This window comes from Micromonospora sp. AB353, assembly GCF_049538395.1.
Classification (GTDB): Bacteria; Actinomycetota; Actinomycetes; order Mycobacteriales; family Micromonosporaceae; genus Micromonospora; species Micromonospora aurantiaca.
Genome location: NZ_JBMVFV010000029.1, coordinates 1 through 57,671, shown reverse-complemented (window position 1 = coordinate 57,671; position 57,671 = coordinate 1). Strand labels below are relative to the sequence as shown.

The window sequence follows — 57,671 nt, the reverse complement described above, 5'->3', positions numbered from 1 at the left end:
GACCATCGCCGGGTAGAGGTTGGCGACGTGGTGGTCGAACACGACGCGCAGGTGGTGCTGTTGGTAGACGGTCAGTGACGGGCTCATGGAGGCCTCCCGAGGTGGTGCGTGGTCCTGGGGCGTGACTGTCATCCGGTCGGCTGGTCGGGCCGGTCGGCGCCGGGCGGCCCCGGCAGCGGCGCGGCGAGCCACGCCCCGACCAGCTCGCGCAGGCGGGTGCCGGCGGTGGCGCGGATCCGGCCGCCGGCCTCCTCACCTGCCAGCGAGACGTGGCCCGACCAGCCCTGCCAGGGGTCGGGGCGCGACTCCACCAGCACGTACGGGTACGGGGTGGGCAGTTTCGGCTTGGGCGGCAGGTCCGGCGCCGCGTCCAGGCGTACCGCGGCCGGGTCGAAGCCGAGCACCGCGGAACTCTCGTACGCGCCGCCGTGCCCCCGGGCCGGCAGCTCACCGAACATCTCGGTGGTCTCGTCCGGGCCGACGAGCTGGAACCAGTTCACCAGCATCATGCTGGCCCGGTGCCGGCCGGACACCCACTCCATCGCCGCGCGGACGGTGGACATGTTGGCGTCGTGCCCGTTGACCACGAGCACCCGGGTGAAGCCCGCCTCGACGATGCCGGCGAGCACGTCGGCGAGGTAGCCGACGGCGATCTCCGGCCGCAGCGCCACGGTGCCCGGCCACTGCCGGGTCTGGCCCGGGCAGGCGGCGTACGGCGTGGCCGGGAACAGCACCGCCCGGGCGGACCCGGTGGCCAGTTCCCCGGCGAAGCCCTCGGCCAGGATCAGGTCGGTTCCGATCGGCAGGTGCGGACCGTGCCACTCGACCGCGCCGACCGGCAGCACCGCCAGGTCGGCCGCCTCGGTCACGGTGGCGAACGCGTGCCCGGGTACCCGGGTGACCGGGAGCAGCCCTCCCCCGGTCCGCCACCGCTCGATCAGTTCGTCCACTGCTCGGCCCTCCGGGTCGCGGTGCGGCTGCTCTCCAGCCGCCCGGAGAACCACATCACCACGAAGATGAGCAGCACCTGGAGCATGCCGTACGCGGCCGCGGTGCCCAGCTCGAAGCTGTACATGCGGTTGTTGATGGCGACCGAGATCGGCACCGTCGACGAGGTGTAGATGAGCACCGAGGCGACGAACTCGCCGACGCCGTGCACGAACGCCAGCAGCGCGCCGGCGAGCACACCGGGAAGCATCAACCGGACGGTGATCGTGTAGAAGGCGCGCAGCCAGGAGGCGCCGAGGTTGCGGGCGGCGTCCTCCAGCGACGGGTCGATCAGCGCCAACGTCGCGGAGCTGGACCGGAACACGATCGGCAGGAACCGCACGAAGTAGGCGAGCGGCAGGATCCAGAACGTGCCGACCAGCACCTGCCCGAAGCTGAACGCGTTGCCGGTGCTGAACGCCGAGATCAGGTTGATCGCCACGACCGTGCCGGGCAGCGCCCAGGCGATCATCACGGCCACGTCGAGCAGGCCGCGTCCGACGAACGTGAGCCGCCGCACCGCGTACGCGATGAGCACGCCGATCACCACGCAGCCGACGACCGCGAGCAGGCTCATCTGCACCGAGTTGAGGATCGGCTGGAACGCCTTGGGGTCGGTGAAGATGGTGACGAAGTTCTCGAACGTGTACGTCGGCGGCAGTACCTCGGTGGTCCAGGACCGGTCCTCGGAGAACGCGACGAGCGCGATCGCGCCGACCGGGGCGAGCAGCACCAGGGTGGCCAGCACCGAGGCGAGCGGCGCGAGCCAGCGGCCGATCGGGTTGGTGATCTCCCGCCGGACCGCCGAGACGCCCTTGGACTGCGACTGGTAGTTGCGCCGCCCCTCGTACCAGCGCATGCCGAGCAGGAAGATGATCGAGACGATGCCGAGCACCGAGGCGTACGCCGAGGCCATCGGCAGGTCGCCGTTGGTGCGGTTGATGTAGATCTGCATCGTCATGGTCTGGCTGACGTTGAACAGCAGGGGCGCGGTGTAGGACGCCAGCGACGTCATGAAGACCAGCAGCGACGCGGAGATGAGCGCCGGGGTGAGCATCGGCAGCAGGACGGTGCGCCACACGCGTACCCGGCCCGCACCGAGGTTGTAGGCCGCCTCCTCGACCGACGGGTCCATCCCGGCCAGCGCCGCGGAGGCGGCCAGGTAGAAGAACGGGTACATGGTGAACGTGTGCACCACCAGCACGCCGGCGATGCCGTCGAAGGCCAGGATCGGCTTGTCGGTGCCGAGCAGCGCCTGGAGGCCGCGCGGCACGATGCCGATGTTGCTGTAGAGCAGCTGGAAGGACACGGCGCCGATCAGCGGCGGCAGGGCCGCCGGCACCAGGATGAACGCCTCGATGAGCCGCCGGCCGCGGAAGTGGAACCGCTTGAGCAGGAACGCCATCGCCACGCCGACGACGCCGCAGAGCAGCACGCTCGCCGCGGAGATGAACAGCGAGGTGAACAGCGACTCGCGGGCCACCCCGGAGGAGGAGAGGAACTGGAGGTAGTTGTCGGTGCCGTTGGCGCTGACGCTCTCCCGGAAGGTGGCGAACATCGGCTGGACGACGAAGCCCCACAGCACCAGGACCAGCGGCAGCACCAGCAGGTAGGGGAACCATCGGGAGTTCGCCCCGCCGGCCAGGCGCCGGCCGAGGGCCGCCGCCCAGCCGGGGGCGGTCGGGGTCGCAGTGGTCACGGCTTGACCACCCAGAGCCGCTCGGGTGTGAGCCGCAGGCCCACGACGTCGCCGAGCTGGATGCCGGCGGGCGCGTCGACCAGGGCGGCCATCACCTCGTCGCCGTCGACGTCGACGGTGACGTGGGTGGCCATGCCGGTGAACTCGACGTGGCTGACGCGGCCGCGCATGGCCGCGGTGTCGTCGTCGCCGCCGAGCGCGATGTGCTCGGGGCGCGCGGAGACCAGTGCGGTGTCGCCCTCGCTGAGCCCGTGTCCGGCGGGTGCGCCGATCTCGATGACGGCGCCGCCGGGCAGGCGCACGTGGACGCGCTGCTCCGCCGCGCCGGTCACCGGCAGGCTCAGCACGTTGCTGCGTCCGATGAACCGGGCCACGAACGCGTTCGCGGGCTGGTAATAGACCTCGTGCGGGGTGCCGACCTGCTGGACCCGGCCGGACTCCATCACGGCGATCCGGTCCGACATCGCCATCGCCTCGGCCTGGTCGTGCGTGACGTAGATCGAGGTGGTGCCGCTCTCCCGCTGGATGCGCCGGATCTCGGCGCGGGTCTCCTCGCGCAGCTTCGCGTCGAGGTTCGACAGCGGCTCGTCGAGCAGCATGGTGCGGGGACGGATCACCAGGGCCCGCGCCAGGGCGACGCGCTGCTGCTGGCCGCCGGAGAGCGCGTCGATGCGCCGGTCGCCGTACCCGGCGAGGTGCACCTGTTCGAGCGCCTCGGTGACCCGGCGGGCCTGCTCGGCGCGGGAGACCCGGCGGACCTTGAGCCCGTACGCGACGTTCTGCGCCACCGTCATGTGCGGGAACAGGGCGTAGTTCTGGAACACCATGCCGGTGTCCCGCTTGTTCGGCGTCCAGTGGGTGACGTCGTCGTCGCCGAAGTGGATGTGACCGGAGGTCGGGAAGTAGAAGCCGGCCACCATGCGCAGCGTCGTCGTCTTGCCACAACCGCTCGGCCCGAGCAGCGTGAAGAACTCGCCGGCCCCGATGGTGACGGTGACGTCATCGACCGCCGCGGAGTCGCTCGACTTGGCGAAGCGCTTACTGACCGCCGTCAGTCGGACATCGATCATTTCGTGGGTCCTTCCAGGACGAAGCCGGGCCGTGCCGGAGCACGGCCCGGTTCCGAGCGTCTTAGCCCTTGCCCTTGATCTGGGCGTTCCAGTGGGTGATCCAGGCGGTCTCGTTCTTACCGATCACGTTCCAGTCGACGTCCATCGGCTTGAGGTCGAGCTTGGTCAGCCACTCGGGCTTCTCGGCGATCTCGACGGCGGGGATCTGGAAGTAGTCCTTGGCGAGGCTGGCCCGCAGCGAGTCGTCGAACAGGAACTCGAGGAACTTCTTCGCGCCCTCGCTGTTGCCGCCCTTGACCGCGGCGACGCCGTCGACGAGCACCGGCGCGCCGGAGGCCGGCATCACGTAGCCGAACGGCATCTTCTCGTTGGCCTGGAGCAGGATGTCCTGGAGGTTCCAGGCGCTGACCACGCCCTGCTCACGCGACATCTTGAGGTAGAGGTCGCTGGGGTTGGCGGCGTACTCGACGGTGTTGGCGTCGAGCTTGCGCAGCCAGTCGTAGCCGGGCTGCGGGTTGGACCCGTCCGGGGTGTAGCGCTGGATCATCGAGGCGTAGATCGAGCGCATGGTGCCGGAGGCGGCCACGTCCCGGATGATGATCTTGTCTTTCCACTTCGGGTCGACCAGGTCGTCCCAGTCCTTCGGCGCGGTCTCCGGGGTCAGCGCCTTGTTGTTGTACATGATGACCTCGGGCAGCAGGATCTCGCCGAACCAGCGGCCCTCGGCGTCCTTGTACCGCGCGTCGATCTTCGAGGCGAACGACGGCTGCCAGGACTCCAGCAGGCCCTCGGACGCGCCGGCGGCGAGGCCCTGCTGGGTGCCGCCCCACCAGACCGACGCCTGCGGGTTGGCCTTCTCGGCGCGGACCCGCTCGAGCACCTCCTGGGCGCCCATGTTGAGCACCTCGACCTTGCCCTTGTACTCGGGGTTCTTGGCCGTGAACTGCTCGACGACGTAGTCGGTGACCGACTTGTCGCGGGCGCTGTAGATGACGACCTTCTCAGCCGGCGCGGAGCCGGAGGAGCCGGTGTCCTTGTCGTCGTCGCTGCTGCCGCACGCGCTCACGGCCAGCAGCGCGCTGAACGCGACGGCCAGGGCCAAACGACGTTTCATTGGTACCTCCATCATGCGGGGGAACTATCGGAAGCGGGGAAGGAAGATCAGCGCGTCGCGCCGTACCGGGGCGCGACGCATCGCGCCGCGACCTGTCGTCAGTGGTGGGGACGCGGGTCGCCGCGACGGCGTTCGGTGAGGTGGGTGGTGGGCCGGGGTGGTGGGTGCGGGGTCGGGGTCGGGGGTCGTCGGGGGCCGGGGTTCGGTCAGGGAAGCGAGGGGCGGGGCACCGCTGCCGAGAGCGCGTAGCTGATCGCTCCGTGCAGCACTGCCTGGTCGCCGAGGGTGGCCCGGCGCACCTCGGTGGGAGCCGGGGTCCGGGCGGAGACGAGGGTCTGGAGCTGGTCGAGGGCCGCGTCGTCGAGTTCGGCGGCGGCGCCACTGAGCAGCACCAGGCCCGGATCGACGACGCAGGCGCAGGAGAGGATGAGCCCGGCCCAGGCGCCGAGGACCTCGTCGAGGTACTCGCGGGCGGGCGCCGACGTCGCGGCGAGCCCGCTCAGCTCCCGTACCGGTGACTCGGGCCGGCGCCCCGGGTTGAGCGCGACGACCCGCTCCGCGATGGCGTTCACCGACCACCGGGCCTCGAACTCGCCGACGCCGCTGTAGCGGCGCTCGGTCGCGCCGCCCAGCGGCAGGAAGCCGACCTCGCCGGCCGCTCCGCTGGCGCCGCGGCGGACCTTGCCGTCGAGCACGAGGCCGGCGCCGATGCCGTCGGCCACGTGGATCAGCAGCAGGTTCGCCACGTCCGCGCCGGCGCCGGCCACGCATTCGCCGGCGGCCATGAGGTTCACGTCGTTGTCGACGACCACGGGTACGCCGAGCCGCCGTTGCACGGATTCACCGATCGGCCACGCCTCGACCAGTCCGACCGACGGCGCGAGGCGTACCGCGCCGTTGCTGGACACGCCGGGCACCGCGATGGCGACGCCGCGGAGCGAGGGCAGGTTGTCGCCGACCAGGTCGAGGACGAACTCGCAGACGGTCTCCACCACGTTCGCGCCGAGCCGCGCGACGCGGTGCGCGATGACCGCGCCCTCGCTGTCGGCGATCTCGCAGCTGATCCGGGGTGGCTCCAGAGACACCGCCGCGACGAGTTCGGCGCGGGGGTTGAACTCGAGCATCTCCCGGGGCCGGCCGGTGGTGGGCGCGCCGGGCCCGCGTTCGATGAGGTAGCCCTCGGCGACGAGTTCCCGCACGAGCGCGGTCACCGTGGCCGCCGAGAGGCCGGTCATCTCGGCCAGGTCGACTCGGGACAGCCGCCGGGCCTGCCGGGCGGCCAAGATCACCGAGAGACGCTTGATCTCACGGGACCGCTCACGGCTGACCGGGCTGGTCGGGGCTTTGTCAGACACACTTTCTTCCTAGTGAGAAAAAATTCTGCCGTCAAGTAACGAGATGATCTCGGTCCGCCGACCAGGGGAGATTCTGCGGCCGACAAGCGGGGCGGGCCGGGGCCAGCCCGACATGGCAGGCAAAAACGAGCCCTGTGGTCCACATTGGGGCCCCAAACCGGGACATAGACTGTCCACAGGTCATCGTCGGCCTCCCAGCGGTCGCCCTGAGCAGGGGCGATTGTTTATTCGGATAAGGAAGAAAGTCGTCCAGGGCTATTGACGACGCCTCCGCAAGATCCCTAGGTTACGGCCCGAAGGCCTTCCGGTGGACCGACGTCGCCACCGTGCGTACCGCTCACGCCGTGACGGTGCGCGAGCACCACCATCCCGTTGTCGAGCACCACGACCCCCGGGGACCTCACGGTCCTCAGTGGACAGCTGTCTGCAACACGGCCCGGCACGAGCCACCGTGTCAGCCGGCCCGTGCCGGGCCGACCGTCCCCAGCCGCAGCACTCTCGCTTCGAGACGAAGAGGTATGCCCATGAGATGGCGCACCAGCGCGGCGATCGCCATGTGCGGTCTGCTGTCGTTGGGCCTGGCCACTCCGGCCCAGGCCAACCCCCAGCAAGCATCACCGAAGCCCCAGGCCAAGAAGTCCGACAAGCCGGTCGACCTGGACATCATGTTCATCGGCGCCCACCCGGACGACGAGGCCGGCCAGCTCGGCATGCTCGGATACTGGAACGAGTATCACGGCATGAAGGCCGGCGTCATCACCACCACCCGCGGCGAGGGCGGTGGCAACGCCACCGGTCTCGAGGAGGGCCCGGAGCTCGGCATCCTGCGGGAGGCCGAGGAGCGCAAGGCCGTCGCCTGGGCCGGCGTCGAGCACATCTACAACCTGGACGCGCTGGACTTCTGGTACACCGCCAGCGCTCCCCTGACCGAGGAGGTCTGGGGCCACCAGGAGACGCTGTCCCGGATCGTGCGGGTCCTGCGGACCACCAAGCCCGAGGTCATCCTCACGATGAACCCCTCGGCGACGCAGGGCAACCACGGCAACCACCAGAAGGCGGCCATGCTGGCCGTGGAGGCCTTCTACGCGGCTGCCGACCCGAAGGCGTTCCCGGAGCAGATCAAGAAGGAGGGCCTCAAGCCCTGGCGGGTCTCCCGCATCTTCCAGACCGGCGGCAGCGGCACCACCGGCGCCAACGGCCCCGCCTGTGAGACCACGTTCACGCCGGCCGAGGCCAGCAGCGTCATCTTCGGCACCTGGCAGGGCTACGAGTCGGCGCGCCACGACGGCAACCGGTGGAACACGGTCCAGACCTGGGCCCGCCGGGAGTACGTGTCGCAGGGCTGGGGCAACAGCTCCTTCCCGTCGACCGACCCGAACGCGATCGGCTGCAACCGGCTGACGCTGATCGACACCCGCACGCCGTACCCGGACCCGAACGTGGGCGCCGGCACCGGTGCGCTCCAGGGCGCCACCCTGCGCGCTCCGGGCGGCCTGCCGCTGGGCACCGAGGTCCACGTGCGTCCGCGCACCTGGGAGGCCGTCGGCGGCCAGCCCATCAAGGTGGACACCGTCCTGTACGCCGAGAAGGCCGTTCCGGGGGCCAAGGTCACCCTGAGCGTGCCGGCCGGCTGGACGGTCAGCGGCAACGGCAACGTCGGCACGCTGACCCCGGGCAAGGAGGTCGTGAAGACCTTCACCGTCACGCCGCCCGCGCAGGTCGAGGTGGGCACCCGCTTCAAGATCGACGCCACGCTGACCAGCAAGAAGGACGGCAGCGGCACCAGCAGCGCCCGGGTTCAGGGCACCGCTCCGGTGCGCGGCACCCTGGAGCCGCTGGAGGAGATCGCCGACTTCCGCGCGTGGACCGTGCGGAACAAGACCCAGCAGCTCGACGCGCTCATCGAGTCCCTGCTGAACATCCCCAGCGGCGGCACCCGCAGCGTCAAGGTCAACCTGACCAACCACGGCACCCGGGTCGAGTCCGGCGCGGTCAAGCTGAACGTCCCCGCCGGCTTCTCGGTGGCCGAGCAGCAGGTGCCGTACAGCGGGCTCCGGCCGGGCGCCAGCACCTCGGTGACGTTCACCGTCACCAACACCGACACGTCGCTGCCGACGGCCAACCGCGCCCCGGACAACGGCGCCTACCGGGTGCAGATCGAGACCAGCTACACCGGTGGCAGCGCGAGCGAGCCGGGTGCGTTCAACCTGGTCCCGGTCACCACGATCCCGAAGGCCGCCACCGCGCCGACGGTGGACGGCCACGGTCACGACCACGAGTACACCGGCGAGGTCATCGACATCTCCACCCGCTGGGAGGGCACCGCCGCCCCGGCGTCGGACATCTCCGGCACCGCCCAGCTCACCCACACCGATGACGCCCTGTACGCCATCTTCACCATCACCGACGACGTGCTCGGCACCGTCCTGCCGCCGGAGGACTGCAAGCGTCCGCGGCGTAACGACAACATCGAGTTCGGCATCGACCCGCGCGGCAACTCGGCGAACACCTCCACGGTGTTCAACATGGCGCTCTTCCCGGCCACGAACGACCCGGCCAACGGGAACCCGCCGTGCTTCGCCCGGGAGCGGGACAACCACCAGGGCGGCCCGGAGACCGCGCCGGGTGTGGAGATCGCCTCCGTGGTGACCAGCAGCCCGTACACGGGGTACCGGATCGAGGTCAAGATCCCGTTCAGCGTGCTGCCGGACGCCGTCGACCCGAACCGGATGGGCCTGAACATCCTGGTCAACGACTCGGACACGCAGGACCTGACCGCGCAGACCCGGGTCGGCTGGTCGACCTGGAGCGGCGTACGGGCCGACCCGTGGCGCTGGGGCAACGCGACGCTGCCGGGCCTGGCGGCGAAGCCGTCTGCGCCGAAGGCTCCGATCATGCCCGACACGGCGGCGCAGAGCGTGGACTCGCCGCAGACCCTCCTCCAGTCCGTCTCGGACGGGGTGGCGCCGGGTGGTTACGCCAAGCTGGCGGACAACACAGTGAAGATCAAGAAGGTCACCCGCACCGCGAGCAAGGTGTCCGTGCAGCTCCAGGTGAAGAAGGCGGGCACCGCCCGCGCCTTCCTCTGGGACGGCACCCGGGTCGTGGCGGAGACCACCGCCGCTCTGCGCAAGGACGGCACCCTCGTCCTGCCGCTGAGCGGGGCGCTCCCGGCCGGCACCTCGCTGCTCGTCTCGTACGAGCACGGCGGCGCCACCACCGCTCTGGCCAAGAAGATCTGCTGAGCGGACGATGATCGCGTCGACCTGACGCACGCGATGGGCCGGGCCGGCCGGCCCGGCCCATCGTGCCGTCCGCGTAGCCCGAGCCGCGCCCCGCTCAGCGAACCGGCGACGGGCCGGTCGCGGCCGGTGACACCGCTGCCGGTTCGCGCCACCAGCGGCGCGACGCCAGCGCGGCCAGTCCGGCGCCGGCGGAGTTGAGCAGGACGTCGTCCACCGAGGACACCCGGTCCAGCCGCAGGGCGTACTGCGCGACCTCGACCAGGACCGAGCAGCCGGCCGCGAGCACCAGGATCCGCGGCACCGACGCCAGCGCCGCGAACCGCAGCGGGCCGAAGAACCCGACCGCCGCGAACACCAGCAGGTTGCCGACGATCTGGACCGTCACGGTCAGCGGCCCGCTCGCGAGGACGGTGAGCAGATCCCGCAGCGGCACCAGGCTCACCCGGCCGGGGACCACACCGGCGCCCTCCCCCGGCAGCATGATCATCCAGACCCACGGCACGGTCCCGTAGACGATGCCCACCTCGGCCAGGGACCGCTGCCACGCCGGGCCGCCGCCGCCACGCCGGCGCGCCAGCACCCACACCACCAGCGCGGCCGCCGGCGACGCGGCCGCCGTGAGCAGCACGACCCCGTTGATCGTGCCGAACCAGCCGTGCCACCCCTCGATCACGCCGCTCCCACCTCCGTCCGGCCGACGGCCGGCCCGAGGCCATCCTGCCTCCCGGCGGGCCGCCGGCCGCGGGCGCCCGTGTGGTTACGGCGACTCCTGGGTGTTCATCGACCGGATTCCGCTGCTCAGCGTCGCGATCACCGCCGAGACCGCGACGAGCCCGGCGAAGACCAGCAAGGTCACGGCCACCGGGAACCGGGCCGGCAGCAGTCCGGCCAGTCCCGGGGCGAGGGCGGCGGCCGAGGTGGCGGCCAGGAAGATGACGCTGACCACCCGGCCCTGCAACCGGTCCGGCGTGATCGCCGCCTGGTAGCCGAAGAGGACCGCGTTGGCGGTCGGCGCGAGGAGCGGTCAGTGTCGGTTCGGCGGCGGCGATCATGCCGGCCACCAGGAGCCGGGGGCGGGACGCAGGTCGTCGAACCACTCGGCCGCCGGGTCGTGCCGGGCGAAGAACTGCCGGCCGACGTGGGCCGCGTCGCGGGCCTGGAGCATACGCAGGCAGAACATCTCGGTCCCGCCGACGCGCACGACGCCGTCCACGAGCACCTTGCCCGGGGCGGCCGACATGACCGGCCCCCGGGCCGTCCGCGCGCACCTCCCCCGGACGGTGGACCCGGCCGGCCGGACGACCGCGCCGGCGGCGCCGGACCAGCCACTGTGGCCGCGTGTGACGCTCGCTACACGGCCTCCACACCGGCCGCCGGCGGCGTGGCCATCCGATGGTTGCGGCCGGGCACCCGGAAGTGGTGGAACGTGACAGTGGCGCTGACGTCCAGCGCGTGCACCCAGTGCCACCAGCCGACCGGCACCAGCAGCATCTGCCCCGGTTCGAGCACCGTCTCCAGCACCGTCGCCTCGGCGTACCGGGGATGCCGGTCGAGGTCCGGTCGCGCCGCGTCCACCGCGCTGAACGTCCCGCCGCGGGGATAGACCAGATGCCGCTGGTACGACGGCACCAGCCGGACGTGCTTGCGCCCGAGCACCTGGCAGAGCAGGACGGTGCTGTTGTCCACGTGCAACGGCGTCACGGTGCCGGCCGGCCCCAGCAGCAGGTGCCCGCCACCGGACGGGTCGACGAGGTGTGCCGGCGGCCGCACGTCGGCGGCGAGCGCCCGCAGCGCGCCGTTCCAGTTCTCGTTGCGCGGCACCATGTAGTAGTCGTTCGTCCGCGCACCGGAGTCCAGCAGCGCCACGTAGTCCGCGAACGGCATGGTGGTGCGGTGCCTGTCGTACTGCCAGGCGTGATCGGGGTTCGCCTCGCGGCCGGTCATCACCTCGACGACCGCGTCCGGGCACCTGCGGGCCATCCGGGCCGGCGTCCAGTCCCGCGCGGGCCAGTCCGCCATCAGGCCGTCGAGCACGACCGGCCGGTTGCCGAAGTAGTAGCGGGCGAAGAACTCCTCGGCGCCGGGATCGGACCGGCGCTCCAGGACGCGGCCCCCGTCGTCCTCGCGCAGCACCCGGTAGGTGTCCAGTACCGACTCCATCCAGTCGTAGCGCAGCGCGAGCCGCCGGCACACGGCGAAGTACGGGTGGCCGGCGAGCGCCGCCAGCTCCGCGTCGACGGCGTCGGCGTCCGCGCCGGCGGCGACGGCCGCCGCGCGGGCCTGCCCGGCGGCGACGCCCATCGCCAGGTTCTCGGCGAGCCACTCCCGCCAGGCGGGGAGCAGGCCCGGCGCGGCGGCCACCGTCACCGGGTGACCTCGACGGGCGGAGCGGCCGGTGCGGCCGGGCGGAGCGACAGCACCACGGCGTCGCCGCGGACGTCGGCGGGCGGCGGCGTGAGCCGGGGCGCGCGGGTGTACTCGGAGCAGTTGACGTAGGAGTTCTTGACGTGGGCCGGGATGTGGTCCGGCGTGGTGTCGGTCATGCCCGGCAGTCAACCGGCGTGGCGTCCCGGCCCGCCAGGGACGCCGATCCCGTCCGGCCCGGGACGCCGTCGCCGCACCGCACGGCCGATCCCCCCGTCCCGGCCGGACCGGGACATCCGCCCCTGGCCGCCGGGACACCGCGGCCCGCAGGGTGACGGCGGCGGGCCGCGCCGGCGCGGGAACGGTACGGCGAGCCCGGGTAACGCCTGGCCCGCCATCCGGCTCACGCCGTTCAGGTGGTCCCCCGACGCCTCCCGGCCTGACACAGTGGACCCGACATGCGTGACGACCTCCTCGCTCCGCGTCGAACGGCCTGGGCCGTCCTCGTCGCCACCGGCGTGCTCACGCTCGGCGCGGTCGCCGGCTGGGCGGTGGCGGCTCCCCGCTTCACCGCCGGCCAGCTCTACTCGCTCGTCGACCTGCTCGACGGCGTCGTCTACGGCGCGGCGGCCTGGCTGATCCTGAGCCGCCGGCGCAGCGGCAGCCGGCTTCCGGGGTGGATCGCCACGGCGGCGGCGCTCGGCGGCGCGCTCGCCGCGTGCTGCGCGCAGTGGCAGCTCGCCGTCGGCGGGCTGCCGCTGCTGACCGCAGTGCACCAGTGGGCCTGGGTGCCCGGCCTCTACTCGCTCGTCGTGGTCATGCCCTGGCTGCTGCCGGAGCGGTCGCCGGGCCGGCTCGACCGGATCGCCGTCGCGGTCGGCCTCGGGTACGTGGCGCTGACGGTGGCTATCCTCGCCACCGCGCCGCCACCGGTGGGAGTGGTGCCGCTGACACCGGAACTCCGCGACGCCCGCGCCACGCTGCTGCGACAGTTCTCCCCCGTCCTGCCGTACGCGCTGGTCGGGCTCGGCGCGCTCGCCGCCGCCGGCGTCGCGTGGCGGTGGCGGCGCGGGGAGCCCGAGCGGCGCAACGGCCTCGGCTGGGTGACCGCGGGCAGCGCGTTGCTCACCCTGGCCTTCCTGGCCACGCTCCTGCCGCCGGCGGTGGTGCCGCCGGCCGCGCCCGCGCTGCTGATGCTCGCCTCCCAGGCGTTCTTCCCCGCCGCGGTGGCAGTGGTGGTGCTGCGCCAGCAGTTGTGGGGCCTGCGGCTGGCCGTCCGGCGCACCCTGGTCTGGTATCTGATGACCGCGACGGTCATCGCCGCCTACTGCGCGGCGGTCGCCGTGTCCGACCGGCTGCTGCCGCACGCCGCGCCGCTGCCGCAACTGCTTGTCACCGGCGTGATCGCGGCGGCCTTCCAGCCGGTCCGCGCGCTCGTGCAGCGACGGGTGGACGGGCTGGTGCACGGCGAGCCGCCCGAACTCCTGCTGCACCGGGTGGTGCGCAGCGGCGGCAGCACGACCGACATCGGCGCGGCGGTCGCCACCGCGCTGCGGCTGGCCGACGTGCGGATCACCGAGGATGGGCCGCAGCCGCCGCCGCACGAGGGCGGTCCGCCGGTCACCGTGCCGCTGGTCCGCGGCGACCGGCTGGTCGGCCACCTGCACGCCTGGCCCCGGCCCGGCGAGCTGCTGGACGACCGGGCCGGGGAGGCGCTCGCCGTCCTCGCCCCGGTGGTCGCCGCGATGGTGGACCTCGCCGGCACGAACCGGAACCTGGCCCGGTCGCGGCAACGGCTGTCGGAGGTACGCGACGAGGAGCGCCGCTCGCTGCGCCGGGACCTGCACGACGGCCTCGGACCGGCGCTCAGCGGCATCGGGCTGGGCCTGGCCGCCACCCGCAACCTGTTGCGCCGCGACCCGGACCGGGCCGAGGAGCTGCTGGACCGGCTGACCGAGGAGCTGACCGCACGGGCGGCGGAGGTACGGGAGCTGGCGCACGGGCTGCTGCCGCCGGTGCTGGCCGACGGCGGCCTGCGTCCCGCCCTGGACCTGCTGCGCAACCAGTACGCGCGGGCCGGGCTGCGGATCGTGATGCGCGCCCCCGCCTCGCTGGATCCGCTGCCGGAGCCGGTCGCCACCGCCGCGTACGGCGTCACCGCCGAGGCGGTGCGCAACGTGCACCGGCACGCCGGCGTGGACACCTGCACGGTGTCGCTGGACCGGCGACCGGACCTGCTCCGGGTCACCGTCACCGACGCGGGCCGGGGTGTGGCCGCCGGGCCGGTCCGCCCCGGCGTGGGCCTGCACGCCATGCGGGAACGGGCGCAGGCGGTCGGCGCGACGCTGACCGTCGGGCCGGCGCCCTCCCGCGGCACCACCGTCTGCCTGACCGTCCCCCTGGAGTGCCGGTGACCGACCGTCCGATCCGCGTCGTCGTGGTGGACGACCACCCGGTCTTCCGGCTCGGCATGAGCGCGCTGCTGGACACCCTCGACGGCATCGAGTGCGTCGGCGAGGCCGCCGACGCGTCCGAGGCCCGGGCGCTGGTCGACAGCACCAGGCCGGACGTGGTGCTGATGGACCTCCATCTCGGGCCGGGGTCCGGGATCGAGGCCACCCGGGCGTTGAGCCGTGACCACCCGGAGGTCCGGGTGCTGGTGGTGACCATGCTCAACGACGACGTCTCACTCGTCGCCGCGGTACGTGCCGGAGCGCGTGGATACGTGCTCAAGGGGGCCTCGGCCGCGGACGTGGAGCGTGGCATCCGGGGTGTGGCCGGCGGCGACCTGGTCCTGGGCGGCCCGCTCGCCGACCGCGCCGCCGCTCTGCTGGGCGCCCGCGCCGACGGCCCGTTCCCGGAACTGACCGACCGGGAACGCGAGGTGCTCGGCCTGCTCGCCCGGGGTCTGTCGAACCCGCTCATCGCGCACCGGCTCGGGCTGAGCGCCAAGACCGTACGGAACAACGTCTCCGCCATTCTGGTCAAACTCCGTCTCGGCAGCCGCGCCGAGGCGATAGCCCGGGCTCGCGACCACGGAATGGGTAATCCGAACGCCGCTGAACTGCCGCCGTCCCCGGCCCGCTGAGCGGCACTGCCGATTTCGATTCCGGCACCCCGGGATCGATTCCGATACGGCCGGCGGAGACGATTCCCGCCCGCTGTTCCGGGTGGCGGCCCCGGCACCGGCCGGTCGGTGCCGTGGCTGCTCACCGGCGCTGCGCCGGCCGCCCTGCCGCGCCGGGAGCAGGCGGAGAAAGACGCCTCCCCCTGTGGAAAGAAAGCCTTCCCTAACCAAGGCAAGGCTCATCTTCGCTGGACCGGGACTCGGCGCGGAAACGGCGACTTACGGCCGCCGACCCCGCATTCCGTTGTTAAGGTGAGCATGATCCTCAGTGGCGGCGGACGGGTTTGAGGACCGGGCCGCCCGGCAAATACCAGATGGCATTCGAGCACCACGAGGCCGGCCGTTCGTGTCCGCCGGCCCGCATGACTTGGAGGCACCATGAAGACCCTGTTGCAGTCTCCGCCGGTACGTGAATGCGCCGCCACCGCGTGCAGCTTCAACGACAACGGCTGTCACGCTCCCGCGATCACCGTGGCCGCCTCCGCCGACGCGGCCTCCTGCGCGACGTTCGTCGAGTCCTCGCTCAGCGGCGGGATCGCCGAGGTCACCGGCGCTGTGGGCGCCTGCGCGCGGGCCGAGTGCGTGTACAACACGAACCTCGCCTGCACCGCCGAGTCGATCACGGTCGGCCCGGGCGCCACGGTCAGCGACTGCCTGACCTACCAGCCCGCCTGACGAACCGGACACCACGCCCGTACGGGTCACGACGGTCACCGTCGTGACCCGTTCGGCATGTGCGGCACCCGACCCGCCGTTGCACAGGTAAGCCTTACCTACTACCGTCTGACCTGGGCCGACTTCACCCCTTCCCGGCCGAGGAGACAGACATGGCGTTGCACCCCGCCGGGCGCCCGGCCCCGTCGGCCGGCATCGCCCCGGTCGCCGCCCGGCCGCCGGCGCTCCCCTCCACGCCCCGCGACGCCGTCTCCGCCCGGTGCGTGCTGAGCGCCGCCTCCTCGGTGCGGCTGACGCTCGGCGACACCACCGCCGACCTCCTCTCCGCCCACGCCGTCCTCCCCGACGGCACGATCGTGCTCGCGGTCGACGCGATGAGCCGCACCGGAGGCCTGCTGGTGGCCGCGCGCGGCCACAGCGGTGCGGTACGCCTCGACGTGACCCACCTCGCCCCGGTCGCCGTACGCTCCCGGGTGCGCGCCCGGCTGCGGATCATGGGCACCGCCCGCCGCTTCGACCCGGCCGCGCTCGACGCCTGCGACCCGGCCACCGTGATGTCGCTGCTCGACCTGCCGCCGGTGGCGCTGTGGGCGATCGCGCCGGACGAGATCGTCCTCGACCGGGCCGCCGAGCCCGTCGCGGTGGACCCCGGCACGTACCGCGCCGCCCGCCCGGACCCGATCGCCGTCGACGAGGCCGCCCACCTCGCGCACCTGGCCCGGTGCCACAGCGACCTCCTGAACCGGCTCGGCACGCTCGTCGACAGGGGCGCCGGTGCGACGCGGATCGTCCCGGTCGCGCTCGACGCCGAGGGCATCGTGCTGCGCGCGGAGCGGCCGGACGGCCACACCGACACCCGGTTGTCCTTCACTCACCCGGTCACCGCCGGCGCCGGCCTCGCCGAGGCGTTGCGGACGCTTGTCGCCTAGCCCATGGTGCCGCCGGCCGGGCCGCCGCCTCCCGGGACACCTTGCCTTGATGTCTTTCTAAACAGAGGCTTGCGCGCTGATTAGATGGGTGTCAACCTAGAGGCATGCCGAAGCAACAGGCGCCGATCCCCCTCGTCGACCTCAGCGCCGACGCGCCGTGCTGCCCCCCGCTGGCGCAGCGCCGGGTCCCGGCCGAGACGGCGGCGGTGCTGGCGCCCGCGTTCAAGGCCCTCGGCGATCCGGTACGGCTGCAGCTGATGTCGATGATCGCCTCCGCCGAGGGCGGCGAGGTGTGCGTGTGCGACCTGACGCCGGCGTTCGACCTGACCGGGCCGACGATCTCCCACCATCTCAAGACGCTGCGCGAGGCGGGCCTGGTGGACGCCGAGCGGCGGGGCACCTGGGTCTACTACCGCGCGCGGCCGCAGATCCTGCGCCAGCTCGCCGGCCTGCTGTCGATCGAGCCGGCCGCCGCAGCGCAGCGGTAGGCCGCACGCCACGCCCCGCCGGAGCCGGACCGATCACCGCCGAGCCCGGTGGCCCCCACACCGACACCCCATGGGAGCGTCCATGACCACCGCCATCAGAGCCGAACACGCCCCGCCGGTGGTGGCACGCCTGTCGCGCCTCGACCGGTTCCTGCCGGTCTGGATCGGCCTGGCCATGGTCGCCGGTCTGCTGCTCGGCCGGATCGTCCCCGGCCTGGACGACGCTCTCGGCGCCGTCGAGGTCGGTGGCATCTCCCTGCCCATCGCCCTCGGCCTGCTGATCATGATGTATCCGGTCCTGGCCAAGGTCCGCTACGACCGCCTCGACACCGTCACCGCTGACCGGCGCCTCCTGGTCTCGTCGCTGATCCTCAACTGGGTCGTCGGTCCCGCCGTCATGTTCGCCCTGGCCTGGGTGTTCCTGGCCGACCAGCCGGAGTACCGCACCGGGCTGATCATCGTCGGCCTGGCCCGCTGCATCGCGATGGTCATCATCTGGAACGACCTGGCCTGCGGCGACCGGGAGGCGGCGGCGGTCCTCGTCGCCGTCAACTCGGTGTTCCAGGTCGTCGCCTTCGGCCTGCTCGGCTGGTTCTACCTGTCGGTGCTGCCGGGCTGGCTGGGTCTGGACGGTGCCGCGCTGGAGGTCTCCGGCTGGGACATCGCCGGTAACGTCCTCGTCTTCCTCGGCATCCCCCTGCTCGCCGGCTACCTCTCCCGCCGCCTCGGCGAGCGCACCAGGGGCCGCGACTGGTACGAGCGACGGTTCCTGCCCAGGGTCGGGCCCGTCGCCCTGTACGGACTGCTGTTCACCATCGTCGTGCTGTTCGCCCTGCAGGGCGAGGCCATCACCGACCGGCCGGCCGACGTGGCCCGCATCGCTCTGCCGCTGCTGGCCTACTTCGCCCTCATGTGGGCCGGCTCCTACCTGCTCGGCCGGGCCATCGGCCTGACCTACGAACGCACCACCACCCTCGCGTTCACCGCGGCGGGCAACAACTTCGAACTGGCCATCGCGGTCGCGATCGGCACCTTCGGGATCGCCTCCGGCCAGGCCCTCGCCGGCGTCGTCGGCCCGCTGATCGAGGTCCCGGTCCTCGTCGGCCTGGTCTACGTGTCGCTGTGGGCCCGCGCCCGCCTGTTCCCCGCGCCGGGAACCCGGCCGTGAGACGCCCCGACCGCGCTGCGGCACGCCGCGCGGCAACCACCCGGATCAGGGAGACCCGATGAGCGACAAGCCCAGCGTCCTGTTCGTCTGCGTGCACAACGCCGGCCGATCCCAGATGGCCGCCGGGTGGCTGCGCCACCTCGCCGGCGACACCGTCGAGGTGCGCTCCGCCGGCAGCGCGCCCGCCGGCCAGGTCAACCCGGCCGCCGTCGAGGCCATGCGGGAGGTCGGCATCGACATCACCGGCCAGACCCCCAGGCTCCTGGAGTACGAGACGGCGGAGTCCTCCGACGTCATCGTCACCATGGGCTGCGGTGACGCCTGCCCCGTCTTCCCCGGCAAGCGGTACGAGGACTGGAAGCTCGACGACCCCGCGGGCCGGGGCGTCGACGCGGTACGCCCCATCCGGGACGAGATCCGCGCCCGGGTGGAACGGCTGCTCGCCGAACTGCACCCCACCGCCTGACACCGCCCGCACGGTCGACACCGTAGTGGTAACCGACGATGATCCGGTCCTGATTGCACCGGCGGGCGGCCGCCGCAGGTGCAACGATGCAAGCGTGGGAACTGCGAAGACTGCCGCCCCTGCCATCTCGCCGCTCACCGGCGAGCCGATCAAGCGTGCCGACGCCGAACGCCTCGCGGGCGTCCTGAAGGCGTTGGCCGACCCGGCCCGGCTGCGGCTGCTCAGCCTGATCCAGTCCGCGCCGGAGGGCGAGGCGTCCGTCAGCGACCTCACCGCGCCGCTCGGTCTCTCCCAGCCGACCGTCAGCCATCACCTCCGGATCCTCACCGAGGCCGGTCTGATCGAGCGGGAGAAGCGGGGTGTGTGGGCGTACTACCGCCTGGTGCCGTCCGCGATCTCGGCGATCGCCGAGTTGCTGACGCCGCCTCGGAAGCGGCCGACGAAGAAGGTCCGATGAGCAGTCCCTCTTGAGGTGCGCGGCCCGAGCCGGTAGAAACGGCGGGGCCGACAGGAGGTCAGTCATGGCCGACACCGACGGGTTGTTGTCCGCGACGCCGCGTACGACCCTGCGCCGGATGAAGGAGAAGGGGCACCGCGACCGCGTCGCCCTGTTCGACGTGCTCCGGGCCGCCTCCGTCTGCCATCTCGGCGTGCTCGTCGACGGCGGTCCGATGGTGGTACCGACCGTCTACGGCTTCGACGACCGGCACCTCTACCTGCACGGCTCGGTGGCCAGCCGGAGCCTCACCACCGACACCGAGGTCTGCGTGACTGTCACCGTGGTCGACGGGCTGGTCCTGGCGCGCTCGGTGTTCGAGCACGGGATCAACTACCGCAGCGCGATGATCTACGGCCGGCCCCGGTGGGTGACCGACGCCGAGGAGAAGGTGTACGGCCTGCGGCTGCTGACCGAGCACGTCGCCCCCGGCCAGTGGGACCACGCCCGCCGGCCGAACCGGCGGGAACTGGCGGCCACCGCGCTGCTGGCGCTTCCGCTGGCGGAGGCGTCGGTCAAGACGCGCAGCGGACCGCCGGACGACGGCGACAGCCCGGACGCCGCCCTCGGGCTCTGGGCCGGCGAGCTGCCGCTTGTCGCGCGCTGGGAGCAGCCGGTGACCGACCCGGCGCTGCCGCCGGCGACGCCGGTGCCGGCGCACGTCGCGGCGCGTGCCGGCACCCGCGCCGACCAGGGCTGACGGGCGGCCCTCGGTCCCTACCGGAGCTGGCGGGCCACCTCCGCCAGCGGCAGCCGGGGCTGCACGGCCGCGCGGGCGGCCACCACGGCGAGCGCCCGGGGCACACCGGCGCAGTGCGCGATGATCTCCCGTACCGCCGCGCGCTCGGCGGTGAGGCGACGCTCGCCGAGGCGCGCCGCCAGCAGGTCCCACGCCTCACCGGCGGCCAGCTCGTCGACCACGACCGGGCACGCGGCCTCGCCGACGACCAGGCCGGTGAGGCGGTGCCGGCTGGTCACGACCACCATGCAGCCGGGTACGCCGGGCAGCAGCGGCCGCACCTGGTCGTCGTCGCGGGCGTCGTCGAGCACGATGAGCATCCGGCGTCCGGCGAGCGCGCTGCGGTAGAGCCCGGCGCGCGCCGCCGGTCCGCACGGGACCCCACCGGGTACGTCGAGCGCCTCGATCAGGCCGCCGAGCGCCTCGGCCGGCGCCACCGCAGGCCGTACCGGGTCGCTGCCGCCGAGCTGGACGTGCAGCACCCCGTCGGCGAACCGGGCCGCCGACCGGTGCGCCCAGCGCAGCGCCAGCGCCGTCTTGCCGATGCCGGACCGGCCGGACAGGACGCACACCACCACGCTCGACATCCGCCGCGGCCCGCCGTCGAGCAGCCGGTCGAGTTGCCGCAGTTGTGCCGACCGGCCGGTGAAGCCGGGAATCTCCAGCGGCAGCTGCATGGGACGGATCCGGGCCGCGACCGCCGGGTGGGCGGGCAGGCCGAGGACCTCGCGGAGCAGCCGGACGGTCGCGGGCCGCGGACGGGTCACCCGCGACGACTCCAGGTTGCGGATGCTCCGGACGCTCAGTCCGGTGCGGGCGGCCAACTCCTCCTGTGTCAGGTTGGCCATTCGCCGTGCGGTAGCGATCTCATGACCCAACGTATCCATGTAGCCGATCACAGCGTCGTCTCCGTACCGGTTCTGGTGGATTCATGACGGTGGACCACCGAAGCCGCGGCCGCTGAGCGGGCAGTCAGCAGCGACATTGCCGGTGATCTGCCGGTGAAGCTCCTGTTGGCCAGACGAGGTTAAGTCCACAGTGGGTCCGACGCTATCGACCGGAGTCGAATCGACAGTCGACGAGACGGGTCCTTCCGGCATCGGTGCAGCGTCGCAGAAGCAGCACTTCCGGTCACTCTCCGCAAACCTCAGATCCGTCCGGCGCGGGCCCGGAGGGCAGCGCGCCGACCAGGAGGACGAACATGCGAAGGTACGTCAGCGACACCGCCGAACTCACCGACGAGTACGGCATCCGGATCGGCCGCTGGACGCAGTACCGCGATCTCGGCCCGTTGCCGTTCGACGCCATGTGGTGCGTGATCCCACCCGGCGGCAGCAGCAGCGAGGACATCCACCCGGAGGTCGAGTTCGCCGTGGTGACCCGCGGCACGGCCATCTACGAGGCGGGCGGCGAGAAGGTCGAGGTGCCGACCGGCGGCGTGATCCTGCTCGAACCCGAGCAGAGCCACGTCATCCACAACCCCTCGCCGGAGCAGCCGCTCACCATCCTCAGCATCTACTGGATGCCCCGGCCCGACGAGGCGGCGCAGCCCGGCGACTCGGCGCAGCCCGGCGACTCGGCGCAGGCCGGTGCGGACGCCGGGACCGGCCGTGACTGACGGGTCGGCCACCTCCACCGGCGCGGTGCTGGTGGTGACACCGCCACCGACGCCGAACGGGCCGCTGCACCTCGGGCACCTCAGCGGCCCGTACGTCGCCGGGGACATCGCGGCCCGCGCGCTGCGTGCCGCCGGCCGGCGGGTGGTGACCCAGTGCGGCCTGGACGCGCACCAGAACTACGTGCTCGCCCGGGCGGAGGCGCGGGGCGAGACGCCCGCGGACACCGTCGCCCGCTACGGCGCGTCGATCCACGCCGCGCTGCGCGCCGCGCGCATCCGGTACGACGTGATGGCCGACCCGCTGGCCGACGAGGGCTACCGCCGGGCGGTGGCGCGCCTGCTCACCGACCTGGTGGACGCCAAGGTGGTGGACGTGGCCCCGGTGTCGCTGCGCGCCTGCGCGGCCTGTGGTCGGACCCTGCACCACGTCCGGGTCGCCGGGCGTTGCCCGGCCTGCGGCGCCGGCGCGAACGGCGGCACCTGCGAGGGCTGCGGCGGGTTCTGCACCGCCGCGAGCCTGGTCGGCGCGCGGTCGACCTGCTGCGACGCGGCACCCGAACCGGTCCCGCACACGGTCCCGGTGCTGCGGCTCGACGAGCACCGGGAGCGGCTGGCCGAGTTCTGGTCCCGGGCGGTGCTGCCGCCCCGCCTGCGGCGTCTCGTCGCGTCGTACCTCGACGGCGGGCTGCCGGAGGTGCCGCTGGCGTACCCGACGGACTGGGGCATCGAGTGGGACGGCGGCCTGCGCATCGACGTCTGGGCGGAGATGGCCCTGGCCAACCTGGTGCTGCCCGCCCGCCACCTGCGGCCGGACGCGGACACGCTGGCCGGGTACCTGGACGCGTGGCGGGACGTGGACGAGCAGTGGATCTTCCTCGGGGTCGACAACGCGTTCTACTACGCGCTGCTCATCCCGGCCCTGCACCTGGCCGCCGGGTTGCCCGACCGGCCGACCGGGCTGGTGGTGAACGAGTTCTACCGGCTCACCGGCGCCAAGTTCTCCACCAGCCGCGAGCACGCGATCTGGGCGCACGAGTTCCTGGCCACCGAGGACCCGGCGGTGGTCCGGGCGTACCTGAGCTGGGACCGGCCGGACAGCTACGAGTCGGACTTCCGGCCGGAGGCGTACGAGGCGTTCGCCGCCCGGTACGCCGCGACAGTGGCCGGCACCACCGCCGGCCTGGACGGCGTCCTGGCCGACACCGAACTGACGCGCGGCGAGCAGGCGCTGCGGCCGGAGCACTTCGACCCGGCCACCGCGGTCCGGGCGGCGCTGGCCGCGTACCCCGGCCGGCCGGAGCGGGCGGCCCGCCTGCTCGGCGTCGTCGGCGGCGCGGAACCGGCGGGTTTTGATGGGTGAGCCGCGCGTGCTCGTCGTCGGCGCGGGCATCAGCGGCGTCCTGCTCGCCCGGCGGCTGCGGGACGCGGGCGCCGACGCGGTCCTGATCGGTCCGCACGACGGCGGTCCGCACGGGCGGCCCGCCGACGCGACGGCCGCCTCCGGCGGGCTGGTGCGGGCCTTCGAGCCCGACCCCGCCGCTCGGGCTCTCGCCGCCGCGAGCCTCGCCGAACTGCTGGCCGATCCGTCCCTCGCGACAGCCGCCGGGTGGCGGCGGACCGGCTCGCTCTACCTCCTCGACGCTGCGTCGGCGGCCGGCGTGGACGGCGCCGAGACGCTGACCCGGGACGAGGTGGCCCACCGGTTCGGCTTCGCCGGTCTCCCGGACGGCACTGTCGGAATCTGGGAGGACCGGGCCGGCTACCTGGACCCGGACCGGCTGCGCCGGGCGGTCCTGCGTGGCCTCGGCCGGACCGAGACCACACCGGTGGCCCGCCTCGACGACCGCGCGGTCGAGCTGCGCGACGGCCGCCGGCTCACCGGCGACCTCGTCGTCGTGGCCGCCGGGGCCTGGACCCCGCGCCTGCTGCGCGCCGCCGGGCTGCCGGCCACGCTGCGCACCAAGCACATCCAGTACGCCCACCACGTCACCGGCCGCGCCGAGCTGCCGTGCTTCGTGGACGTGACCAGCGGCCTCTACGGCCGGCCGGCCGGTCCCGGGCGGGTGCTGCTCGGGCTGCCCAGCGACAGGTGGGACGTCGACCCACCGTCCCCCGAGCCGGACGCCGCGCTGGCGGCACGGGTTCTGACCGTGGCGGCGCGGCGGCTGCCCGGCCTGGACCCGCGACCGGCCGGACCGCCGGTGAGCGCCGCCGACTGCTACAGCGAGCCCGCCGGCCTGGCCCTGCGCCACGTGTCCGGCGCGGTGCACACCTTCACCGGCGGCAGCGGCGGCGCCGCCAAGACCGTCCTGGCCGCCAGCCGGCTCGCCGCCACCGCCCTGCTGAACACCCGAACCGCGATCCCTGTCCCCCACAGCCAGACAGAGGAAGACTGATGACGCAGACCTTTCACACAGTGGGAATCGGCGCCGGGCCGGCGAACCTGAGCCTCGCGGCGATGTACGACACCCTCGCGCCGCACGACATCGCGCTGTTCGAGGCCCGCGACCGGCCGGGCTGGCACGACGGGATGCTGCACAGCGGCGTCCGCATGCAGACCGGCTGGGTCAAGGACCTGGTCTCGCTCTACGACCCGACCCACCCGCTGTCGTTCCTCAACTACCTGGTCACCACCGGCCGGGTGTACGCCCTGCTGGGCGCCGGGTTCGACACCATCCCCCGGATCGAGTACCAGCAGTACCTGGTGTGGGCGGCGGGCCGGTTGCCGCGCATCACGTACGGCACCCGCGTCGACCGGGTCGAGTTCGACGGCACGCTGGTCAGCCGCAGCGGCGGTGCGGAGGTCGCCCGCTCCCGGCACCTGGTGCTCGGCAGCGGAACCGTCCCCTTCGTACCGGAGTTCCTGGACGCCCTCGACCCGCGCCACCTGTTCGTCGCCGACGAGCTGCACCGGCGCCTCGCCACGGTGCCCGACGAGCCGGACCTGCCGTGGATCGTGATCGGCAGCGGCCAGACCAGCGCGGAGTGCGTCGCGGCGCTGCTCGCCCGCGGGTGCCGCGACATCAGGTGGATCGGGCGGCGGTCGTGGTTCGCGCCGCTGGAGGACTCCCCGTCGGCGAACGACCTGTACCGGCCCGCCTACCAGGAGGCGTTCCTCACCCTGTCCCGGGACGTGCGGGAACGGCTCGTCTCCGGTCAGATCCTGACCAGCGACGGCATCTCCCCTGGTACGTTGCGCGGCGTCTACCAGCACAACTACGAGGAGCGGCTGCGCACCGGCCGGTTCCCGGTGACGATCATGCCGAGCCGTACCGTCACCGGCGCCCGGCAGCTCGACGGGGAGGTCGAGCTGGAGTGCCTGACGGCCGGCAGCGGCGAGGAGCGGCACCGGGCGGTGAACCTCGTCGTCGCGGCGGGACGCCGGCAGGCGCCGCTGCCCTTCGACCCCGAGCTGACCGCGCTGATCGACCTGGACGAGCGCGGTGAGCCGGTCATCGAGTCGGACTACTCGATCCGCTGGAAGCACGCCGACGACCACAAGATCTTCGTGCTGAACCGGGGGCGGTACGTCCAGGGGCTCGTCGACTCCAACCTGAGCATCCTGCCGATCCGCAGCGCGATGATCCTCAACTCGATCGCCGGCCGCACGGTCTGCCGGTTCCGCGACGACTACCTGAGCACCCGATGGGCGTGAGCGCGATGACGTCGTTCGACTACGACGACCGGATCTTCGTCTCCGTCGACCACGCCGGTGACGCCGATCCACTGCGGGGGCACTACCACCAGCGCGGCGACCTGGTCTGGGCGGAGATCTCCGGCGGTCCGGTCCGGCACGGCCGGCTCGCCGGCACCTGCGACGCGCAGGGCGTGGTGCGTTTCGCGTACGTGGAGGTGCTCACCGACGGCAGCATCGTGGTCGGCGAGTGCGAGTCGCGGCCCGAGCGGCTGCCGGACGGCCGGATCCGGCTGCGCGAGCAGTGGCGCCGGCACGGGCCGCGCCGCGACAGCGGCGTCTCCGTCATCGAGGAGGCCGCACCGGCCCGCGCCGAGGCGAGGGATGAGCAGCGTGTCTGACATCCAGATCGTCAGCTTCGTCGCGGCGAGCCTGCTCATCATCATCGTGCCGGGCGTCGACTTCGCCCTGGTCACCCGGCAGACCGTGCGGTACGGACGGCGGGCCGGGTTCGTGGTGCTGGCCGGGCTGTTCGCCGCCGCGCTGGTGCACGCCTCGCTCGCCACCGCCGGCCTGTCCGCTCTGCTGGTGTCCTCGCCGGCGCTCTACACGGTGCTGCGCGTCGCCGGTGCGCTGTACCTGCTCTACCTGGGCGGCACCATCCTCTGGGCCACCCGGCCCCGCCGGACCGCCCCGGTGGCGCAGCCGGTCCCGGTCGGCGCGGGCGGGGCCGGCACAGAGGCCGCCGCGCCGGTCCGGGACATCCCGGCCGCCGACGAGCCGCACGTGGCCCGGCGCTCGTTCGTCATGGGCGTCACCAGCCAGCTGCTGAACGTCAAGGTGGTCGTCTTCTACGTCTCGTTCGTGCCGCAGTTCGTCAAGCCCGGTGACGGCGCGGCGACCCGCACGGCGGTGCTGGCCGCCACGTTCATCGGCCTCGCCGTGCTCTGGTGGGCCTGCTACATCCTGCTCATCGACCGGTTGCAGCCGTGGCTGACCCGGCCGTCGGTGCTGCTGGTGATCGAACGGCTGACCGGGCTGATCCTGATCGTCCTGGCGGTACGGGTCGCGCTGAGCCACTGACCCCGTGGGCGCCCGCCGGTCCGGTGGGCGCCCACGGGTCAGGCGTTGCGCGGGCGGTGGGCGACGGTGAGGACGTGGGTGGTCGGCCAGTCCAGCGGCCGGCCGTCCAGGTCGGTCAGGGACGCGACGGGCGCGATCCGGTTGTCGATCACCCAGTCGTTGCGGACCGGCGCCGACGCGGGGCCGATCTCGAAACCGGCCTCGGTGAGCAGTTCCGACCAGTCGGCGAAGCTCAGGCCGCAGAACTGCTCCTTCGTCTCCGACAGCCAGTTGTCGGTGTAGTCCTTGCGGGTCAGGTAGTCCATCGCCGCGCCCAGGCCGAGGCGGACCGTGCCGTCGGCGAGCGGTTCGTACGCGAAGCCGAACGCGAAGTCCACGGCGAACTGGTCGAGCCGGGCCCGCGTCGACAGTCCGGAGACGTACCGCCGGACCTCGGCCGAGGACAGGTCGGCGAGATCCCGGCGCGGTGAGGCGGGATTGTCCCCGTCGTCGCCGGTCAGCCGCAGGATCACCGGCCGGTCCGGCTCGTCCGGCCCGCACACGTCGCTGTTGATCCAGACGCCGCCGGGCACCGTGTGGTCGTGGATGCGGCGGGCGAACTGGAGCAGCGACTCCCGCTGCCGCCCGTACGACCAGATCTCGTGGGTCAGCGCGAAGGTGAGCGTGGTGTCGACCGAGCGGTCCTTGAACACCGCGCCGCCGAGGACGTTGCGGTGGAAGAAGTAGACGTTGGCGTTGCGGAACACGCCCTGCGCCTTCTTGTGCAGGCACTCCTGATAGAGGTGGCGGGCCACCTCCACGCCGATCAGGTCGCTCTCCCGCAGCGCGGACTCCCGGTCGGCCAGTTCCAGGACGGCGCCCGCGCCGCAGCCGATGTCCACGATGCGGCCGGGCTGCACGTACCGGCGCACCGAGTCCCACTTGCGGTGCGCGGCCGAGGCGAACGCCTCCACGTAGGTGCGGTAGTCGCGGGTGACGGTGAGGCCGCCCTCGTCGCCGACGAGCGGGTCGTTCACCACCGACCGGATCGCCTCGACCAGGCGGTAGCGCTCGAACACGTCGATCGTCGCCGGATGGGTGAGCGTCCGCCAGCTCTCGTCGCCGGCGGCCAGGCGCAGCAGCACGTCCCACGGCCGTTCCGGCGTCTCGGGCAGGTCCGGGTCGGCCTCGACCTGCGCGATCGCGAAGCCGAGCCGCTCGTACAGCTTGGCGACCTCCGGCGTGGAGCAGGCCACCACCGTGTCGGCGGGGGTGAGTTCGAGCCCGGTGGCCACCGCGATGCTCTTGAGCGTGACCTCGGCGAACGCGTCGGTGTACGCGGTGTCGAAGATCGGTACGGCCAGCGAACGCAACCCGGTCAGCACGCTGAACCGCTCGATCGCGGCCTCCCGCCTGTGGTACGCGACGGGGTTGCGCCTGGTGTTCTCGTGGTTGGCCGACGTCACCGCCCAGACCACTGTGGCCTCGTCGCCGGCGAGCCGGCTCAGGTAGTCGGCCTGGAACCGGGTCAGCAGGTGGTGCCGCCCCGGGAACAGCACGAAGCGGATCGGCAGGTCGGTCATGGTCACCTCGCCTGGGCGGTGGAGCGGGCGGTGATCATACCGGGACGCGCCAGGAACGCCAGAGATGGCCGTACCGGCCGTCGGCGGCGAGCAGTTCCTCGTGCGTGCCCTGCTCCACGATCCGGCCGTGGTCGAGCACGACGATCCGGTCCGCGCTCACCGCCTGGCTGAGCCGGTGCGCCACGATCAGCGTGGTCCGCCCCTGCGTGGCCGCGAGGGCCGCCCGGTCCAGGTCGCGGGCCCCGGCGCTGCCGGCCTCGGCGGTCGCCTCGTCGAGCACGGCGACGGCGGGCGCGGTGAGCACCAGCCGGGCCAGGGCGACCTGCTGGGCCTGCGCGGCGGTGAGCCGGTGGCCGCCCTCACCCACCGGCGTCGCCAGCCCGTCCGGCAGGGCACGTAGCCAGGTGGTGGCGCCGACCCGCTCCAGCGCGTCGAGCAGTACGGCGTCGGTCGCCTCCGGGGCGGCCAGGCGCAGGTCCTCGGCCAGCGGGCCGGCGAAGACGTGCACCTCCTGGCTGACCAGTGCCACGTCCCGCCGGGAGGTGGCCTCGCCCGTCCCGGTCAGCGGCGCGCCGTCGAGGCGTACCGATCCGTCGGTGGGCGCGATGATCCCGGCGGCGATGCCGGCGAGTGTGCTCTTGCCGGCGCCGCTGGCGCCGACCAGCGCGACCCGCTCGCCCGGTGCCAGGCGCAGCTCGACGTCGGCGAGCACGAGCGGCCCGTCGTCGTAGTGGTGCCGGCGCACCGTGACGTCCAGCGCGGCCGGCCCGCGCGGGCCGGCGGGCGGGGCGGACGCGGTGGCCGGTGCGGTGTCGGGCAGGTTCGCCACGCCGACCAGCCGGGCGAGGCTCGCGCCGGCCTGCAGCACCGAGTCGGACTCCATCAGCAGCAGGCCGATCGGGTTGAACAGCCGGTGGAAGTAGAGCGCTGCGGTGGTCGCCGCGCCGACGGTGACCAGGTCGTCGCGGACCAGGAGGAACCCGGCCACGAGCACCGCGGCCAGACCGAGGAACTCCGACCTGTTGATCCGCAGCCCGAAGCGGGTGTGCAGGTTGAAGATCTCCAGCGACAGGTCGCGGGCCAGGCCGGACCGCTCGGCGATCGCCGCCACGTGCGCGTCCTCGGTCCGGTACGCGCGCACCGTCGCCGCGCCGCGCAGCGCACCGGCCATCGCCTGCGTCCGCTCACCGGTGGCGACCCGCTCACGGGCGTAGTACGGCATCGAGCGCCGCAGGTACCAGCGCAGCGCCAGCGCGTACGCGGGCGCGGCGACCAGCCCGGCGAGGCCGAGCCGCCAGTCCAGCGCGACCAGCCCGAACACGGTGAGCACGACGGACAGCAGCGCGCCGACGAACGACGGGCCGCTCACCGCTATCACGTTCGTCACCACCGCCACGTCGTCGCCGACGCGGGCCAGCAGGTCGCCGGTGCCGGCCCGTTCCAGCGTCGCGGACGGCAGGTGCAGCGCCCGGTCGAGGACGCGCTCGCGCAGCCGGGCCAGCACCGTCTCGCCGAGCCGGGACGCGAGCGCGGCGCCGAGCGCGGTGAGCAGGCCGGTGAGCACGGCGGCGGCGGCGATGACCGCCACCCGGCCGGCGATCCGGGAGGGCGGGGCGTCGGCGATGACGTCGTCCACCAGGCGGCCGAGCACCCAGGGTGCGACCAGGCCACCGGTGGCGGCGGCGACGAGCACCGTCGCCGCGGCGGCGCTGAGGCCGGGCCGGTCGCGGAACCGGGCGACGAGCGTGGTCCAGGTCTGGCGGGCGGACGCGACGGGCAGCAACGTCCGGCCGGGGGTACGCGGTTCGGCGGTCACCGCAGCGTCTCCTCGCGGTAGCGGGGGTCCTCGGCGAGCAGGCGCTCGTGTGGTCCCTCGGCGGTCACCCGGCCGTCGGCGATCACCACCACCCGGTCGGTGATGCGCAGCAGGGCCGGGCTGCTGGTGATCAGCAGCGTGCCCCGGGGCGCCGCCCGGCGCGCTTCGGCCAGCCCGTCGGCGAGCTGCGCCTCGGTGGCCGCGTCGACGGCGGTGGTGGGGTCGTGCAGCACCAGCACGGGCGGGTCGGCGTGCAGCGCCCGGGCCAGCCCGAGCCGCTGGCGCTGTCCCCCGGAGAGGTTCGCGCCCCGCTCGACGAGCCGGTGGTCGAGGCCGCCGGGGTGCGCGTCCACCACGTCCTCGGCGGCGGCCGCCCGGACGGCGGCGTGCAGCCGCGCCTGATCGGTACGTGCGCCGGCGGCGAGGTTCGCCGCCACTGTGCCCTCGAACAGCGTCACGTCGTGCGGCTCGACGAGCACGGTGCCGCGCAGCACGTCGACGTGCAGGTCGTCGGCGGGCACGCCGTCGACACGCACGGTGCCCCGGCGCGCGTCCGGCGGCACCCGCCCGGACAGCAGCGCCACCAGCGCCTCGGCGTCGGCCGGGTCGTACGCGAGCACACCGACCACCTCGCCGGGGCCGACGCGCAGGTTCACCCCGTCGAGTCCGGCGTGCCCGACGTCGTCGAGGGCGAGCCGGGGCCCGTCCGGGTGGGCCGGGGCGGGCGTGTCGCCGGGCCGGGTGAGCGGCTCGGCGCCGAGCACGCGCGCCACCCGGGCGGCGGAGGCGCGGGCCATCGCGAACAGCTGCACGCACCAGCCCATGGTCTGCACCGGCTCGGCGACGAACTGCGCGAGTCCGACCACTGTGACCAGCTCGCCGATGGTGAGCCGGCCGCGCAGGGCGAGCCAGCCGGCGACACCGGCGACCGCGGCGAGGAACAGGCCGTTGGCGGCGGTGGTGAGCCCGAGGTGCAGTCCCTTGGTGTTGGCGGCGCGCAGCGTCACGGCGAGCGCGTTGCGGCTGGCGGCGGCGTACCGGCCGGCGGCGTGGTGCTGGGCGCCGATGCCGCGCAGCACGCGCAGGCCGGAGACGAGGTCCACGGCGAGCGCCGTGGTCTCCGCGAGGGCCTCCTGCTGGGAGGTGCTGCGCCGGGACAGCAGCGGCGCCATCCGTTGCAGCACCAGCACGAGCACCGGTACGCCGACGAGCACGCCGAGCCCGAGCGGGATGTCGATGACCAGCAGCGCGGTCGCCGCGACGGTCAGCGCGGTCACCGCGGCGACACCGAACCCGGCGACCCGCACCACGTACGCGGCGAGTTCGGCGTCGGAGGCGGCGACCGAGAGCAGTTCGCCGTCGCGCAGGCCGGACCGGTGCCCGCGCGGGTCGAGCGCGCGCTCGGCGATCTCCACCCGGAGCAGGTGCGCCTCCCGTTCGACGGCGGCGAACGCCTGGCGGGCGCCGTTGCGGTAGGCGAACGCGAGCACGGCGAACAGGGCGGCGAGGCCGGCGACCGAGTACGCGAGCGCCCACGGGTCGCCGGTCACCACGGCGCGGTCGATGATGACGCCGATCGCCACCGGCACGAGCGCCTCGGCGACCTGGTGCAGGCCGAGCAGCGTCACGCCGATCAGCACCGGCCGTCGCTGGCGGCGCAACGCCTGACGCAGCACGTACCGGGCCGTGACGGCGCCGTCGGCGGGTTGCGGGGACACGAGGGGAGGCCTCCAGTGCTCGAAGTGAGGACAGCCTAACCTCAGCACGCGCGGCGACCGAGTCGGGTGGCACGGCTCACCACGGCCTCCGCCAGCGGGGCACGGTGACCGCCGGTAATGTTGATCAGGCCGAGAGTGCACCCATATGTCCGCTGCCCCGAGGAGCGACCATGCTCGATCACGCGTCCGGCCGCATCGACATCGCCCGCCTTCAGGAGACGCTCGACGGACCGTGGGCCGAGGTCCGCCGGGCTCACCGCGACCATCTCGACGAACGGTTCCTGCCGGTCTACGGCGAGACCGGCGACCAGGCGCGCGAGCGGATCACCCGGCTGCTCGGCGAACTCCCGGTCGAGCTGGGCATCGCCGCGGGCTTCCCCGCCGAGTACGGCGGCCGGTCCGACGTGGGCGCCTCGATCGTCGCCACCGAGATGCTGGCGCAGGTCGACCTGTCACTCATGGTGAAGGCCGGCGTGCAGTGGGGCCTGTTCGGCGGCGCGGTCGCCGCGCTCGGCACCAAGCGGCACCACGACGCGTACCTGCGGGACATCGTCGAGGGCCGGATCTTCGGCTGCTTCGCGATGACCGAGACCGGCCACGGCTCGGACGTGCAGCAACTACGCACCACCTGCGTGTACGACCCGCAGACGCAGACCTTCGACCTGCACACGCCGCACGAGGCGGCCCGCAAGGACTACATCGGCAACGCGGCCCGGGACGGGCGGATGGCAGTGGTCTTCGCCCAGCTCATCAGCGACGGGCGCCGCCACGGGGTGCACGCGTGGCTGGTGCCGATCCGCGACGAGCACGGCAACCCGATGCCCGGCGTGACCATCGGCGACGCCGGACCCAAGGCCGGCCTGCTCGGCGTGGACAACGGGCGGCTCAGCTTCGACCACGTACGGGTGCCGCGGGACATGCTGCTGGACCGGTACGCGCAGGTGGCCGAGGACGGGACGTACTCCAGCCCGATCGAGAACGACTCCCGCCGGTTCTTCACCATGCTCGGCACGCTGGTGCGGGGACGGGTCAGCGTGGGCGGCGCCGCGTCGGCGGCCACCAAGGCGGCACTGGCCATCGCGGTGCGCTACGGCGACATCCGCCGCCAGTTCAGCGACGCCGAGGGTGACCGCGAGGTGCTGCTCAACGACTACCTGGCCCACCAGCGCAAGCTGCTGCCCGCGCTGGCCACCACGTACGCGCTGCACTTCGCCCAGACCGAACTGGTCGCCGCGCTCGACGAGATCCAGGGCGGCGACGGGCCGGTCGACGAGCACCGGCAGCGGGAGCTGGAGTCCCGGGCCGCCGGGCTCAAGGCGGCGCAGACCTGGCACGCCACGCGCACCATCCAGATGTGCCGGGAGGCGTGCGGCGGGGCCGGCTACCTGTCGGAGAACCGGCTGCCCAGCCTCAAGGCCGACACCGACGTGTTCACCACCTTCGAGGGCGACAACACGGTGCTTCTGCAGCTGGTCGCCAAGGGCATGCTGACCGGTTACCGGGACGAGTTCGGCTCGCTGGACGGCTGGGGGCGCGCCTCGTTCGTGGCCGAGCAGGTACGCGAGATGGTGCTGGAACGCACCGCCGCGCGGGCGCTCATCGCGCGGCTGGTCGGCGCGGTGCCGGGCCGGGACGACGAGGTCGCCGTCACCGACCGGGGCTGGCAGCTCAAGGTGTTCGAGGACCGTGAGGAGCACCTGCTCGACAGCGCGGTACGCCGTCTGCGCGGGGGCGCCTCCACCAAGAAGGACCGTCCGTTCGACATCTTCAACGACGTGCAGGACCACGTCCTCGCCGTCGCCGCCGCGCACGTCGACCGGGTGACCCTGGAGGCGTTCGTCGCCGGCATCGACGCCACCGCCGACCCGGCGGTCAAGGAGCTGCTGTCCCGGGTCTGCGACCTGTACGCGCTGAGTGTCATCGAGGCGAACAAGGGCTGGCTGCTGGAGCACGGCCGGCTCACCCCGGCCCGGTCGAAGGCGATCACGGGCGTGGTGAACGGGCTGCTCAAGGAGCTGCGCCCGTCCATGCGCACGCTGGTGGACGGCTTCGCCATCCCGGATGCGTGGCTGCACGCCGCGATCCTGCGCGAGGAGCCGGCACGGCAGGAGACGATGGCCGCCCACGACGCCAAGGGTGACCCGCAGGCGGTCGCCGCGTAACCGGCCGGCGCCACGGCCCCGGCCGCCGACCGGTGGCCGATCCGGGCGGCAGACATCGACCGACGTGTATTGACACATTTCGTTACGGCGGTGATAGTAACTGCAAAGCTCCCGCCGGTCCCTCCGCTGGGACGCATCGCGGCGGCGCCACACCGACGTGGCCGGCACACCGCCACCACCACCGTCCAGGGAGCGCCGTCGACGACGTCCCCTGGAGGACGCATGAGAAGACGATCGAAGATCTACGCGGGGCTGGCCGCCGCCCTCGTCCCGCTCGCCTCCGTGATCGTGGCGCTCGGCGCCACACCCGCCGGCGCCGCGATCGGCGGCTCGGGGCCCTACCCCGCCGACTACGAGACCTCGTCGAGCCTGCCCAGCCACACCATCTTCCGGCCCCAGACGCTCCCGTCCGAGCGTCTCCCCGTCCTGGTGTGGGGCAACGGCGCGTGCTCGGCCAACGGCCTGTCGCAGGGCACCTTCCTGCGCGAGATCGCCTCCCACGGCTTCCTCGCCATCGCCAACGGCGCGCCGAACGGCTCCGGCTCCACGAACGCCCAGATGCTCACCCAGTCCATCGACTGGGCGGTGGCGGAGAACTCCCGGTCGGGCAGCAAGTACCACAACCGGATCGACACCACGAAGATCGCCGTGGCCGGCTTCTCCTGCGGCGGCCTGGAGGCGTACGCGGTCTCGAACGACCCGCGCGTCACCACCACCGGCATCTTCAGCAGCGGCCTGCTCAACGACGCCGACGACTACCAGCTGCGGCGACTCACCAAGCCGATCGCGTACTTCGTCGGCGGGCCCAGCGACATCGCCTACCCGAACGCGATGGACGACTGGGGCAAGCTGCCGACCGGGCTGCCCGCCTTCATGGGCAACCTGAACGTCGGGCACGGCGGCACGTACGACCAGCCCAACGGTGGCGAGTTCGGCCGGGTCGCGGTGCTCTATCTCAAGTGGCGCCTGAAGGGCGACGTCAGCGCCGGCGCCACCTTCGTCGGCCCCGACTGCGGTCTGTGCCGCACCCAGTGGAGCGTCCAGCAGAAGAACCTGACGCTCGACGGCCCGCCGCCCACGACCCCGCCGCCCACCACGCCGCCGCCGACCACGCCGCCGCCGGGCGGGGCCTCCTGCACCGCCGTCTACGCCGTCCAGGACCAGTGGAACGGCGGCTTCGTCGCAAACGTGACGGTGACCGCGGGTAGCACCGCGCTGACCGGCTGGCGCGTCACGCTCACCCTTCCCGGCGGCGCCGCGATCAGCTCACTGTGGAACGGCGTGCCCAGCGGCACCAGCGGCACCGTCACCGTGGCGAACCAGAGCTACAACGGACGGCTCGGCGCGGGGCAGAGCACCACCTTCGGATTCCAGGGCACCGGGACCGGCGGGGGCGCCACCGCCACCTGCACCGGCAGCTGAACCATCTCGGCGGGGCCGGCGCCGGACGCCGGCCCCGCCGGGGTGAGTATCGTCTCGCCGGGACGCCCGGCCCCGGCCCGGTCCGTCGTGGACGGTACGGACCGGCCTCGGACAGACTGCCTGCTCGCGCGACCGGCGGCGGCCGGAGATGAACGGTACGCGCACCGGAAAGCCCTGCGCCGTAAGCTTTTCGGCCATCCACATGAAGTTGACATGGTAGATGGTTGAGCTAGGGTTCCGCCGAACGGTTGTCACCGAGACAGGTATCCGGTCACCACGAGGACGGCATGACGGCACAGTGCAGTGGCTTCGACATCCGCTTGCTGGGCAGTCTCCGGATCACGTTCGCCGGGCGGGAACTGCCGCTGCGCTCGGCCCAGCGCCGGGCCGTCTTCAGCGCGCTGGCGCTCACCCCGGAACGGGGCCTGTCCCGGGACGAACTGATCTCCGCCGTCTGGGGTGACGATCCGCCGGCCAGCGCGACCGGCAACCTCTACACGTACGTCTCCGCCCTGCGCCGCATGCTCGAACCGGACCGCGACAGGTGGTCCTCCGGCCGGGTGCTCACCTCCGAGGGCGGCAGCTACCGGCTGCACGTCGACGCCGACGCCGTCGACGTCCACCGGTTCGAGCGGTGGCGCGAACGCAGCCGCGCGCCCCGCGCCGCCGGGGACACGACGGGCGAACTGGCAGCGCTGGACGCCGCGCTGGCGCAGTGGCGGGGCGACGAGGCGCTCGTCGGCGTACCGGGCCCGCGGGCGGCCGGCCACCGGATCCGGCTCGGCGAGCTGTACCTGACCACTGTGGAACGCCAGGCCGAGCTGATGCTGGGCCTCGGACGCGGCGCCGAGGTCGTCGACCGCCTGCTCACGCTCGTCGACCGCCACCCGGCCCGGGAGAGCCTGTACGCGGTGGCGATGCGGGCGCTGGCCGCGCAGGGCCGTACCGCCGAGGCGCTCGCGCTCTACGCCACGCTGCGCGACCGGCTGGTCGAGGAGGCGGGCACCGAACCCGCCGCGGCCGTCCGGCAGATCCACGACCAACTGTCCGGCGCCACCGCGGCCCCGGTACGCGGCCCGGGACCGGTCCCGGCCCGGCACCCCGGCTTCCGGGGCCGTTCCGCCGCGCTGGCCCGGCTGCGCGCGGCGGTCACCGGCCTCGCCGGCGGACGCGGCGGCAGCATGTGGATCAGCGGCGAGGCGGGCATCGGCAAGTCAGCGCTGCTGGCCGAGGGGCTCAGCGGCGCGGCGCCGCTCGGCGTCCAGGTCGGCTGGGCCGTCGGCGACGAGCTGGCGTACCGGATGCCGTTGAGCATCGTGCTGGAGTGCCTGTCCCTGGGCAACGACTCCGACGGCCTGCCCGCCTCGCTGCACGCCTGCACCGGCGGGGCGCCACCGACCATGACCGTCATCGACACGGTCCAGCGGTTCGTGGTCGCGCGGTGCGCCGAACGGCCGCTGCTGCTGGTCCTGGACGACCTCCAGTGGGCCGACGACATGTCGCTGCTGGTCTGGCACGCGCTGCACAAGCTCACCACCCGGCTGCCGCTGCTGCTCGTCTCCGCCGCCCGGCCGGTCCCGGCCGGATACGAGGTACGGCTCCTGCGCCGGGTGCTGCCCCGCGACGGCACCACGCTCGTCGACCTCGGCCCGCTCGACGACGACACCGCGACCGGCCTGGTCCGCGCCTGGACCCGTCCACCCGGCCCGGGCCCCGGCACCGTGCGCTCGTTCGTCGCGGCGGCCGCCGGGAACCCGTACTACCTGCGGCATCTCGTCCTCGCCGACCGCGACGGCCGGACCGCCGACACACCCGGACCGGAACTGACCGACGCGGTCTCCCGGCACCTGCAACCACTCGCCGACGACACCCGCCAGCTGCTGCGGGCGATCGCGTTCCTCGGCAACAACTACCTGGTGGCCGACCTGGCCGCGGTCACCGGCAAGTCGGCGCCGGAACTCGTACCCGCGGTGGAGGAGGCGCTGGCCGCCGGGATCCTCGTCGAGGACGGACGCCGCCTGCGGTTCCGGCATCCGGTCATCCGCCGGGTCCTGCGCGGCGCGATCCCGACCGCGCTGCGGGTGCTGATGCACAGGCAGTTCGCCCAGCGGCTCGCCGAGGCCGGCGGCGACCTCGGCCGGGTCGCGGGCCAGCTGCTGGCCGGGCCGGTGCCGGTCGACGCCTGGGTGCAGGACTGGCTGACCGCGCACGCCGCGCAGCTGGGCGCCGCCGCACCCGCGCCCGCGATCGCGGTGCTGCGCCACGCCGTCGCTTCGCCCGGCCTCTCCGCGTCGTCCCGCGAGCTGCTCACCGCGGAACTGGCCCGGGTGCTGCACCGCTGCGGCCTGCCCGCCCGCGCCGAGGCGACCTGGGTGTCGGCGCACACCGGGGACGCCGCCACGCGCGCCGAGATGAACCGGATCGCCGGCCCGGACGGGCCCTCGGCGAACGTCGGCCCGGCGGTCGTCGGGCAGCGGTGAGGAGACTGCGCGTCTCCGTTCTGGGCCCGGTACGCGCCTGGAACGGCGAGGTCGAGATCGACCTCGGACCGGCCCGGCGGCGGGCCCTGTTCGCGATGCTGGCCGCGAACGCCAACCGCCCGGTCACCCGCGCCGAACTGATCCGGGCGTTGTGGGGCGAGTCGGCGCCGAGCGCCGCGGCGGGCAACATCTACACCTACGTCTCCGGTCTGCGGCGCGCCCTGGGCCCGGCCGGTGGGCTGCTGCGTTCCGGGCGGGCCGGATACACGCTGCGCCTCGAACCGGGCGCGCTGGACGCCGACCGGTTCGAGACGCTGTGCGAGGCGGCCGGGGCGCAGGCCGGCGCCGGGCGGCCCGGACCGGCGGTCACCCTGCTCGACGAGGCGCTCGCGCTCTGGCGGGGCGAGGCGTACGCGAACGTCACCGGACTCTTCGCCGACCTCGACCGGCACCGCCTGGCCGAGCTGCGGATCGCCGCGGCGGAGCGGCGGGCCCGGCTGGTCCTGGCCGGCGGCGGCGACGACACGCTGATCGCCGACCTGACCGCACTGGTCCGCGACCATCCCCTGCACGAGCCGTTCCACGAGCTGCTGATGCGCGCGCTGCACCGGGCCGGCCGGGGCACCGAGGCCCTGGACGTCTTCCACGCGGCGCGCCGGGTGCTCGTGAACGAACTCGGCGTCGAGCCCGGCCCGGCGCTGCGCGAGCTGCAGGGCCGCATCCTCGCCGAGCCGGCACCGCCGGTACCGGTGGCACCGGCAGCGGTAGCGGCGCCGGCCGTACCGCGACGGGGACGCCTGGTCGGACGCGACGCCGAACTGGCGCTGCTGCGCGACCTGCTGGACGCGGTGGGCGAGGGCCGCAGCGCGATCGTGTGGATCGAGGGCGAGCCGGGCATCGGCAAGTCCGCGCTGCTCGACGCGACGCTGCACGAGGCGCGGGCCCGGGGCCACCGGGTCGCGCGCGGCAGCGCCGAGGAACTCAGCAGCCGCATCCCGCTGCACGTGATGCGCCGGGCGCTGCGCCTGGAGGACGCGCCGCACGACGACCCGGCCTCCGCCGTCGACCGGGTGCTCGACCACGTCCGCGGGCTCACCGCGACGGGCCCGCTGGTGCTGGCCGTCGACCACCTCCAGTGGGCCGACGAGGTGAGCCTGCTGGCCTGGGAGCGGCTGGCCGCGCTGACCCGGTGGCTGCCGCTGCTGCTCGTCGCGACCGCACGGCCCGAGCCGGGCCGCCGCGACCTGGCCCGGGTACGGCGGGGCGTGAGCACCCGCGACGGGCACCTGATCCGGCTCACCCCTCTGCCCCCGTCGGACATCGAGCAGATCTTCGGCCGGACGGTGGGCGTACCGCCCGGCGCCACGCTGCGGTCGCTGGCGCCGCTGGCCGCCGGCAACCCACTGTACGCCCGGGAACTGGTCAGCGGCCTCGTCGCCGAGGACGGGGTACGCGTCGTCGACGGGCTCGCCGAGGTCGACGCGCGGGCCGACGACATGCCGCGCGCGCTGCTGGACACCGTGCGGGCCAGCCTCGACCACCTCTCCCCCGGCGCCCGGGAGTCGTTGCGTTACGCCGCCCTGCTCGGCGACGAGTTCGCCGTCGCCGAGGTCGCGGCGGTCACCGGGCGGTCGCCGTTCGACCTGATGGCCGAGCTGGAGGAGGCGGTCGCCGCCGACGTCCTCGTCGACGCGGGCAGCGAGCTGGCGTTCCGGCAGCCGGTGCTGCGGCGGGCGCTCGCCGGCAGCATCCCCGCCGCGCTGCGGCCGACGCTGCACCGGCACGCGGCACAGGCGCTCGCGGACGACGGCGGGGCCGTCACCCGGGTCGCCGACCACCTGCTCGCCGGGCCGCCCGAGGTGGACGAGTGGCTGGTGGGCTGGCTGGTCGCGCACGGTGCCGAGCTGTCCCGGCGCGCCCCGGAGGCGGCCCGCGAGCTGGTACGCCGGGCCCTGGCGGGGCACCGGCTGCCGCCGGCGCAGCGGGCGACGCTCACCGCCCTGCGCGACCGTCTCGACCGGTAGCGCCTCAGCGCAGCCCCGGTACGCCCACGAACCGGCGGGCGGCGGCCGCCGGGACCGGCGTACCCGGGCCGGTGCGGCGCGCCAGGTGCTGGCGCAGGGCGGCCAGGGCGAGGGCGTCGAAGCGTACCCGCCCGTCCACCGGCGGCTCCTCCACCGCCAGTTCCCGCACCAGCAGCCGGGCGGGGGCGCCTTCCTCCGGCTCCTGCACCTGGAGCACCGTGAACGCCGTACCGGGGAGGAACAGAACCCGGACCGGCACGCCGTCGGCGGTCTCGAACGCCGCCGTGCGCCGCGCGGTGGCCGACCAGATCAGCACCTCGACCGTGCCCGGCAGGTCGGCGGGCGGCTCGGCGAGCGCGTTGGTGAAGCCCCAGTCGGTGAGCACCCGCCGCTGCGCGATCCGCCGCAGGTCCGCAATGGTCAGCTCGGCGCCGGCGTACGCGACGCCCCGGTGCACCGGCAACCGGCGTACGCCCGCCGACACGCACCTGGCGAACGGCACGTGACCGCCCGGCTCGGCGGACCGCAGCGCCTGGTCGAGGCCGTCGCCGGCAGCGGAGAGGTAGAGGCGGACGGCTGTCGCGTACTCCACCGCGTCGGCGCCGCCCGCGAGCGCCGGATGCGCGGCGAGCACGTCCGCCACCTCGGCGGCGACGTCGGCGATCTCCCGGCGGAACGCCCGCCGGAACCAGGTCCGCTCCTCGTCCAGGTCGGGGCCGGGGCGTACGCCCCGCGCGTCGTCACCGGGGGTGCGCTGGAAGCGGACGGGCGCAGGCGCGGGACGGTGCACCGGCAGCGTCATCGTCGGGCTGGTCGCCCAGCCCGCACCGCCGCCGGGCACCGGCCCGGCCACGTCCCGCGCCGTCGCATCCGGCGCGTTCGCGTCCGGCCCGATGCCGTCGAGCCCGGCGACGCCCGGCCCGGCCACGGGAAGCCCGGCCGTCACCGGTCCGGCACCGTGAGGCCCGGCCACGCCCGGCCCGGCACCGTGAGGCCCGGCCGCCTCCGACCCGGGGCCGGGAAGCCCGGAGCCGTCCGGCAGGGTCGTGTCCGGCGGGACGGCGGGACCGGCGACTGCGGGAACGGCCGCGGCCACCGCGCCGGCCGGCGGCGCGGGCGGGCCCGCCACGGCGACGGGCAGCGGCTCCGGGACGGACGCCGGCACCGACGGCGCGGGAGGCAGTCCGGCGACGTGACCCGTCGTGTGCCGGTACGTCCCGGCCTCGATCCCCCGGGCCGAGAGCCCCGGGCGACCCGGCGCCACGAGCGAGGACGGCTGCACCGCCGCGCGCTTGCGGGTCGCCGGGTCCAGCCGCGCGGCCAGGTCACCGGCCAGTTCCCGGTGGCGGTCCGCCACGGCCGGCGCGGGGTCGTCCACGACGAGCCGGACGCGGTTCGGGTCCATCGGCACCGCGCGGATCCGGTCGGCGTGCCGGGGTGGCTCCGGGGCGCGCAGCCAGAGGCCGGACGGGATCACCTCGACCACCGCGTCGTGGGCGTACTGGTAGACGCGCGGGCCGACCGGCTCGCCGAGTTCCGGCGGCGCGCGGTGACGCAGGATGCGCGGCGTCACCGCCTTCGCCCCCAGCGTCTCCCGGGGCCGGTAGGCCAGTTCCTCGGCGAAGACCTGCCAGCCGGGCCGCCCGTCGGCGTCGACGGTGAACAGGGCCGGGCCGTCCGGGCGGCCGGTGGGCACGCCGGTGAAGACCCGCACCGGGCAGCGCAGCAGGTCGGCCAGCGCCTGCCCGAACGGCTCGCCGTCGGGCAGCGCGACCGGGCCGTACTGGACGAAGCGGGCGTGCTCGCGCCCCTCGGGCGCCAGGCCGCGCCAGAACCGGGCGATGTCGTCCAGGCGCAGCGGTGCCGTCCCGGGGCATCCCACCAGGACCGGCATGGCGTCCGGCAGGCACGGCATCGTCGAGGTGAGGTGGCTTCCGTGTACGGCGACGGCGGCCTCGTCGCGGCTCTCCCGGAGCCAGACGCCGCCGGGCAGCGGCTCGGCGGCGCAGGTCGAACTGATCGTCAGGTGATCGACGGCGGCGCCGTCCCAGGCCGGTACGGGATAGCGCTTCGACTGCCAGACCGGTGTGTGGCCGCGCCGGTAGCAGACCCAGCCGCCGAGATCCGTCGCGTGCACGAACAGCAGTCCCGCCGCACCCGGGATCATCCGTCCGAACGGGGCGATCACCGGCCGGCCCAGCCGGTCGGAGAGCCACTGGCCGGCAAGCGCCCCGGTCTCCGGGCGGGCGCCGCACACCACCAGCCGGATGCCCCGGCGCAGTCGCTGCCGGCGCAGCTCGGTCGCGACCGTGTCCCAGATGTCGAACGGCAGCTCGTGTTGCAGGTCCAGGATCACGATGTCGTTGTCGGGATCCCGGTCCACCGACAGCGCGACCGTACGGGCCTCCGTGCTGATCCGCTCGCTGGCGTGCAGCACCAGGGCGTTGCCGACGGTGTGGCGCGTGATCACCTCAGATCATGCCGGAGCGCAGGGCGTAGGCCACCGCGTGCGAGCGGTTGCGCAGCTTCAGCCGGTGGTTGAGGCCGTAGATGACGTTCTTCACCGTGCGTTCGGAGTAGCGCAGTTCGTCGGCGATCTCGTTGGTGTCGAAGCCCTCGGCCATCAGCCGCAGCACGTCGATCTCGCGCGCGGTCAGGCCGGAGGCGTTGAGCCCGTTGGGGTTGAGCACGTCGCGCTGGAGCCGTTCGATGTGCTTGAGCAGCTCGCCCACCAGGTTCGGGGGCAGCACACCGCCGCCGGAGGCGGCCGCCCGGACGCTGTGCACGAGACGTTCGGCGGTGACCGCCGCGCGTGGCAGGACCGCCACGACCCGGCACTCCACGGCGGTCAGGAGTTCCTGTTCGCTGACCTCGGTGGTGATCAGGACGACCGGGGCGCCGATCTCGGTCGCCGCGAGGCGCAGCATCGCGATCACGTCGGTGGTGAGCCGCTCCGCGGCGACGACGAGGACCTGCGCCCGCGTCCGGTCCGCGCTGTCCAGCAGCGTGATGTCGGAGCGCGACCGGAGGTGGGCGGTCAGGCCGGTGTGGGTCAGCGGGTCGGGCGCGTGCACAAAGACGGCAACTTGCTCCACAGCCATCTCCATCACTGTCAGTAGGGGCTGACAGTCTCATGGAGAGTCCTTCAGGAAATCTCCACACTCTCTTTCCGGTGGGCGCCGATCCGTGAAGATCTGCCCATAACCGCAGGTCAGACTTTTTTCAGTCAGTGAAGATTGATTTCGACGGGGCCCATCTTCTCCGTCGCGAGCTGCCCGGCGTTCGCGGCAGCGGCCTGGATCGCCTCCATGATCGCCGTCTGCAACGACGCTGCGTCACGCTGCTCGTACACCCTCGGGTCGATCCGGACGGCCTGGACCCTACCGAGGCCGCTGGCCATGACCACGACCGTGGCGTCCTGGGAGCGGCCGGTGACGATCGCCCGCTCCAGCTCCGCCTGCGCGTTGCGCATCTGGTCCTCCAGGCGCTGCGCGTTCTCCATGAACTCCTGGAACGAGGGGGGAACGGGCTTGGACTCGGGCTGCATGCCGGGCCTTTCTGTGGGTGACGGTCGGGTGGTCAGCCGACGGCGGCCAGGCCGCCGAGCCGCTCGCCCGCCGCCGGGCCGGGCGCGGCCAGGTCGGCGAGCGCGAGGGTACGGGAGCCGGTGCGCCGGGTCAGCGCGAGCGAGAACTGGTGGGCGGCGTGGACGGTGCGCTCGGGCAGCCGGCCGGCCAGCTGCGTCAGCGCGGCCCGGACGTCGTCGGGCACCTCGTGGCCCCGCCGCACCAGGTGCCGCAGCACGATCGCGGCCAGCTCGTCGGTGCTGAACTCCGGCACCGACCACTGCTGGCCGAACACCTCGTTCACCGCCGGCACCGCGGCCCGCAGGCTCGCCAGGGCCGCCTCCTCGCCGGTCAGCACCACCACCGGATCACCGAGCCGGGAGCGCATCCGGCCCACGAGCGCCTCGGCGATCTCCGGCGCGACGCCGGAGCCGTCGTCGACGTAGTCGAGCTGGAGCACGCCACCGGCCGCGTCGTCGAGGACCGCGTCCACCAGGCTGCCGGCCTGGCCGGGCCACTGCGGTGCCAGCTCCCGGATGGTGCTCACCCGCACCAGCTGGCCGACCGGCACCAGGCCCAGCTCCGACAGGCATGCGGCGTACAGCCGGGCGTACTCGCTGCGGCCGCTGCCGGCCCGGCCGCCGAGCAGCACGTTGCCGGTGCGGCCGGGGCCGCGCCGCCGGTTGCGTCCCTCGCAGAGCTGCAGCAGCGTCTGCCCGGCCGCCTCCTTGACCCGCTGCCCGCCGACCAGGCCGCAGATCCGCTTCCAGCTACGGGACGCGTTGATGGCACCGGTCGGGTCGGTCGCCGCGTCGGGCTGCTCGCCCTGCTCGACCGGCAGGTCCTCCAGCAGCGCCAGCTCGGGTTCGACGTCGGCGGCGGTGAGCCGGTTGAGTTCGTTGTCCTTCGTGGGCGGCGTGGTCGCCAGGCGCGACGCCTGGTTGTTGATCAGCGCCTCGAACAGCTTGCGGGCCACCCGGCCGTTGCCGAACGTGGCGTTCTTCGGCACCCGGGTGAAGTACGCGGTGAGCGCCTCCACCGCGTCGTCGGTCAGCTCGTAGTAGTGCTTGCTGACCAGGTTCGAGGTGATGGTGACCAGTTCCTCGACGGAGTAGTTGGGGAACTCGATGGTGCGGGTGAACCGCGACGCCATACCGGGGTTGGAGGCGAGGAACTGCTCCATCAGCTCCGAGTAGCCCGCGACGATCACCACCAGCTCGTCGCGGTGGTCCTCCATCATCTTCATCAGCGCGTCGATGGCCTCCTGGCCGAAGTCCGGCCCGGAGCCGCCCGAGCCGCTGGACAGCGTGTACGCCTCGTCGATGAAGAGCACGCCGCCGAGCGCCTTGGTGACCAGCTCGGTCGTCTTGATCGCGGTGGAGCCGATGTACTGGCCCACCAGGTCGGCCCGCGCCGCCTCCACCATGTGGCCCTTGGACAGGATGCCCAGCTCCTTGAGCACCGAGCCGTACAGGCGGGCCACAGTGGTCTTACCGGTGCCGGGCGGGCCGGCGAAGACCAGGTGCCGGCTCATCGGCGGCATCGGCAGGCCCATCTGGAGCCGGACCTGTGACATCTTGATCAGGTTGATCAGCGCGGTGACCTCCTGCTTCACCCCGCGCAGGCCGATCAGCCCGTTCAGCTCGCGAAGCGGCTCGCTCAGCTCGTCCGCGCCGTCCTCCGCCGTACCCCCGTCGCCGGCGACCGGGACCGGCGCGGCGGCCGGCGGGCCGGCGGGCGCCGGGGTGGCCTGCGGGCGGCCCACCGTCAGCGCCTCGGTGGTCACTGTGGCGCCGGGCGCGCGGCGGACGTCCTCGGCGACGCTGTCGCGCACCACGCACCGGGTGAGCGCCACCGGCTCCACGGTGTCCACGCCGATGCCGGACGCGCCGCTGCCGAGCACCTCCCCGTCGCTCACCGACCCCCGGGAGCCCGCCTCGAAGACGATCCCGTCGCCCCGGGCGTCCCGCACCCGGGTCTGCGTGACGGTCGCCGACCCGGTGACCCGCAGGCCGTCACGGGCCGCGCCGACGACCTCGCTGTCGCCGAGCTGGAGGGCGCCCTCGGCCAGCGCGCCGGAACCGCGCAGCAGGGCCGCGCGCAGCGTCAGGTCGGCGCCGGCGCCCACCCGGACGCAGGCCGCGCCGGTGCCGGTGAGGCGGGCCTCGTGGACGACGCCGCGCGCGGGGCCGGTCAGCGTGAGCGCCGTCGCCTCGCCCGCGTCCACCACCAGGTCGGTGCCCTCCAGCGAGGCGCCGTCCTGGACCAGCACCCCGCCGCCGGTGGTGACCTCGGCGCGTAGCCGCTGGAGCACGACAGCCGACTCGCCGGCGAGCACGGCGACGTTGTCGCGCGTACCCCGCACGGTCAGCCCGAAAAACCGGGGCGCGCCGCCGTTGACGGCGATGCCCACCGGCGTGTCCTCGACGGTGCAGTCGGTGAAGGTCGGCCGGCCCCCGCCGAGCACCTGCACGGCGGTGTGCCCGGCGCCGCCGAACGTGCAGTTCCGGAACTCCGGCGACGCGCCCTCGGCGATGTGCGCCGACTGCACCGCGGCGCCGGTGAACGTCGAGTCGCTGATCTGCACGTCCGCCTCGCCCCGGACGAAGACGTCGACGTTGCCGCTGCCGGTGACGGACAGGCCGCGGATGCGGGCCCGGGCCCGCTGCTCGACCACCAGGGCGGGCTTGCCGGCGCCGGTGATCTCGCACTGCTCGACGGTGAGCCGGGCGTCGCCGCCGACACACACACTGTTCGCACCGGCCGTCCGCAGACGGCACCGGCGCAGCGTCAGCGCGCTCTGCTCCCCCGCCACCACGCTGCTCGTGGCGACGTCGTGGACGTCGGTGTCCTCGATCGTGCTCGACCCGGCCGACATCACCACCACGCCCGCGCCCGCCGAACTGGTCACGTCGCAGCCGCGCAGCGCGACGGTGCCCTGCATCCGGGCCAGCAGCGTCACCCAGGAGGCGCCGCTGACCCGGCAGTCGTCGAGCGCCACCTCGCCCGCGTACACGTCCACCGCCGCCAGCGTCGTGTCGGCGCTGCCGAGCGTGACGCCGCGCAGCTGGGCGCCCTCACCGCGGACGACCAGGACACTGCCCTCCTCCACATGCACCTCGACGGTGCCGGGCTGGGCCGCGCTGATCGTCACCCGGTCACCGACCACGAGCTTCTCGACGTACCGGCCGGGATGGACGTCGATGGTGGCGCCGGGCTCGGCCCGGGACAGCGCGGAGCCGATCGTCGGATAGGACCCCGGCTTCCGGTCGCCCACCACAAGAACCTGCCGACTCACCGCGTCATCCCTTCCGGTCCAGCCCGGGCAGCACCCGCAGGCGCCCGCGGGCCGCCGCGCCGATGCGGACCCGGGGCTCGGCCGTGGCCCAGCGGTCCACGCTGCGCCGCAGCGACGTGATCGCCAGTTCGTCCAGCGACACCCGGTTGGAGTCGACCCGTCCGGTGTCGTCGATCTCGTTGGCGCCGATCTCCCGCAGCATGACCGCGCCGCGCTCGCCCGCCGAGGGCCGGCGCAGGTCCAGCACCTTGAAGTTCGTGCCGGGCAGGAACAGCACCCGGTCCTCGACGTGCTCGTCCCCCTCCGGTTCCAGCAGGCTGGTCCGGCGGGCGGTCATCGACCAGATCAGTACGTCGGTGTCGCCGTCCTCGGACGCGCACGGCTGGGTCAGCGCGTTGACGAAGCTCCAGTCGGTGACCAGCCGCCGGTCCTGGTAGAGCGCCCACTCCCCGTCGGTCGGCGACAGCCGGTAGACGGTGGTGCCCCGGAACGACGGCATCCGGGAGACCCCGGCGACCACGCACCGCGCGAACGGCACGTGCGGTCCCTTGCGACCGGAGCGCAGACCGGCGTCGACGCCCGGTCCCCGGCCGGTCAGGTAGAGCCGCAACGCGACCGTGTCGGCGAGCACGTCCTCCGTGGACACGCCGGAACCCTGCATGCCCGGGTGCTCGGACATGATCCGGGACACCGAGCTGGCCATCACGTCGAACTCGCGGCTGAGCGTGCGGCGCAGCCAGGCACGCTCGTCGGCCAGCCCCTTCTTCTCCGAGAGCAGGGCACCGGCGCCGGCCGAGGGCACCGGCTGCACGCGTGCCTCGGCGGCCACCTCCGACGGTTCGGCGGCCTCCGACGGTCCGGCATGCTCCGCAGACGGCGCGTCCGACGGCTCGGCAGGTGCGGCGGGCTCGGCGGATGCGGCCGGCTCGCCGGTCCGCGCGGGCGCGGCCACCGGCGACGGACCGGCTCCGGCGGGCGGCAGGTCGACCGCGACGACCGGCATCGACGGCGGGGCCGCGACCGGCGCCGCCGGCCCGGCCGTCACCGGCGGGGCCGCGAGCGCATGGCCGAACCCGGCGGGCATGGTCGGCGGCGCCGGCTCGCCGAAGCCCGCCGGCCTGGTGGGGGGCGCGGGGTACGCGTCGCGCCCGGGGTCCTCGACGGGTGCCGCCGAGGGCCCGTCACCGGAGTCGGCGACGACCACCGGCTCGACCGGCGACGTGGGTGCGGACACCACCACGGGCGCCACCGGCGGCGCTGCCGGCAGTGGCACCGCGGGTGGAGGCGGCAGCTCGGGCACGAGCGGCACCGGCTTCGCCGCAGACGGCTCGGACAAGACAGGCGGTGCCGGCAGCTCGGAGACGAGCGGCACCGCGGGCGGGGCCGGCAGCGTCGTCACGACCGGCGGCGGGGGCAGTTCGGAGACGACCGGAGGCGCCGCCGGCAGCGGCACCGCGGGCGGATCCGGTAGCGCGGACACGAACGGCACCACTGGCGGAGCCGGCAGTTCGGAGACGGACGGCGCGGCCGGCGGCGGCAGCGGTGCGGGCGCGGCCGGAAGCGGTACCGCGGGAGGTGCGGCCGGCTGCTCCCGGTCGGCGGGGACGGCCGGGACCGGGGCGGGAACGGCGACCACCACGTTGTCCGCCGAGGGTGGTGCGACAGGCGCGGGCGGGGTGGCCTCCACGTACGCGGGCACCGGCGCGGTCGTGCCCACCGCCCGCGTCTCGGCTTCCAGGTCGATGACCACCTCGGCCCGGCTGGCCGGTTTCGCGCCGGGCACCAGCACCGACGCCGGCATCAGCGCGCGGCTCGTACCCGCCATGCCGTCGACGCGTGCGGCCAGGTCGAGCGCCAGTTCCCGCATCCGGTGGGCGGTGGAGTGGACGGTGTCGTCGAAGACCAGCGTGCCGCTGCCCGCGTCGAGCATCGCGGACCGGACCTGCTCGGCGTTCCTCGGCTCGACTGTGGAACGTACCCAGAGACCGGTCTGCACCACCTCGACCACGGCGCCGGGTGCGAACCAGTAGACCCGGGGCGCGACCTCCTCGGCGCCGGGCAGCGGCGGGCGGTGGCTGAGCACGGCGGGCCGGCGGGCCCGCGAGTTGGGGTGCGCCCGGGGCGTGTAGGACAGTTCGAGCGCGTACGGTGCCCAGCCGAACGCGCCGTCCGGCAGCACGGTGCGGATCTCGTACCGGTGGGGGCTGCCGATCGGTACGCCGGTGTAGCAGGTGACGTCGGTGTTCAGCAGGTCGGCGAGCGCCTGGCCGAACGCCTCGCCCTCGGGCATGCGGACCTCGCCGAACTGCACGAAGCGCACCCGCTGCCGGTTCTCCTCGTCGAGTCCGCGCCAGAAGCGCACCACGTCGTCGAGCGACAGCGGCGGCGTGCCGGGGCAGCCCAGCAGCACGGTCATGGTCTCGGCCTGGCAGGGCACGTACGCGGTGAGCCGTTGCCGTTGCGGGTCGACCACCTGCGGGTCGCGGTTGCTGTGGATCCAGACCCCGGCGGGGATCGGCTCGATCTCGGCGGTGGCGCTGGACGGCCGGGTGTCGACCGCCGCCCGGTCCCATCGCGGCGTCGGGTAGCGCTTGGCGTCCCAGGCGGGCGGACGGCCGGGCCGGAACCGCACCCAGCCGCTGCCCGGGGCGGAGTGGACGAACAGCGTTCCGGCGGAGCCGCGTACCAGGTCGCCGTCCGGGGCGATGACGGTGCGGTTGAGGCGTTCGGAGAGCCACTGACCGGCCATCGCGGCGGAGTTGCCGGGCCGGCCGCAGGCGATGAGCCGGATGCCGCGGCGGCGGCGCGGCAGCACCCCGGCCATCGACTCCCACGCGCTGATCGGCATGCCGTCGCCGAGGTCGAGCACGACCACGTCGTTCTCCGCGTCCTCGATCATGGACAGCGCCAGCGACTGGGCCTCCGGGCTGATGGCGTCGTCGGCGTGCACCACCAGGGCGTTGCCGACGGTGTGCTGGACGACGCCCTCGGGGCGGTCCTTGCCGCCGCCGAACAGTTCCCGGAACCGGGTTGCCATGATCGACCTACCCCACTTCTGCGGCCGCGAGGGCCCTCATGCTCAGCGCCGGGCCCTGCGGCACCAGCGCGAGCAGTTCTCTCGGGAAGGGAACGTTCACGACCCGGTCGAGTCTGAGCGCCCGTACCGCGTCCTGGTCGCCGATCGGGTACGCCTTTCCGTCGTCCGCGATGTACGTGGGCAGGGGTTGCGCCGCACCGGAGCCGACCGGAGCCGGGAGTGCCGCCATGCCGCTGCCGGGCGCGGTGAGCACCGTCGCGCGGCCGTCGGGGCGGACACCGGAGCGGGCCAGCGGGGCGAGTACGGCGGTGCTGTCGAACCGCGTCCCGTCGACCGCGCTCTGGCGCAGGCACAGCGCGTACGGGCCGGGTTCCTGCGGGGTGAGGCCGGTCAGGTCGGGCAGGCGGGTGAGCAACGACCGGTCGGCCGACATCCGGGCCGCGGCGAGGTCGGCGGCGCTCAGCTCCACCGGCTCCTCCCCCGAGGTGGCGGTGGCGAGCAGGAACTCGGTCCGGCTCAGCGGCGCGAGGCCGTCGCGGCGCAGCACCAGCAACTGTTCCGCGCCGGTGTCGGGCCGCTGCCGGAACAGCGTGCCGATCGGGTACGTCCGGTCGCCGACCCGCCCGGAGCGGCCCGCGCCGGGGATCGTGGCCGGGGCCAGGTCCGGCCCGTCGGGCAGGAAGTCGAGCCAGTCCTGCGGGGCGGGCACCTTGCGGGTGGTGGTGGCGCCGAGCGCGACGAGCACCGCCGGGTCGGCGACCCGGTGCCTGCGGCCGGCGGTCACCAGGTAGGTGGGTCCGTCGGCGGCGCGGACGACGGCGAAGCGGTCGGCCGGCAGCGCGACGGCCTCGGCGCGCGGGTCGAGGTTGAGGCCGAGCCGGTCGCCGGGTTCGTCGGTGACCGAGCCGGGCAGGCAGGCCAGCCAGGGGCCGGCGACCATCTGCCCGGTGGCGACCGACTGCGGTGCGCCGTCGATGCCGATCGACGGTCCACGCGGCACGTCCTTGATCGACTCCTTGGAGATGAGCTTCACGGTGGCGCCGCTGCCCTGGATCAGCATGGCCGAGGTCAGGTTCGGCGTCGGGCGCAGCACGCCGTCGAGGTAGACGTACCGGTTGCCGCTCTCCTTCTCCACCAGGATCACGCCGCTGCGGGTGTACGCCTTGCTGCCGCCCGGGACGATCCATCCGTAGACGGCGAAACCGGCCACGACCAGGACGCTGATGAGCACGCCGAAGGCCAGGCCGGTGACGGCACGCTGGCCGGGAATCTCCGCCGTGGACGGGTCGCCCTGCACGAGGGCGGAACTCAGCCGGCCCATCATGAACTGGTGGGCGTGGACGTGGTCGCGCTGGGTCTGCACGGCCGGCTACCCGAAGAGTCCGCGGGCCCAGGCGTAGAGCCCCAGCACCTGGGCGAGCACCGGCAGCACGGCCAGGCCGGTGGCGACGTCCAGCCCGCCGGCGGTGTACTCCCAGAACGGCAGCATGCGTCGCGGCCACGGCCGCAGCGCGGCCATCACCAGCGGCACCAGGAGGGCGACGAGCCCGCCGAGCAGGACGTACCGGCCGGTCGGGGCGAGCTTGTCGGAGAACATCAGGGCCACCATGAGGTAGCCGACGGTACCGGCCGCGACCAGGGCGATCCGCTGCCAGAACCCGAAGAAGGTACGCGAGCGCAACAGGATTGCACTCGATGTCACCAGCACGAGCGTCCACCCGGACCAGCCCGGCGCCCGCATGGTGTGGTGCATCAGCACCGGCAGGACCAGCGCGGACGCGGTCATGCAGGCGGTCAGGTACGTGTCCGCCTCGTCGGCGCGCGACTTGACCAGGTCGGAGTCCTCCGGCTCGATGTCGTACGACATGTCGGCGCCGGTCTTCGGTAGCTGCGGTCCGCGCAGCCGGGCGAGCTTCACCGCCGCCCGGGGTGCGATCACGATCAGCACCAGGATCACCGACACCGCCACCGCGGACACCTGCGGCGCGGTGAGCGCGAAGCCGTCACCGGCCAGCAGGACGAGCGCCACCATCGCGGCGGTCAGCGCGACGATCAGCAGCGGGGCGAACGGCATGACCGGTGTGACGGTCCGCTGCGCGATCAGCAGGAACGCGGCCACCCCGACGACCGCGACGGCGGCGGCCAGCCCGGCGGTGGCGGTCCAGGCCACGCCGTCCGGGTCACCGTCGACGGCGCTGGACGCGGCCACCGCCGCGAAGAACGCCGCGCCGCCGCCGAACAGCAGCGGAAACGCGCCGTCGGTCTGCTGGCGGGCGCTGACGATCGCCGCGGTGAACAGCCCGGCCGCGAGCACCGCGCCGGCGACCACCTGGGGCAGCACCGGGCCCCGGTCCACGAGCACGGCGGCGATCAGGCCCATCGCCACCAGGGAGAGCACCAGGAACAGCACCCGGCGGTACTCCGGCTGCCACCTGTCGGCCCGCCTGTTGACCACCGTGGCGACGCCCTCGGCCAGGTCGTCGAAGTCGAGTTCGGGCAGCGGATCCTGCGCCGGGCGCAGGTGCAGTTCCTCGCCCTCCAGCCAGTCCAGGCTCTCCGGCGTGCCGGACAGCTCGAACGGCGCCTGGCCGAGGCGTTGCAGCACCCACGACTCGTCGGGCACCTCACCGTCGGGCACCCGGGCCAGGTCGGTGGTGTGCCGCACCAGCAGCGGCATCAGGTTCGCCACCGGCATCCGGGCCGGTACGGCCAGATCGGCCCGGCGCGCCGGGCCGATCACCGTGATCCGGCACAGTTGGTCGTTCAGCGCTGCGGTCACCAGCGAGCCTCTCTCATCGGGCCGTGTCCGACACGAAACCGGTCTGCATCAGGCGTACGCCGCGCCGGGTGACGAGCTGGGCGCGTCCGGGCGGCAGTTGGCGGGGCTTCGCCTCGCCGAGGAACTTGCCCTCCTCCTTGGGGTAGGAGAAGAGCGTCGCGGGCGTGCCCAGCTCCCACATCCGCCGGATCACCGGGTCCATCAGGGCCCGCATCGCGCCGGAGGTGCTGCGCGCGACGATCACGTGCAGGCCGATGTAGGCGCCCTGGGCCAGCAACGGCAGGAGCGGGTCGAGCGTCGAGCCCATCCCGGTGCTCTTCGTCATCAGGTCGTAGTCGTCGACGATGACGAACAGCTCCGGGCCCTCCCACCAGTCGCGCTTGCGCATCCGCTCGGACGAGACGTCGGCCCCGGGCATCCGCCGGTTCATCGACACCGACGCCTGGCCGGCCAGCTCGTGCATCTTGTCGCCGGTGAACGCGAAACCCACCTGGTACGCGGCGCCGATCGCGGTGTCCAGGTCGCGGCGCGAGTCGCCGAGCACGACCTTCGCCCGCTCCGGCGGGTAGTGCTGCTGGATGGACCGCAGGACGAGCCGGAGCATGTTGGTCTTGCCGGTCTCGCTGTCACCGAGGACCAGCATGTGCGGGGTGGCCATGAAGTCGTGCCAGACCGGGGCGAGACGCTGCTCGTCCTGACCGATGACGAACTTGAAGTCGGACTCGGGCGGCGGCAGCGTCTCGGCCATCAGGTGCGCCGGGAGCATCCGTACCGGCGGGGCGGCCGGGCCGGGCCAGAACGTGCCGACCTCCTCGACCACCGACTTGGTCGCCTCGGCCAGGTCGCCCACCTCGGAGCTGCCGTCCATCCGGGGCAGCGCGGCCAGGAAGTGCAGCGCGCCGCCGGTGAGGCCGCGGCCGACCTGGTTGGGCACGGTGGCCGCCTTGCGGGAGCCGTGCTCGGACTCCATCGCGTCGCCGAGCCGCAGCTCCAGCTTGGTGCCGAGCAGATCCCGCATCCAGGTACGCAGCTCCGACCAGCGGGTCGCGGTGACGATCACGTGCACGCCGAAGGACAGGCCGCGCGAGGCGAGTTCCTGGAACTTCTGCTCCAGCTCCTGGAAGTCCTGCTTCATCGTGTACCAGCCGTCGATGACCAGGAAGACGTGCCCGAAGCCGTCCTCGATCACCCCCTCGGCGACCTTGGCCAGGTAGGTGGACATGGAGTCGAGGCCGTGCCGCGCGAACTCGGCCTCGCGCCTCTCCATGACCTGGAGGACCTCCTCGACCGTCCGGACGACGCGGTCGCGCTCCATCCGGGTGGCGATCGAGCCGACGTGCGGCAGGCCGGCGATCGAGGCGAGGCCGCCGCCGCCGAAGTCGAGGCCGTAGAACTGCACCTCGCGCGGCGTGTTCGCCAGCGACAGCGCCAGGATCAGGCTGCGCAGCAGCGTCGACTTGCCGCTCTGCGGGGCGCCCGCGATGCCGACGTGGCCGTCGGCGCCGTTCAGGTCGACCACCAGCAGTTCGCGCAGCTGCTCGGCGGGCCGGTCCACCACACCCACCGGCACCCGCAGGCCACCCTGGACGGCCGGATCGTCGATGGTCATGCCGCGGACCGGGTCGGGCAGCACGCTCGGCATGAGCGAGTCCAGGCTGGGCGCACTGGACAGCGGCGGCAGCCAGACCTGGCGGGCCGGCGGACCCGAGCCGGCGAGCCGGTCCAGCAGCACCTCGACCAGGCTGGGCCCGTTCGCGTCGGCGGCGGGCTCCTCGACCTGCTCGGCCGGGCGTTCCGGCCCGGGGTCGTGGCGCACCGCGACCTGCCGGGTGGTGAACGGCACCACGTCCGCGGTGGGCTCGTCCCCGGCGTCCGCGACGCCGTCGCGGCGTCCACTTCCGGTGTACGCGCCGGAGACGTACGCCGCTTTGAAGCGCACCAGGTTGGTGGTGTCCACCTTCAGGTAGCCGTTGCCGGGCTCGGGCGGCAGCTCGTACGCCGCGCCCACGCCGATCACCGACCGTGACTCCATCGAGGAGAACGTGCGCAGCGCCAGCCGGTACGACAGGTGTCCCTCGACCCGGTTGATCCGGCCCTCGTCCAGCCGCTGCGAGGCGAGCAGCAGGTGCACGCCGAGCGACCGGCCGAGCCGGCCGATGGACACGAACAGGTCCATGAACTCGCTCTTGCTGGACAGCAGCTCGCTGAACTCGTCCACGATGATCAGCAGCACCGGGAACGGCACGAGCTGGGCGCCGTTGCCACGCGCCTTCTCGTAGTCGAACAGCGAGGCGTAGCCGCTGGCCCGCAGCATCTCCTGCCGCCGGGTCATCTCGCCGTTGAGCGCGTCCTGCATCCGGTCGACGAGCGGCAGCTCGTCGGCCAGGTTGGTGATCACCGCCGAGGTGTGCGGCAGCTTGTCCATGCCGAGGAAGGTGGCACCGCCCTTGAAGTCGACGAGCACCAGGTTGAGGATCTCCGAGCTGTGCGTCGCGGCCAGGCCGCAGACGAGGGTACGCAGCAGCTCCGACTTGCCCGAGCCGGTGGCGCCGATGAGCAGGCCGTGCGGGCCCATGCCGCCCTGCGCGGACTCCTTCAGGTCCAGCTCGATGACCTCGCCCTCCTCGGTGACGCCGATCGGCACCATGAGGCGGTTGCGCTGCGGCGTCCGGGTCCGCCACAGGGCCTGCACGTCGAAGGTCATCGCGTCGCGGATGCCTAGTAGCGTGGTCAGCTCGAAGCTGGTGTCCAGCGGCTCGTCGGAGACCTCGAGGGTGCCGCTGGTCCGCTTCGGCGCGATGATGCGGGCGAGCGCCTCGCACTGGGTCCGGTCCAGGCCGTCCCGCTTGGCCGAACCGGTCGTGGCACCGGCCGGGAACTCCACGACGTCGTCGGTGACCGTCAGCCGCAGCACCTTCGGGCCGCCGGGCATCGCGCCGGTCAGGTCGAGCAGCACCACGTTGCGGATGCCCGCGCCGAGCAGACGGGAGCTGTCCGGCAGGTCCACCAGGTGCGCGACGATCACCAGGAACGGCTCGCTGGTGGTCGGCTTGACGGCCCGGTCGTGGTCGCCCCGGTCGGTGATCTCCGGGCCGAGCATGTCCATCAGCGCGTCGTGGCTGCCGGCGAACATCCGCACCGGCCCGGCCGCGTCGTACGCGGTGGGGTGGGCGTTGTGCGGCAGCCACTTGACCCACTCCCACGGGCCCCGGTGCACCTCGGCGGCGAGCACCGCGATCCGCAGTTCGTCCGGGGCGTGGAAGGTGGCGAGCTGCGCGACCATGGCGCGGGCCAGGTCGATCGCCGGGTCGATCGCGCCCTCGAACTCGACGCTGGTGAAGCTCGGCAGGCCGACGGAGGTGGGGATGCCGGACACCGTCCGGTACGCCTCGGAGAACCGGCGCAGCGAGATCGACGACAGCGGTTCGAGGTCCTCGATCGGCTTGGTGGACGGCGGGTTGAACGTCAGCATCGCGGTCTGCCGGCCGAGACCGATACGCACCCGGCCGAAGTCGTCGTGGCTGGGCCGGCGCTCCCACAGCCGGCTGCCCATCGCGATCGACCACAGCCAGCCCGGCTGCGGGTTGTTCCACAGCACGTGCCGGCGCTGCTGGTCGGCCGCCTCACGGGCCTGCTTGCGCAACTGCCCGATGTAGCGGAGGAAGTCGCGCCGCTCGCCGCGCATCTTGCGCTTGCGCTCGGCGGCCGCGCGGCCGATCTGCATGACGCCCATGAGCAGCATGCCGCCGGCCATCGCGCCGCCCATCACGTACATGATCGGGGTGCGGTTGTAGAGGCCGAACATGGCGAGCATCGCGCCCATGCCGAGGCCCATCGGCACGACCATCGCGAACGAGCGGAAGTCGAGCGGGGCCTCCTCCGCCATCAGCGGCGGCTCCTGGAGCTCGATCGAGCCTTCCGGTGCCTCGGGGCCCGGCGCGCGGGGCGGGCGCTTGACGGTGACCGTACTCATCCGAGCGTCCCCGCGTCGGCGCCGTCGCCGCCCCAGACGGTGCGCTCCTGGCGCAGCAGCTTCACCGCGTAGCGGTCGTTGCGGTAGCGCTCGGCCACCTTGACGTCGTCGTCCTCCTCGGCCTGGCGCTTCTTCTCCTTCTTCGCCCGCTCCTCCTCGTCCCTGCGGCGTCGCTCCTGCTCGGCCCAGAACGCCTCGGCTCGGGCGGCAGCCGCCTTCTCCTCGTCGGCGAGCGACGCCGTGAACTCGGCGTCGCTGACGCCGGGCTCACCGCACCGGGGCATCTTCTCCAGGTCGGCGCTGAAGAAGTCGAGCGTGCCGTCGGACGGCCGGGGCGCCTTCACGGGCGCGACCCGCCGCCACACGGCGCGCGGGGGCTGCGGTGTCTCCGACATGGTCACCCTTCCCTGCCGTCGTCCGCTGACGGGCCGGTCAGCCAGTCGGCGTCGCTGAGGTCGTCCCAGCCCGCCGTGTCGTCCGGGTCGTCGTCCGGACGGACCACCGGCACGTGGTCGTCGGCCGCCGGCCGGGCGCGGTCACCGCCCCAGACGGCGTCGTCCTCGCGCAGGCCCGCGGCGGGTTCCCGGCCGGTGCCGGGCTCGCGCTCGTCGTCGCGACCGGAGCGCGCCCGGACCGTACCGGCCCGCGCCGGGTCGTCGGGGTCCGCGCCGGACGCCGCGCGGCCGGACGCCTGGGGACCGCCGACTCCGGCGACGGCGGCGGCGCCGGCCAGGCCGAGCGCGCCGGGGACCGCGACCGCCACCTCACCGTCGGCCACGACCGCTGTCCTCCGCTGCGTCCCCTCCGGACTGCCACCGCCCGGCGAAGGCGGTTGGTTCGGCTGCGCAGGCGAGTTCGGCTGCCCGGACGGGTTCGGCGCGGCCGTCTGGGCGGGTGGGCCCGCCGCCGGACCGGGCGCGGCGGGCAGGCCCGGCTGGCCGACGATCACCGGAGCCGCCACGACCCCGCCGACCACCGGCGGCACGACGGCCGCGGGCGGCTCCACGGCCGGGGACAGGTCGACCACCGTCGGCACCTCCACCGCCGTCGGCGGCACGACCACTTCCGGTACGGGCACACCCGGCGTACCGCCGGTGCCGGACACGGGTGCCGCCGCAACGTCAGGCGCGGCGGGTTCCTCGGCGGCGGCCTCCGGCACGCCCGGATCCGGGCCGGCAGGCGGACCGTCCGGCTGCGGGCCGGGCACGTCGACGACCGGCGCGGAGCCGTCCAGGCCCGGGCCGCCGGCCGCGGTGCCGTCGCCCGGCGCGCAGTCCTCCGGCCGGGCCGAGGTCCAGCCGGTCTCGTCCGGACGGATCAGATCGGATGCATCCGGTGCGGTACGTGGTGTGGTGCCGGCGGGCGCGTGGTTGCCCGGCGGGCCGGCCATCGGCGGCAGCACACCGCCGACCGGTGCCGTCACGTCGGTGCTCGGGACCGTCACACCGGTGCTCGGCGGCACGGCGGGGACCGGCTCCACCAGTCCGGCGCCGCCGGTGCCCGCTCCCGCAGGCGCCTGCGGCGTACCGGCGTCGGGGGTCGACGGACGCCAGTCGTCGGGGTCCGCCTCGATCAGC

General features: G+C 73.8%; 44 protein-coding genes and 1 pseudogene (1 of these 45 running past the window's edge). 20 read left to right on the top strand and 25 right to left on the bottom strand.

Annotated features, from left to right (window positions below; genetic code table 11):
* The 6 genes from ACPCK6_RS14780 to ACPCK6_RS14755 all read right to left on the bottom strand — a co-directional run.
* Positions 1–87: the start of an argininosuccinate lyase gene (locus tag ACPCK6_RS14780; protein WP_423481382.1), read on the bottom strand. The gene continues 1,368 nt to the left of window position 1, outside the view; only the first 87 of its 1,455 coding nucleotides appear in the window; the start codon lies at positions 85–87; its stop codon lies beyond the left edge, outside the window.
* A gap of 41 nt (positions 88–128) precedes the next feature.
* The gene (locus ACPCK6_RS14775) at positions 129–950 is read right to left on the bottom strand and encodes a creatininase family protein (RefSeq protein WP_396883468.1); all 822 of its coding nucleotides are present in this window, start codon (positions 948–950) and stop codon (positions 129–131) included.
* Positions 938–2,686 carry an ABC transporter permease gene (locus tag ACPCK6_RS14770; RefSeq protein WP_396883469.1) on the bottom strand — a complete coding sequence of 583 codons (1,749 nt, stop codon included), beginning with the start codon at positions 2,684–2,686 and terminating at the stop codon, positions 938–940. Before ACPCK6_RS14770 ends, ACPCK6_RS14775 begins: the two co-directional genes overlap by 13 nt.
* Entirely contained in the window at positions 2,683–3,756 is a 1,074-nt protein-coding gene (locus tag ACPCK6_RS14765; RefSeq protein WP_423481381.1) for an ABC transporter ATP-binding protein, read from the bottom strand. The genes ACPCK6_RS14770 and ACPCK6_RS14765 overlap by 4 nt, the downstream gene beginning before the upstream one ends.
* Positions 3,757–3,817: 61 nt before the next feature.
* A complete protein-coding gene (locus ACPCK6_RS14760) occupies positions 3,818–4,870 on the bottom strand; it encodes an extracellular solute-binding protein (RefSeq protein ID WP_396883471.1) in 1,053 nt (350 codons plus the stop codon).
* Between the two features lie 206 nt (positions 4,871–5,076).
* Positions 5,077–6,225, bottom strand: coding sequence for an ROK family transcriptional regulator (locus ACPCK6_RS14755; protein ID WP_013286937.1), 1,149 nt, complete (start codon positions 6,223–6,225; stop codon positions 5,077–5,079).
* A 524-nt stretch (positions 6,226–6,749) separates the two neighbouring features.
* Between ACPCK6_RS14755 and ACPCK6_RS14750 the strand changes: the two genes are divergently transcribed.
* On the top strand, positions 6,750–9,470 hold the full coding sequence (locus ACPCK6_RS14750) for a sugar-binding protein (protein WP_423481380.1): 2,721 nt from the start codon (positions 6,750–6,752) through the stop codon (positions 9,468–9,470).
* 94 nt (positions 9,471–9,564) lie between these two features.
* On the opposite strand, the gene ACPCK6_RS14745 is transcribed toward ACPCK6_RS14750, so the two are convergent.
* The 5 genes from ACPCK6_RS14745 to ACPCK6_RS14725 form a co-directional block, all read right to left on the bottom strand.
* Positions 9,565–10,143 (bottom strand): VanZ family protein, encoded by a 579-nt coding sequence (locus ACPCK6_RS14745; protein ID WP_423481379.1) that lies wholly within the window; start codon positions 10,141–10,143, stop codon positions 9,565–9,567.
* A gap of 84 nt (positions 10,144–10,227) precedes the next feature.
* Positions 10,228–10,416: a hypothetical protein gene (locus ACPCK6_RS14740; protein ID WP_423481378.1), complete on the bottom strand. Its 189-nt coding sequence runs from the start codon at positions 10,414–10,416 to the stop codon at positions 10,228–10,230.
* 102 nt (positions 10,417–10,518) lie between these two features.
* Complete coding sequence (locus ACPCK6_RS14735) at positions 10,519–10,710, bottom strand: hypothetical protein (RefSeq protein ID WP_396883476.1); 192 nt, start codon at positions 10,708–10,710, stop codon at positions 10,519–10,521.
* Positions 10,711–10,820: 110 nt separating this feature from the next.
* Positions 10,821–11,837, bottom strand: coding sequence for a cupin-like domain-containing protein (locus tag ACPCK6_RS14730; protein ID WP_423481377.1), 1,017 nt, complete (start codon positions 11,835–11,837; stop codon positions 10,821–10,823).
* On the bottom strand, positions 11,834–12,013 hold the full coding sequence (locus tag ACPCK6_RS14725; RefSeq protein ID WP_318334564.1) for a hypothetical protein: 180 nt from the start codon (positions 12,011–12,013) through the stop codon (positions 11,834–11,836). The genes ACPCK6_RS14730 and ACPCK6_RS14725 overlap by 4 nt, the downstream gene beginning before the upstream one ends.
* Before the next feature lie 279 nt (positions 12,014–12,292).
* On the opposite strand from ACPCK6_RS14725, the gene ACPCK6_RS14720 reads away from it, so the two are divergent.
* From ACPCK6_RS14720 to ACPCK6_RS14680, 9 genes are all read left to right on the top strand, one after another.
* Positions 12,293–14,248 (top strand): histidine kinase, encoded by a 1,956-nt coding sequence (locus ACPCK6_RS14720; RefSeq protein ID WP_423481376.1) that lies wholly within the window; start codon positions 12,293–12,295, stop codon positions 14,246–14,248.
* Positions 14,245–14,922 carry a response regulator transcription factor gene (locus ACPCK6_RS14715; RefSeq protein WP_423481375.1) on the top strand — a complete coding sequence of 226 codons (678 nt, stop codon included), beginning with the start codon at positions 14,245–14,247 and terminating at the stop codon, positions 14,920–14,922. Before ACPCK6_RS14720 ends, ACPCK6_RS14715 begins: the two co-directional genes overlap by 4 nt.
* A 417-nt stretch (positions 14,923–15,339) precedes the next feature.
* Positions 15,340–15,636: a DUF1540 domain-containing protein gene (locus tag ACPCK6_RS14710; RefSeq protein ID WP_135240735.1), complete on the top strand. Its 297-nt coding sequence runs from the start codon at positions 15,340–15,342 to the stop codon at positions 15,634–15,636.
* Between the two features lie 152 nt (positions 15,637–15,788).
* Positions 15,789–16,565 carry a DUF2470 domain-containing protein gene (locus ACPCK6_RS14705; RefSeq protein ID WP_423481374.1) on the top strand — a complete coding sequence of 259 codons (777 nt, stop codon included), beginning with the start codon at positions 15,789–15,791 and terminating at the stop codon, positions 16,563–16,565.
* Positions 16,566–16,669: 104 nt separating this feature from the next.
* Positions 16,670–17,053, top strand: a complete 384-nt coding sequence (locus ACPCK6_RS14700; protein WP_262014996.1) for an ArsR/SmtB family transcription factor — start codon at positions 16,670–16,672, stop codon at positions 17,051–17,053.
* Between the two features lie 82 nt (positions 17,054–17,135).
* Positions 17,136–18,221 (top strand): ACR3 family arsenite efflux transporter, encoded by a 1,086-nt coding sequence (arsB, locus tag ACPCK6_RS14695; protein ID WP_423481373.1) that lies wholly within the window; start codon positions 17,136–17,138, stop codon positions 18,219–18,221.
* Between the two features lie 58 nt (positions 18,222–18,279).
* The gene (locus tag ACPCK6_RS14690; protein WP_423481372.1) at positions 18,280–18,687 is read left to right on the top strand and encodes an arsenate reductase ArsC; all 408 of its coding nucleotides are present in this window, start codon (positions 18,280–18,282) and stop codon (positions 18,685–18,687) included.
* Between the two features lie 94 nt (positions 18,688–18,781).
* Positions 18,782–19,144 carry an ArsR/SmtB family transcription factor gene (locus ACPCK6_RS14685; protein ID WP_423481371.1) on the top strand — a complete coding sequence of 121 codons (363 nt, stop codon included), beginning with the start codon at positions 18,782–18,784 and terminating at the stop codon, positions 19,142–19,144.
* A 64-nt stretch (positions 19,145–19,208) separates the two neighbouring features.
* On the top strand, positions 19,209–19,883 hold the full coding sequence (locus ACPCK6_RS14680; protein WP_423481370.1) for a pyridoxamine 5'-phosphate oxidase family protein: 675 nt from the start codon (positions 19,209–19,211) through the stop codon (positions 19,881–19,883).
* A gap of 17 nt (positions 19,884–19,900) precedes the next feature.
* Here the strand turns inward: ACPCK6_RS14680 and ACPCK6_RS14675 are convergent, their stop codons facing one another.
* Positions 19,901–20,809, bottom strand: a complete 909-nt coding sequence (locus ACPCK6_RS14675) for a helix-turn-helix domain-containing protein (RefSeq protein ID WP_396883485.1) — start codon at positions 20,807–20,809, stop codon at positions 19,901–19,903.
* Between the two features lie 314 nt (positions 20,810–21,123).
* Between ACPCK6_RS14675 and ACPCK6_RS14670 the strand changes: the two genes are divergently transcribed.
* From ACPCK6_RS14670 to ACPCK6_RS14645, 6 genes are read left to right on the top strand one after another with little or no spacing between them, the layout of a single operon-like run.
* Complete coding sequence (locus ACPCK6_RS14670; RefSeq protein ID WP_423481369.1) at positions 21,124–21,540, top strand: cupin domain-containing protein; 417 nt, start codon at positions 21,124–21,126, stop codon at positions 21,538–21,540.
* Complete coding sequence (locus ACPCK6_RS14665) at positions 21,533–22,900, top strand: class I tRNA ligase family protein (protein ID WP_423481368.1); 1,368 nt, start codon at positions 21,533–21,535, stop codon at positions 22,898–22,900. Before ACPCK6_RS14670 ends, ACPCK6_RS14665 begins: the two co-directional genes overlap by 8 nt.
* Positions 22,893–23,936 (top strand): NAD(P)/FAD-dependent oxidoreductase, encoded by a 1,044-nt coding sequence (locus tag ACPCK6_RS14660; protein WP_423481367.1) that lies wholly within the window; start codon positions 22,893–22,895, stop codon positions 23,934–23,936. Before ACPCK6_RS14665 ends, ACPCK6_RS14660 begins: the two co-directional genes overlap by 8 nt.
* Positions 23,936–25,195 carry a lysine N(6)-hydroxylase/L-ornithine N(5)-oxygenase family protein gene (locus ACPCK6_RS14655; RefSeq protein WP_423481366.1) on the top strand — a complete coding sequence of 420 codons (1,260 nt, stop codon included), beginning with the start codon at positions 23,936–23,938 and terminating at the stop codon, positions 25,193–25,195. Before ACPCK6_RS14660 ends, ACPCK6_RS14655 begins: the two co-directional genes overlap by 1 nt.
* Entirely contained in the window at positions 25,186–25,575 is a 390-nt protein-coding gene (locus ACPCK6_RS14650; RefSeq protein ID WP_423481365.1) for an avidin-fold protein, read from the top strand. Before ACPCK6_RS14655 ends, ACPCK6_RS14650 begins: the two co-directional genes overlap by 10 nt.
* Positions 25,568–26,257 (top strand): LysE family translocator, encoded by a 690-nt coding sequence (locus ACPCK6_RS14645; protein WP_423481364.1) that lies wholly within the window; start codon positions 25,568–25,570, stop codon positions 26,255–26,257. Before ACPCK6_RS14650 ends, ACPCK6_RS14645 begins: the two co-directional genes overlap by 8 nt.
* Positions 26,258–26,295: 38 nt before the next feature.
* Here the strand turns inward: ACPCK6_RS14645 and ACPCK6_RS14640 are convergent, their stop codons facing one another.
* Genes ACPCK6_RS14640 through ACPCK6_RS14630 form a run of 3 tightly spaced genes read right to left on the bottom strand, consistent with a single transcriptional unit; the run spans position 26,296 to position 31,353 of the window.
* A complete protein-coding gene (locus ACPCK6_RS14640; RefSeq protein ID WP_396883491.1) occupies positions 26,296–27,819 on the bottom strand; it encodes a class I SAM-dependent methyltransferase in 1,524 nt (507 codons plus the stop codon).
* A 34-nt stretch (positions 27,820–27,853) separates the two neighbouring features.
* A complete protein-coding gene (locus ACPCK6_RS14635; RefSeq protein ID WP_396883492.1) occupies positions 27,854–29,635 on the bottom strand; it encodes an ABC transporter ATP-binding protein in 1,782 nt (593 codons plus the stop codon).
* A complete protein-coding gene (locus ACPCK6_RS14630) occupies positions 29,632–31,353 on the bottom strand; it encodes an ABC transporter transmembrane domain-containing protein (RefSeq protein WP_423481363.1) in 1,722 nt (573 codons plus the stop codon). Before ACPCK6_RS14630 ends, ACPCK6_RS14635 begins: the two co-directional genes overlap by 4 nt.
* A gap of 170 nt (positions 31,354–31,523) precedes the next feature.
* Between ACPCK6_RS14630 and ACPCK6_RS14625 the strand changes: the two genes are divergently transcribed.
* The 4 genes from ACPCK6_RS14625 to ACPCK6_RS14610 all read left to right on the top strand — a co-directional run bounded on the left by ACPCK6_RS14625 (position 31,524) and on the right by ACPCK6_RS14610 (position 39,441).
* The gene (locus ACPCK6_RS14625) at positions 31,524–33,515 is read left to right on the top strand and encodes an acyl-CoA dehydrogenase family protein (protein ID WP_423481362.1); all 1,992 of its coding nucleotides are present in this window, start codon (positions 31,524–31,526) and stop codon (positions 33,513–33,515) included.
* Between the two features lie 222 nt (positions 33,516–33,737).
* Positions 33,738–34,937, top strand: coding sequence for a cellulose binding domain-containing protein (locus tag ACPCK6_RS14620; RefSeq protein ID WP_423481361.1), 1,200 nt, complete (start codon positions 33,738–33,740; stop codon positions 34,935–34,937).
* A gap of 287 nt (positions 34,938–35,224) precedes the next feature.
* Positions 35,225–37,417 carry an ATP-binding protein gene (locus ACPCK6_RS14615; protein ID WP_396883496.1) on the top strand — a complete coding sequence of 731 codons (2,193 nt, stop codon included), beginning with the start codon at positions 35,225–35,227 and terminating at the stop codon, positions 37,415–37,417.
* On the top strand, positions 37,414–39,441 hold the full coding sequence (locus ACPCK6_RS14610; protein ID WP_423481360.1) for an ATP-binding protein: 2,028 nt from the start codon (positions 37,414–37,416) through the stop codon (positions 39,439–39,441). Before ACPCK6_RS14615 ends, ACPCK6_RS14610 begins: the two co-directional genes overlap by 4 nt.
* Before the next feature lie 4 nt (positions 39,442–39,445).
* On the opposite strand, the gene ACPCK6_RS14605 is transcribed toward ACPCK6_RS14610, so the two are convergent.
* From ACPCK6_RS14605 to ACPCK6_RS14560, 10 genes and pseudogenes are all read right to left on the bottom strand, one after another.
* Positions 39,446–41,911: a hypothetical protein gene (locus ACPCK6_RS14605; protein ID WP_423481359.1), complete on the bottom strand. Its 2,466-nt coding sequence runs from the start codon at positions 41,909–41,911 to the stop codon at positions 39,446–39,448.
* Between the two features lies 1 nt (position 41,912).
* A complete protein-coding gene (locus ACPCK6_RS14600; protein ID WP_194802792.1) occupies positions 41,913–42,548 on the bottom strand; it encodes a helix-turn-helix transcriptional regulator in 636 nt (211 codons plus the stop codon).
* Positions 42,549–42,667: 119 nt separating this feature from the next.
* A complete protein-coding gene (locus ACPCK6_RS14595) occupies positions 42,668–42,988 on the bottom strand; it encodes a YbaB/EbfC family nucleoid-associated protein (protein WP_423481358.1) in 321 nt (106 codons plus the stop codon).
* A gap of 32 nt (positions 42,989–43,020) precedes the next feature.
* Positions 43,021–46,305: a right-handed parallel beta-helix repeat-containing protein gene (locus ACPCK6_RS14590; protein WP_423481357.1), complete on the bottom strand. Its 3,285-nt coding sequence runs from the start codon at positions 46,303–46,305 to the stop codon at positions 43,021–43,023.
* Between the two features lie 4 nt (positions 46,306–46,309).
* The gene (locus ACPCK6_RS14585) at positions 46,310–49,342 is read right to left on the bottom strand and encodes a hypothetical protein (protein ID WP_423481356.1); all 3,033 of its coding nucleotides are present in this window, start codon (positions 49,340–49,342) and stop codon (positions 46,310–46,312) included.
* A 7-nt stretch (positions 49,343–49,349) separates the two neighbouring features.
* Positions 49,350–50,705: a type VII secretion protein EccB gene (gene eccB / locus ACPCK6_RS14580; protein WP_318334591.1), complete on the bottom strand. Its 1,356-nt coding sequence runs from the start codon at positions 50,703–50,705 to the stop codon at positions 49,350–49,352.
* 6 nt (positions 50,706–50,711) lie between these two features.
* Positions 50,712–52,121 (bottom strand): type VII secretion integral membrane protein EccD, encoded by a 1,410-nt coding sequence (gene eccD / locus ACPCK6_RS14575; RefSeq protein WP_318334592.1) that lies wholly within the window; start codon positions 52,119–52,121, stop codon positions 50,712–50,714.
* Between the two features lie 13 nt (positions 52,122–52,134).
* Positions 52,135–56,094 (bottom strand): type VII secretion protein EccCa, encoded by a 3,960-nt coding sequence (eccCa, locus tag ACPCK6_RS14570; protein WP_423481355.1) that lies wholly within the window; start codon positions 56,092–56,094, stop codon positions 52,135–52,137.
* Positions 56,091–56,489, bottom strand: coding sequence for a hypothetical protein (locus ACPCK6_RS14565; RefSeq protein ID WP_318334594.1), 399 nt, complete (start codon positions 56,487–56,489; stop codon positions 56,091–56,093). Before ACPCK6_RS14565 ends, eccCa begins: the two co-directional genes overlap by 4 nt.
* Positions 56,490–56,491: 2 nt before the next feature.
* Positions 56,492–57,671: pseudogene (locus tag ACPCK6_RS14560) on the bottom strand (hypothetical protein); the annotation flags it as partial.

What these genes read in the sequence shown, in the direction of transcription:
- ACPCK6_RS14765 (WP_423481381.1), bottom strand. Translation starts at nt 3,756, where the DNA reads ATGATCGATGTCCGACTGACGGCGGTCAGTAAGCGCTTCGCCAAGTCG.
- ACPCK6_RS14760 (WP_396883471.1), bottom strand. Translation starts at nt 4,870, where the DNA reads ATGAAACGTCGTTTGGCCCTGGCCGTCGCGTTCAGCGCGCTGCTGGCC.
- ACPCK6_RS14750 (WP_423481380.1), top strand. Translation starts at nt 6,750, where the DNA reads ATGAGATGGCGCACCAGCGCGGCGATCGCCATGTGCGGTCTGCTGTCG.
- ACPCK6_RS14735 (WP_396883476.1), bottom strand. Translation starts at nt 10,710, where the DNA reads ATGTCGGCCGCCCCGGGCAAGGTGCTCGTGGACGGCGTCGTGCGCGTC.
- ACPCK6_RS14725 (WP_318334564.1), bottom strand. Translation starts at nt 12,013, where the DNA reads ATGACCGACACCACGCCGGACCACATCCCGGCCCACGTCAAGAACTCC.
- ACPCK6_RS14720 (WP_423481376.1), top strand. Translation starts at nt 12,293, where the DNA reads ATGCGTGACGACCTCCTCGCTCCGCGTCGAACGGCCTGGGCCGTCCTC.
- ACPCK6_RS14710 (WP_135240735.1), top strand. Translation starts at nt 15,340, where the DNA reads ATGAAGACCCTGTTGCAGTCTCCGCCGGTACGTGAATGCGCCGCCACC.
- ACPCK6_RS14705 (WP_423481374.1), top strand. Translation starts at nt 15,789, where the DNA reads ATGGCGTTGCACCCCGCCGGGCGCCCGGCCCCGTCGGCCGGCATCGCC.
- ACPCK6_RS14700 (WP_262014996.1), top strand. Translation starts at nt 16,670, where the DNA reads ATGCCGAAGCAACAGGCGCCGATCCCCCTCGTCGACCTCAGCGCCGAC.
- arsB (WP_423481373.1), top strand. Translation starts at nt 17,136, where the DNA reads ATGACCACCGCCATCAGAGCCGAACACGCCCCGCCGGTGGTGGCACGC.
- ACPCK6_RS14690 (WP_423481372.1), top strand. Translation starts at nt 18,280, where the DNA reads ATGAGCGACAAGCCCAGCGTCCTGTTCGTCTGCGTGCACAACGCCGGC.
- ACPCK6_RS14680 (WP_423481370.1), top strand. Translation starts at nt 19,209, where the DNA reads ATGGCCGACACCGACGGGTTGTTGTCCGCGACGCCGCGTACGACCCTG.
- ACPCK6_RS14675 (WP_396883485.1), bottom strand. Translation starts at nt 20,809, where the DNA reads ATGGATACGTTGGGTCATGAGATCGCTACCGCACGGCGAATGGCCAAC.
- ACPCK6_RS14670 (WP_423481369.1), top strand. Translation starts at nt 21,124, where the DNA reads ATGCGAAGGTACGTCAGCGACACCGCCGAACTCACCGACGAGTACGGC.
- ACPCK6_RS14660 (WP_423481367.1), top strand. Translation starts at nt 22,893, where the DNA reads ATGGGTGAGCCGCGCGTGCTCGTCGTCGGCGCGGGCATCAGCGGCGTC.
- ACPCK6_RS14655 (WP_423481366.1), top strand. Translation starts at nt 23,936, where the DNA reads ATGACGCAGACCTTTCACACAGTGGGAATCGGCGCCGGGCCGGCGAAC.
- ACPCK6_RS14650 (WP_423481365.1), top strand. Translation starts at nt 25,186, where the DNA reads ATGGGCGTGAGCGCGATGACGTCGTTCGACTACGACGACCGGATCTTC.
- ACPCK6_RS14640 (WP_396883491.1), bottom strand. Translation starts at nt 27,819, where the DNA reads ATGACCGACCTGCCGATCCGCTTCGTGCTGTTCCCGGGGCGGCACCAC.
- ACPCK6_RS14625 (WP_423481362.1), top strand. Translation starts at nt 31,524, where the DNA reads ATGCTCGATCACGCGTCCGGCCGCATCGACATCGCCCGCCTTCAGGAG.
- ACPCK6_RS14620 (WP_423481361.1), top strand. Translation starts at nt 33,738, where the DNA reads ATGAGAAGACGATCGAAGATCTACGCGGGGCTGGCCGCCGCCCTCGTC.
- ACPCK6_RS14615 (WP_396883496.1), top strand. Translation starts at nt 35,225, where the DNA reads ATGACGGCACAGTGCAGTGGCTTCGACATCCGCTTGCTGGGCAGTCTC.
- ACPCK6_RS14600 (WP_194802792.1), bottom strand. Translation starts at nt 42,548, where the DNA reads ATGGAGATGGCTGTGGAGCAAGTTGCCGTCTTTGTGCACGCGCCCGAC.
- ACPCK6_RS14595 (WP_423481358.1), bottom strand. Translation starts at nt 42,988, where the DNA reads ATGCAGCCCGAGTCCAAGCCCGTTCCCCCCTCGTTCCAGGAGTTCATG.
- ACPCK6_RS14585 (WP_423481356.1), bottom strand. Translation starts at nt 49,342, where the DNA reads ATGGCAACCCGGTTCCGGGAACTGTTCGGCGGCGGCAAGGACCGCCCC.
- eccCa (WP_423481355.1), bottom strand. Translation starts at nt 56,094, where the DNA reads ATGAGTACGGTCACCGTCAAGCGCCCGCCCCGCGCGCCGGGCCCCGAG.
- ACPCK6_RS14565 (WP_318334594.1), bottom strand. Translation starts at nt 56,489, where the DNA reads ATGTCGGAGACACCGCAGCCCCCGCGCGCCGTGTGGCGGCGGGTCGCG.